Source organism: Pseudonocardia kujensis, assembly GCF_021283305.1.
GTDB lineage: Bacteria > Actinomycetota > Actinomycetes > Mycobacteriales > Pseudonocardiaceae > Pseudonocardia > Pseudonocardia kujensis.
In genome coordinates, this window is sequence record NZ_JAJSOK010000045.1 from 1 (window position 1) to 55233 (window position 55233).

Here is a 55233-nt window from a genome sequence, read left to right on the forward strand (position 1 = left end):
CAAAGCCCTGCGCCGGGTCAGCCTCTGCCCCCGCCGCATCGGCGCCATCACCGCCGCTGCGCTCGTCGTCCTGCACCACGAACACGACCGCACAACATGATCAACGGCCTACTGAGAAAGGCTCAATGCGCATTCCCACGGCTCCTGAGCGCGTTATGGTTCCATAATGCGCATTTCCACGGCTCCTGAGCGCATTATGGTTCCATAACGCTGAACAGTGCGGGTCGTCAGCGGCCCTCGATCCACACCGTCTTGGCATTGACGAAGGTCCGCGGGCCGAACTCGGCGAGCTCCCGGCCGTAGCCGGAGTTCTTGGTGCCGCCGAAGGGCACCTCGGGCGTCGACTCGGTGAACCGGTTGACGTAGATCATCCCGGTCTCGATCTCCCGGACGAGCCGCTCCTGCTCGGTCTCGTCGTTCGTCCAGGCGCTGCCGCCGAGGCCGAAGGGTGAGTCGTTGGCGATCCGGATGGCGTCGTCGAGGTCCTGCGCGCGCCAGACGCTCGCGACGGGCCCGAACAGCTCCTCCCGGTGGGCGGGCGAGCCGTCGGGGATGTCGGCCAGCACCGTCGGCGGGTAGTAGAAGCCCGGCCCGCTGCCCGGCTCCCCGCCCGTGACGAGCGTGGCACCCGCGGCGACCGTGTCGCGGACCTGCTGGTCGAGCGTCTTCACCGCGTCGCCCGACGACAGCGGCCCGACGTCGGTGTTCTCGTCCATCGGGTCGCCGACCGTCAGTGCGGCCATCGCCTCGCCCAGCCGGCGGGTGAACTCGTCGGCGATGTCGGTGTGGACGATGAAGCGCTTGGCGTTGATGCAGGACTGGCCGTTGTTCAGCGTCCGCGACGTCACGGCGTTGCGGACGGCGGTGTCGAGGTCGGCCGAGGGCATGACGACGAACGGGTCGCTGCCGCCCAGCTCGAGCACGCTGGTCTTGATCTGCTGGCCGGCCGCGGCGGCCACCGCGCGGCCCGCCGGCTCGCTGCCGGTCAGGGTCACGCCGCGGACCCGGTCGTCGGCGACGACCTTCTCGATCTCCGACGAGCCGACCAGCAGGGTCTGGAACACGTTCTCCGGGAACCCTGCGCGCAGGAACACGTCCTCGATCGCCAGGGCACACTGCGGCACGTTCGACGCGTGCTTCAGCAGCCCGGTGTTGCCCGCCATCAGCGCGGGGGCGGCGAACCGGAACACCTGCCAGTACGGGAAGTTCCAGGGCATCACCGCCAGCACGGGCCCGAGCGGCTCGAACCGGGTGAGTACCCGGGCCCCCTCCACCGCGTGCGGCACGTCGGCGAGCATCGACTCGGCGTTGTCCGCGTAGTAGCGGCATCCCTTCGCGCACTTGTGCACCTCGGCGACGGCCGAGGCGTAGGTCTTGCCGACCTCGAGCGTCGCGAGGCGCCCGAGTTCCTCGGCGTCCCCGTCGAGCAGGGCGGCCAGGTCCCGGAACAGGGCGGACCGGCGCTCCGTCGGCACGTCCCGCCAGTGCCGGAACGCGTGCGCCGACGCCATGATCTTCGCGTCGAGCTGCTCGGGGGTGAGCGCGTCGAAGGTCCTCCGCTGTTCACCGGTGCTGGGGTCGATAGTCGCGATGGCCATGCCCCGACGGGTACCGCACCCGCGCCGGATCATGCAGCCACCGGGATGGACCGCGGAGTACGGGGAAGACCCTGGGCATGGAGACCGAACTGACCCTGCGGGTCGACGGCGCCACCCACCACCTCCGCGTCGACACCCGGACCTCCCTGCTCGACGCGCTGCGGCAACGGCTCGGGGCCACCAGCCCGAAGAAGGGGTGCGACCACGGCCAGTGCGGTGCCTGCACCGTGCTCGTCGGCGGCCGCCGCATCCTCGGCTGCCTCGCACTCGCCGTGGCCCACGACGGGGCCGAGGTGACCACGTCGGCCGGTCTCGCGCCGGGCCCCGACGAGGCCCACCCCGTGCACCGCGCGTTCGTGGACCACGACGCCTTCCAGTGCGGCTACTGCACGCCCGGGCAGGTGTGCTCGGCCGTCGGCGTGCTCGACGAGCTGGAGCGCGGCTGGCCCAGCGCCGCCACCGCCGACGTGGTCGCGGGGCCGGACCTGGGCGACGCCCGGGCCCTCGACCGGGAGATCGCGGAGCGGATGAGCGGCAACCTCTGCCGCTGCGGCGCCTACAAGGGCATCCGGGCGGCCGTGGCCGAGGTCGCCGGCGTCGAGGACGGGGCACGCCGATGAGGCCCTTCGCCTACGCCACCCCGCCCGACGCGCGCGAGGCGGTGCTCGCCGTGGCCGAGCGGCCCGACGCCACCTTCCTCGCCGGCGGCACCAACCTCGTCGACCACCTGCGGCTCGGCGTGGCCGCGCCCGGCCTGCTCGTCGACGTCACGGCGCTGACCTCCGCCGAGATCGACGACCTGTCCGACGGCGGCCTGCGGATCGGGGCGGCCGTGCGCAACTCCGACCTCGCGGCCGACCGCCGGGTCCGCGCCCGCTACCCGGTCCTGGCCGAGGCGCTCCTCGCCGGCGCCTCCGGGCAGCTGCGCAACATGGCCACCACCGGCGGGAACCCGTTGCAGCGCACCCGGTGCGTGTACTTCCAGGACGTCACCACCCCGTGCAACAAGCGCGCGCCGGGCTCGGGCTGCGCCGCCCTCGGCGGGGCCACCCGCAACCACGCCGTTCTCGGCGCGTCCGAGCACTGCATCGCCACGCACCCGTCGGACATGGCGGTCGCGCTGGCCGCGCTCGACGCGCGGGTGCAGGTGCTGGGGCCCGACGGCGAGCGCGAGATCCCCTTCACCGAGCTGCACACGCTCCCCGGCGACACCCCGGAGCGCGACACCGTGCTCGAGCACGGCGAGCTGATCACCGCGATCGACGTGCCGGACCTCCCGATCGCCACCCGCTCCCGGTACCGCAAGGTGCGCGACCGGGCGTCGTACGCCTTCGCCCTGGTGTCGGTGGCCGCCTGCCTCGACGTGGCCGGCGGGGAGATCCGCGACGCCCGGATCGCCCTCGGCGGGGTGGCGCACAAGCCCTGGCGCGCCCACCGGGCCGAGGAGGCGCTGCGCGGCGCCCCGGCCACCGACGAGTCCTACCGGGCCGCCGCCGCGGCCGAGCTCGCCGACGCCCGCCCGCAGGAGGGCTTCGACGGGGGCAACGCGTTCAAGATCCCGCTGCTCACCGGGACGCTGGTGAGCACCCTGCGCGCGCTGGCCGGAGAGGAGACCCGGGCATGACCACCACCCTGGAACCGAGGGCCATCGGGCGCGACCTCGCGCGTCGGGACGGCGGGGCGAAGGTCCGCGGCACCGCCGTCTACGCCGACGAGACCCCGGTCGCCGACCCGCTGTTCTGCCGGATCGTGCAGGCCACCGTCGCCCGCGGCCGCGTCACGGAGGTCGACACGGCCGACGCCTCCGCGCTCGACGGCGTCGTCGCGGTGCTGACCACCGCCGACGCCGAACGCCTCGCCTCCACCGACGACGCCGAGCTCGCCGTGCTGCAGGGCACCGGGATCGGCTTCCGCGGGCAGATCGTGGCCGCGGTGCTGGCGGGGACCGACGAGGTGGCCCGCGAGGCCGCCGACCTGGTCCGGGTGACCTACGCCGAGGAGGAGCACGACGCCCGGCTGTCCGCCGACCGCGACGACCTCTACACACCGGAGTCGGTCAACCCGACCTACCCGCCCGACACGGCCGAGGGCGACATGGCGGCGGCGATGGCCGAGGCGCCGGTGACGCTCGACCGGACGTACACGACGCCGATGCACCACAACAACCCCATGGAGCCGCACGCCACCACGGCGCTGTGGGAGCCGCGGGAGGGCGACGGCGGGCACCTCACGCTGTGGGACTCCACCCAAGGGGTGCACCCCGTCCGGCAGACCGTCACGCAGATCTTCGGCCTGGAACCCGAGCAGGTGCGGGTGATCTGCCCGTTCGTCGGCGGCGGCTTCGGGTCGAAGGGCACCCCGCACGCCAACGTGGTCATGGCGGCGCTGGCGGCCCGCGCGGTGCCCGGCCGGCCGGTCCGGCTCGCCCTCACCCGCCAGCAGATGTTCTCGCTCGCCGGCTACCGCACCCCCACCATCCAGCGGATGCAGCTCGCCGCCGAGCGGGACGGGCGCCTGCGCGGCATCGCGATCGACGTCGTCGAGCAGACCTCGCGGATCAAGGAGTTCGCCGAGCAGACGGGCGTGCCGACCCGGAACATGTACGCCGCGCCGAACCGCCGCACCACGCACCGGCTGGCGGCGCTCGACGTCCCGGTCCCGTCGTGGATGCGGGCGCCGGGCGAGTGTCCCGGCATGTTCGGGCCCGAGGTCGCGATGGACGAGCTCGCGACCGCGCTGGGCCTCGACCCGGTCGAGCTGCGGATCCGCAACGAGCCCGAGGTCGCCCCGGAGACCGGCAAGCCGTTCTCCTCGCGCAACCTCGTGGCGTGCCTGCGCGAGGGCGCGGAGCGCTTCGGCTGGGCCGGGCGGGACCACCGCCCCGGCGTGCGCCTCGAGGACGGCTGGTGGGTCGGCACCGGCGTGGCGGCGTCGGTCTACCCGACGATGCGGATGCCCAAGTCGACGGCCACGGTGACCTACGACGGCGGCCGGTACGTCGCGCGGATCGGCGCCGCGGACCTCGGCACCGGCGCGTGGACCGTGCTGCCGCAGATCGCCGCGGACGCACTCGGTGCCCCGGTCGAGGACGTCGACGTGCTGATCGGCGACACCGACCACCCCGAGGCCTCGGTCGCCGGCGGCTCGTCGGGCACCACCACGTGGGGCTCGGCGCTGGTCGAGGCGGTGCGGGAGTTCCGGGACAAGTACGGCGACGCCCCGCAGGACGGCGACGCGGCGTCCGGGTCGGTGAAGCCGAACCCGGCCGAGGAGGAGTACGTGATGTCCGCCTTCGGCGCGCAGTTCGCCGAGGTACGGGTGCACACCGACACCGGCGAGGTCCGCGTGCCCCGGTTGTACGGGGTGTTCGCGGCGGGTCGCATCGTCAACCCGAGGCTGGCCCGCTCGCAGTTCCTCGGCGCGATGACCATGGGGCTGGGTATGGCCCTGCACGAGCAGAGCCTGCTCGACCCGCGGACCGGGCACGTCGTCAACCACGACCTGGCCGAGTACCACGTGCCGGCCAACGCCGACGTGGACGACCTGCAGGCGCACTGGATCGACGAGGACGACCCGTACGTCAACGCCATGGGCTCCAAGGGGGTCGGCGAGATCGGCATCGTCGGGACGGCCGCGGCGGTGGCCAACGCCGCCTGGCACGCGACCGGGGTGCGGCTGCGAGACCTGCCCGTCACCCTCGACCGGGTGCTGCCGGGGCGCTGACCGGCCGCGACCGGCCGTCCGGGTCCGTGTCGGCGAGCGCGTCGAGCAGGATCCGGGCGGCGTGGGCCGTGTCCACCGCGGGCGACCAGCCCAGCTCGCGGCGGGCCCGGCCCGTGTCCATCACCGGGGTGTCGACGGCCAGGTCGAACCAGCCCGTGGTCGCGCCGAGGACGTGCAGCCGGTTCAGCAGGCCGAGCGCGGCCCGGACCAGCAGACGGGGAACCGGCAGCGGCCGGGCGCCGGCGACGGCGGCGAGCTGCCGGGACCCCAGCGCGTCGGCGGCGACGTTGACCGCCCCGGCCGTGCGCCGGTCCAGGACGGCGGCCACCGCCCGGCCCAGGTCGTCGGCGTGCACCAGCTGCAGGACGAGCCCCGCCGGCAGCGGCAGCACCGGGAGGCGCCCGGCGCGCAGGGCACGCAGCAGCACCGTGGGCACGGCCGGACCGAGGAAGAGCCGCCGCATCCGGCCGGCCGCGTCCGACCGGACCACCAGTGCGGCCCGGACCCGGGTCACCGCGACCGCGGGGTGGTCGCGCGCGAAGTCGTCCAGCATCGTCTCCGCGGCGACCTTGTCCCGGCTGTAGCGGGAGCCGCGGTGGGCGCGGACCGGCCAGGACTCGTCGACCGGGCGGTCCGGCTCGCCGGGCGGGTGCGGGCCGTACACGGCCTGCGAGGACAGGAAGACCACGTGCCCGACGCCCGCGCGGCCGGCCGCGTCGAGCACCGTGGCGGTGCCCTCGAGGTCGATGCTGCGCGGGGTCGACGCGTCGCCGACCGGCTGGATGGCCCACGCCAGGTGCACGACGGCGTCGGCGCCGCGCAGGATGGCGGCGAGCCGGTCGGCAGCGTCGTCCGCCAGCAGGTCGAGCGGGTGCCAGGCGAGCCGTCCGGACTCCGCGGTGTCTGCGGGCGGGTGCCGGCAGACGGCGCGCACCGTCACCTCGGGGCGCGCCGCCAGGGCGTCGAGCAGCCCGGAGCCGACGGTCCCGGACGCCCCGACGACCACGACCGTGCGCGCCGGACCCGTCATGCGGGTGTGCCGGCCCGTTCGGTCTCGCCGTCGAGACCCTCGCGCAGCTGCACGAGGGTGCGCGCGAGCAGGCGCGACACGTGCATCTGGGAGATGCCGACCCGCTGGGCGATCTGGGTCTGGGTCATCTCGCCGAAGAACCGCAGGGTGAGGATCAGCCGCTCGCGCTCGGGCAGCGCGTCGATCAGCGGGCGCAGCGACTCGCGGTACTCGACGTGCTCGAGTGCCTTGTCGACCTCGCCGAGCGTGTCGGCGACCGGCTGGTCGTCGGCGTCGTCGACGGCGGTGAGCGAGCCGGCGTGCTGGTTCGCCTTGGCCGCCAGCGCCTCGACGATCTCCTCGCGGTCCACGCCCAGGTGCCGGGCCAGCTCGCTGGGCTTCGGCGCGCGCCCGAGCTCGTGTGCGAGCGGGCCCGAGGCCTTGCCGATGGCGACGCTGAGCTCCTTGAGCCGCCGCGGCACCCGCATCGACCAGGTGCGGTCGCGGAAGTAACGCAGCATCTCGCCGCGCACGCAGGGGATGAGGTAGCCGAGGAAGTCGCCGCCGGCCCGGTCGGGGTCCCACCGGTCGATCGCCGACATCAGCCCGATCGTGCCCACCTGGACCAGGTCCTCCATGCCGGCGCGGTAGCCGGAGCCGTGTCGCCGGGCGAGGTGGCGAACCACCGGCAGGAAGGCCATGACCAGGTCGGAGCGCAGGCGGTCGCGGTCGGGATGGTCGGCCGGCAGGGCGGCGAAGCGCTCCAGCACCGGCATCTGGTCGGCGTACTCGCTGGGGCCCTGCACCGGGGCCGTTCGTCCGGTCGTGCGGCGGGTTTGCGGGACCGGCTCGGGAACCGGTATCGGGGCGGTCATGAGAGGGCCTCCTCCACGTCGGGGGACGTCAGAGGCAGCTGGCTGTACCTCGTCGAGCGGCGCGGGGAACTGCGCGCCGGCGGCGTCGATCGTGCGTCGGTCGCCCCTCGACCGTACAAGCGCCCACCTCCCGCCGCAGGTCGAGCTCCTTGCGGGCGCATGACGTGCGCTGACCGGGGTATGACGCGCGACACAGCACGTCCGGCCCGACCACCGTGAGGGAGCCACCGATGATCGTCCGTCACGCCCCGACCCGCCCCGGCCACGCCGAGGCGGCCGGGCGCCCCGCGCCCCCTCCCCCGGCCCCGACCGACGTGCCGGCCGTGCTCGGCCCGTTCGTCGCCTGGTTGGCGAGCCGCGAGCCGCACGAGGCCCTGCGCCGCAGACAGGTGCGGGTCGTGGAGCGGTTCCTGCGGTGGGCCGCGGCCGACCGCGGCGACCCGCGCACCCGGCGGAACCGGTTCGAGGCCGAGCTCGGCGTCGCCGGCACCGCCGAGGCGCAGGCGGTGGCGGCGGCCCTGGACCGGCTCGCCGAACACCGCCGCATCCTCGCCATCGCCCCGGACCTCGACGACTGACCGGACGACCGCGGAGACGATCGACGACGGGGGCGCCGCCGTGCCGCGCACCGCCCGTGCCCGGCCTCTATCCTCGCCCGTGTCCGGCCTCGCCGGGCAGGTCGCCGCCGCGCGCAGGCGGCCGGAGAGGAGCGACGTGAACGCCGACTCCGGACCCGCGCGCGACCCCGCCCCGGCCTGCGGCGCTCCCCCTGCGCACCTGCCCGCCGCGCTGCCGCTGCTCCCCGACCTCCGGCTGGCGGCGCTGTGGGTGCCCGCCGCGCCGCCCGGCCCCGCCACGGTCCCCTCGGCCGACGGCGCCGCCCCCGCCGGCGACTGGCTCGACGTCGTGCCGCTGCCGGACGGGCGGCTCGCCCTGGCCGTCGGCGACCTCGTGGGGCCCGCGCCGCGGCCCGGCGCCGTCACCGGCCTGCGCACCGTGCTCCGTCAGGCACTGCACACCGCACCGTCGCTCGCCGAGGCCCTCGAGCAGGTCGACCGCGCCGCGAGCGTCGACGACGCCCTGCACGGCGCATCGCTGACCGTCGTCGTCGTGGGACCGGACGGAGAGGTCGAGCACGCCCGCGGCGCCCACCCGCCGGCGCTGGTGCGTGGGCCGGGCGGGCTCGTGCCGCTGCCCGGCCAGGCCTACGGGCCGCTGGGCGTCGGCGCCGCGCCCCCGGTGCCCGAGCGCGCGCGGCTGGCCCGCGGCGAGACGCTCCTGCTGTACTCCGACGACCTCGTCGAGGGCCGCGGGCGGACCCGCTCCGGGCGGGGCGCCCAGGGTCTGCGGCTCGACCCGGACACCCCGCCCGACGATCCGGCCGCGCTCTGTGCCCGGGTGGCCGCGCGGGCGCCCCGGGGCGGCGTCGCCGTGCTGGCCGCGTACCGGCCGCTCGCCCCCGTCGAGCCGCTGCGGCTGGTGCTGCCGGTCGACCCGTTCGCCCTGAGCCCGCTGCGCGAGACCGTCACCCGCTGGCTGGAGGCGGCAGGCGTGGCGCCCCGGACCGTGGTCGCGGCTCCGATGGTCGTGTCCGAGCTGGCGGCGAACGCGATCGAGCACGCCTACCCCGAGGGCGCCACCGGCGAGATCCGGGTCGGCGCCGAGCTGACCGGCGCCGGACTGTGCCTCACGGTCGCCGACGACGGCGCCTGGCAGGCCCCGGGGACGGACGGGGACGAGAGCGACGACGACGGCCCGGGCTTCGGGCTCACGGTCGTCCGCGACCTCTGCGATGCCGTGGTCGTGGACCCCGGCCCGGACGGCACGACGGTCAGCGCAATCCTGGCGGTCGGCAGGCCGGTCGCGGTCGGCGACGCCCCACGGCCCGGGCCGACGGCCGTGCCCGAGATGTTCAGCGTCCAGCCCGGGGAGGGCCCCGGCGTGCTGCACGTGCGCGGGGACGTGGACCTGCCGGCCGTGCCCACCCTGCGGGCCGCGCTGCTCGACGCCGCCGCGGGCGGCGAACCGTGCGTCCTCGACCTGTCCGCCACCACGCTGTTCGCCAGCGCCGGGGTGCGGCTGCTGCACCAGCTCGACGCGGACACCGACCTGCGCGTGGTGGCGCCTCCGGGCAGCGTCGCGCGCCCGGTGCTGGAGCTGACCGGCCTGGCGCACCTGCTGACCGACCGGGCCGAGAGCGCCTGACCGGAGGGCCGGCCCGGGTGCGGGCCGGCGCTCCCGGCGGTCGGGCCCTCAGCCGGTGCCGTCGAGCGACGCGCCGGGCTCTGCGGATCCGAGGGTGGTTCCGAGGGCGGTTCCGCGGGCCTCGGCGGCCTCCCGGTACACCTGCTCCACGGCGGCGGTCAGCCGGTCCCGGCCGTACCGCGACACCGCCCGGTCGCGGCCCGCGATGCCGAAGGCCATCGGCACCGCGCCCTCCCGCAGCAGCGCGCGCAGGGCGTGGGCCAGCGCGTCCGGCCGGCCGGGCGGCACCAGGACACCGGTGACCTGGTCGACCACGGTCTCGGCGAGCGCGCCGACGGCCGACGCCACCACCGCGCGGCCGCAGGCCATGGCCTCGAGGGCGACCATCCCGAACCCGGTCCGGTGCGGGACGTGGACGAGCGCGTCGGCGGAGCGGAGCAGCGCCGGCAGCGTCTCCCGGCGCACGGCCCCGAGGAAGCGGACGCGGCGCTCGACGTGGGCCTCCCGCGCCACGGCGTGCAGCCGGGCCAGCTCGCGGTCCCGGGCAGGGTCGACCTCCGGGTCGTCCGTACGCGGTCCGCCGGCGACGAGCAGCTCGGCCTCGGGCACCGTGCGCAGCGCTCGGATGATGTCCTGCACGCCCGCCTCGGCGTCGAGGCCGGCGACGGCGAGCAGGCGCGGGTGCTCGCCCCGGCGCAGCGTCGGCCCGTCGGGATGGAAGGTCGCGGTGTCGACGCCGTAGGGGACGACCCGGATCGCGGAGCGGCGGGCACCGAGCCGGACCAGCGCGAACACGTCGTCCTCGCCGCTCGCGAGGACCCGGTCGGCGCGGGACACGAGCACGTGCTCGGCCGAGGCGCGGCCCCGGCTGTCGACGGACGGGTCGACCGGCCGCGCACCGACCCCGGGCAGGGTCACGACGAAGGGCAGGCCCAGCTCGCGGGCGGCCGCCGCGGCCGCCAGCCCGGCGGTCCAGGAATGGGCGTGCACCACGTCCGGCGGCTGCGCCCGCCACCGGCGCTCCAGCTCCTCGGCGAGCACCGGCACCTGCGTGACCAGCCGGTCCTCGGGCAGGGGCGCGGCCGGGCCGGCGTCGACGTGCCGGACCTCCAGCCGCTCCGCCGTCCGCACGGCGGGTTCCTGGGCGGGCGAGTCCCGGCGGACGAGGACGGTCACCTCGTGGCCGGCCGCGGCCAGGTCCGCACCGAGCCCGGCGAGGTGCTCGCTCAGGCCGCCGTGGCCCGGCCGACCGGGTTCGGCCAGCGGGCTGCACCGGTCGCAGACGATCTCGACGCGCACCGTGGCTCCCCTCGTTCGCGTCGTGCGGTCCGGACGACGGGCCACACCGGTCCTGCTCCTCGGACCGTACGGACGTCGGGCCCGGCACGCCAACGCTGGTCGGCGAGCGGTGCGGCGCAACGGCCCGCACGCCCGCACGGCCGCGCTCGAGCCGACCGCTCGGCCCGATCGCTCAGCCCGACCGGACGCCCGGCACGGCGTCCCCGCCGGAGGCCTCACCTGTCCCGTTGTCGGAGCCGGTGTCGGGGGCGGCGGGGTCGTCGAACCCGTCCGCGCCCGCGGCCACGTGGTCGCGCTCGGCGCGGTCGTCCTCGACCCGCTCGTGGCGGCCGGCGCCGTGCCGGCCGGAGGGCCGGGGGCGGGGGTCGTCGGTCTGCGCGGTCTCGGTCGGGCCGCCGTGCGGCACGCCGTAGTGGTCGAACAGCGCGGCCTCGGTCTCGCGGCTCAGCTTCCCCTCGGGCACCTCGGGCGCCGTGCGCAGCTGCTCGGCGTCGTACGGCAGGTGCAGCTCGCCGTCCTCGATCATGCCGCCCGCCAGGGGCAGGGCGGCGCGGCGCGACCCCGCCAGGCCGCCGGTCGGCACGACCCACTCCGGCCTCTGTGTCTCGTCGTCGACGTAGACCGCGTCGACGGAGCCGAGGTCGGCGCCGTCCCGGTCGCGCACCGTCAGTCCCTGCACACGGGCCGGATCGTCGAGGTCCGCCATGGCTTCCTCCCCGGTTCCTGGAGTCGTTTCACGGAGCCGTCCTCGCCCGGGCGTCCCGGGCGGTCCCCGCGGGGATGCCCGGCCACACCGCGCGCACACCCCTCGTGGGTGTCCTCACACGTCCGCGCGGTTGGGAGCACGCAAGATCGGGCACCATCAAGGCGTGGGAGTGCGCACGTGGATCGAGGGCTGGCCGGTCTACCGGCAGCTGACGGGCCCGGACAAGCTCGGCCGCGGCACCGCGTCGCGGTCGGACCGGACGGAGTCCCTGCGAGCCCGCACCCAGGACGCCGACCGCGTCACGCAGTCGATCTGCCCCTTCTGCGCCGTCGGCTGCGGCCAGCGGGTCTTCACCCGGGGCGGCCGGGTCGTCCAGGTCGAGGGCGACCCCGACTCGCCGATCAGCCGCGGGCGCCTGTGCCCCAAGGGCTCGTCGACGCTGTCGCTGGTCACGGCGCCCGAGCGGGTGACGACGGTCCGGTACCGACGCCCGCACGGCACGGAGTGGGAGGACCTGGACCTCGACACCGCCCTCGACATGATCGTCGACCGCGTCCTCACCACCCGCCGGCGGACCTGGCAGGAGACGGACGACGAAGGCCGGCACCTGCGCCGCACCACGGGCATCGCGAGCCTCGGAGGAGCGACCCTCGACAACGAGGAGAACTACCTCATGAAGAAGCTCTACACCGCGCTGGGCGCGGTGCAGATCGAGAACCAGGCCCGTATTTGACACTCCTCCACGGTTCCCGGTCTGGGGACCTCCTTCGGTCGCGGCGGCGCGACGAACTACCAGCAGGACCTGGCGAACTCGGACTGCATCGTCATCCAGGGCTCGAACATGGCCGAGGCCCACCCGGTGGGTTTCCAGTGGGTCATGGAGGCGAAGCGGCGCGGCGCGACCGTCATCCACGTCGACCCGCGGTTCACCCGCACCTCGGCGGTGGCGGACCTGCACGTGCCGATCAGGGCGGGCACGGACATCGCCTTCCTCGGCGGCCTGATCCACCACGTGCTGGAGACCGGCGCGTACTTCGAGGAGTACGTCCGCGCCTACACCAACGGGCCGATGCTGCTGCGCGAGGACTTCGCCGACACCGAGGACCTCGACGGGCTGTTCTCCGGGTTCGACCCGGAGACCGGCAGCTACGACACCGAGACCTGGCAGTACGCGGGCATGACGGCGACGTCCTCGGCGGGCGACCGGGACCTCGACGTCCACGAGGCCGAACGCGGCCAGATGCCCGGCTCCGGCGGGGCGCCGATCGCGACCGATCCCGACCGCGACGACACCATGCAGGACCCCCGGTGCGTGCTGCAGGTGCTGCGCCGGCACTACGCCCGCTACACGCCGGAGAAGGTGCACGAGATCTGCGGCATCCCGGTCGAGACCTTCCGCCGGGTCGCCGACGCCCTCGTCGAGAACTCCGGCCGCGAGCGCACCAGCGCCTTCGCCTACGCCGTGGGCTGGACGCACCACACCGTGGGCGTGCAGTACATCCGGGCGGCCTCGGTGCTGCAGGCCCTGCTGGGCAACATCGGCCGGCCGGGCGGGGGGATCCTCGCGCTGCGCGGGCACGCCAGCATCCAGGGCTCCACGGACATCCCGACCCTGTTCGACCTGCTTCCCGGCTACATCCCGATGCCGCACGCGCACCGCGACCAGGACCTCGCGACCTTCATCGAGGCCAACGGCGGCACCAAGGGTTTCTGGGGCGACCTGGACGCCTACGTGGTGAGCCTGCTCAAGGCCTGGTTCGGCGACGCCGCCACCCCGGAGAACGACTTCTGCTTCGACCACCTCCCCCGGCTGACCGGCGACCACTCGTCGTTCCGGACGGTGATGGACCAGGCCGAGGGGAAGGTCCCCGGCTACTTCGTGATCGGCGAGAACCCGGCCGTCGGCACCGCGAACGCCCGGATGCAGCGGCACGGGCTCGCACAGCTGGAGTGGCTCGTCGTCCGCGACCTCAACATGATCGAGACGGCCACCTTCTGGAAGAACGGGCCGGAGATCGCGACCGGGGAGATGCGGACCGAGGACATCGGCACCGAGATCTTCTTCCTGCCGGCCGCCGCCCACACCGAGAAGGACGGCACCTTCACCAACACCCAGCGCCTGCTGCAGTGGCACCACAAGGCGGCCGAGCCCCCGGGCGACTGCCGCAGCGACCTGTGGTTCTACTACGAGCTCGGCCGGCGGCTGAAGGCGCGCGTCGCCGGGTCCGACGACCCGCGGGACCGTCCGCTGCAGGACCTGACCTGGGACTACCCGGTCGACGGGACGGGTGAGCCGAGCGCCGACGCGGTGCTGCGGGAGATCAACGGCGTCGACGGGGAAGGGAAGGCCCTGCCGGGCTACACCGCGCTGAAGGCCGACGGGTCCACCAGCTCGGGCTGCTGGATCTACTGCGGCGTGTACGCCGACGAGGTCAACCAGTCGGCCCGGCGCAGGCCCGGCGCGGAGCAGGACCTCCTCGCGCCCGAATGGGGCTGGGCCTGGCCGATGAACCGGCGGGTCCTCTACAACCGCGCCTCGGCGGACCCCGACGGGCGGCCGTGGAGCGAGCGCAAGAAGCTCACCTGGTGGGACGGCGAGCGGTGGGCCGGGCCGGACGTGCCGGACTTCCCGGTCGACGTCCCACCGGACTACGTGCCGCCGCGCGACGCGCGCGCGGCGAAGGCCATCGGCGGCGCCGAGCCCTTCGTCATGCAGTCCGACGGCCGGGCCTGGCTGCACGCGCCGGCCGGGCTCGCCGACGGCCCGATGCCGACGCACTACGAGCCGGAGGAGTCGCCCGTCGGCAACGCCCTCTACGGGCAGCGCGCCAACCCGGCCCGGCAGCGGTTCGAGCGCGCCGACAACCCGTACCACCCGGAGCCCGGGACGCCGGGGGCCGCGGTCTACCCGTACGTCTTCACGACGTTCCGGGTGACCGAGCACCACACCGCGGGCGGCATGAGCCGGTGGACGCCGCACCTCAACGAGCTGCAGCCGGAGATGTTCCTCGAGGTCTCCCCCGAGCTCGCCGCCGAGCGCGGGCTCACGCACGGCGGCTGGGCACACGTCGTCACCGCGCGGTCGGCGATCGAGGGCCGGGTGCTGGTGACGGAACGGGCCAAGCCGTTGCGGCACGGGGACAGGGTGATCCACCAGATCGGCGTGCCCTGGCACTGGGGCCCGAACGGGCTGTCCACCGGCGACGCGGCCAACGAGCTCCTCGGCGTTTCCCTGGACCCCAACGTGCACATCATGGAGACGAAGGCCGCGACCTGCGACATCCGCCCCGGCCGGCGCCCGCGCGGCCCCGAGCTGGTCACGTACCTGGCCGACCGCCGGCGGCAGGCCGGCCTGGAGGAGGAGCAACGGTGAACCCGGTGAACTCCCTGTCCGGCCCCCTCGCGGACCCGGCCGCCGACGCCGGGTACGCCGCCGGGCACCCGCCGCGCGTCGGCTTCTTCACCGACACCAGCGTCTGCATCGGCTGCAAGGCCTGCGAGGTCGCCTGCAAGGAGTGGAACGCGCTGCCGGCCGACGGCGTGGGCGACCACGGGGCCGCCGGCGACGTCCTGGGGCTGACCGGGATGAGCTACGACAACACGGGCGGGCTCGGCGCGAGCACGTACCGGCACGTCGCGTTCGTCGAGCAGCGGGTGCCGGCCCGGGACTCGGCGCCGGTCGACCTCGGCATGCCGTCGACGGACCTGCCGGGTGCGGTGCAGCCCGGGGCGGACCGCGAGGACGCGACCGAGGTCCGCTGGCTGATGTCCTCCGACGTCTGCAAGCACTGCGCGCACGCCGCCTGCCTGGACGTCTGCCCCACCGGCTCGCTGATCCGCACCGAGCACGGCACCGTGCTGGTGCAGGAGGACATCTGCAACGGGTGCGGGTACTGCATCCCCGCCTGCCCGTACGGGGTGATCGACCAGCGCCAGGGCGACGGGCGGGCGTTCAAGTGCACGATGTGCCAGGACCGCCTGGGCGCCGGGCTCGCCCCGGCCTGCGCCACCGCCTGCCCCACCGAGTCCATCCGGTTCGGGCCGCTCGACGAGCTGCGCGAGCGGGCCGACGCCCGGCTCGCCGAGCTGCACGACCGCGGCGTCGGCGAGGCCCGGCTCTACGGCCGGGACCCCGACGACGGGGTCGGCGGCGACGGGGCCTTCTTCCTGCTGCTCGACGAGCCCGAGGTCTACGGGCTGCCGCCGGACCCCGTCGTCACCACCCGGGACCTGCCGTCGATGTGGCGGCACGCCGCGGGCGCCGCGCTGGCCGTGGCGGGGGCCGTGGCGGCCGCGTTCCTGGGCGGCCGGCGGTGAGCGCGCCGGAGCACCGCACCGCGACGGGGGCCCCCCGGCGGCGGCACGGAGGGGGGCGGGGGAAGGGGCGCGGCGAGCGGCTGATGGTGCCGGAGGCCGAGTTCACCTCGTACTACGGCCGCCCGATCATCAAGCCGCCGGTGTGGAAGGTGCCGGACGTCCCCGCCTACCTCTACCTCGGCGGGCTGGCCGGGGTGTCCGCCCCGCTGGCCGCGCTCGCCGACCTGACCGGGCGGCCCGGCCTGCGCCGGCTCGGCCGGATCGCGGCGGCCGGCGGCGCGACCGCGAGCGTCGGGTTCCTGGTCCACGACCTGGGCCGGCCCACGCGGTTCCTGCACATGCTGCGCGTGCTGAAGGTGACCTCGCCGCTGTCGGTCGGCTCGTGGATCCTCGCGCCGTTCGGAGCGCTGTCCGGGGCGACCGCGGCCGCCGAGGTCCTCGGCGTCACGCCACGGCTGGCGCGTGCGTCCGGGCTGGCGGCCGGGGCGCTGGGCCCGGCCCTGACGACCTACACCGCGGTGCTGGTCGCCGACACCGCCGTCCCCGCCTGGCACGAGGGGTTCCGGGAGCTGCCGTTCGTGTTCGCGGGGAGCGCGCTGGCGTCGGGCGGCGGGGCGGGGCTGCTCGCGCCGGGCGACGTCACGCCCGCACGCCGCGTCGCGGTCGCCGGGGCCGCACTCGAGCTCGCGGCCACCGCTGTCCTGGAGCGCCGGATCGGCTTCGCCGCCAAGGCGTACCGGACCGGCCGGGCCGGCACGGTGCTCAGGGCGGCCCGGGCGGGGACGGTCGCCGGCGCGCTGGGCGCGCTCGCCTCCGGGTTCCTGCGGGGCCGGCGCGGCCGGGCGCTGGGCGCGGTGTCGGGCCTGCTGCTCAACGCGGCCTCCGCCGCGACCCGCTACGGCGTGTTCGAGGCCGGCATGGCCTCGGCCCGCGACCCCGAGTACACGGTCCGGCCGCAGCGCGAGCGCCTCGAGGCGCGGCGCTCCGGCTGAGCCGAGACGGACGGGGCAGGAGAGGCCGACGCCGGTCACATCGGGGTCGACGGCGGTGCGGGCGGGACGACCGGGTGCGCGGCCGGACCCGCGGCGACCGGTCCGCCCGTGTGACCGGCCGGCACGGTGTGGGCGGCGGGGACGGTGTGGGCGGCGGCGACCGCCGCCGCTGCGGCGTCCGTGGGCGTCGTGGAGGCGGTGTGCCCGCCGAGCCCGATGATCAGCCCGAGCGTGACCGCCGCGGCGGCGACGAGGCCGCCGATCAGGAGGGCGACGGCCCGTCCGGTGCCGGGGCCGGTCTCCTCCCGGTACCGGCGGTCGTCGTCACCACCCGTCGCGGCGTGGAGGGCGGTCCAATAGTCGTAGCCGAGGCCGTAGCCGTAGCAGTCCATCCCGCCCAGGGCGAGGGCCCAGCTGCTGGGCCGGGTGCCCCGTGCCGGGACCGGGTCGTTCCCGGCCGGGACCGGGCGGACGGCCGGGCTCCCGTCGCCGCGGCGGGCGTGCTCGGGGCCCTCCGGGTCGGCGGTGATCGTGATCCTGGTGCTCATGGCGGTCCTCCTGGGTCCGGCGGGGCGTCGGGAGTGGTGTGCTCCGACGCCCCGACCCTGCTCCCGGTCGGGCCGCCGTCCCGTCGGGCCGGTGGTGGACGTACCGGCTGATCCCGGTGTCCCCCGATCGCCCGACGCCCCGGCGCGGGTCCGCCCCACCCCGCCGCGCCGCCCACCTGACGCGTACGTACCTCTACGCAGCGACAACCGACGACCGACGGGAGCACGCTGGGGGATTCCGCAGGACCGAGCCACCCAGGGACACGGGAGGTCGAGATGGCGAAGTTCGCGTTCTTCTTCAGCTACAGCCCGGAGACGTGGAACCGGATGGTGATGAAGCCCAACGACCGCACGGCCGCCGTCCGGACCGCGGTCGAGGCCCAGGGGGCACAGCTCGAGTCGCTGTACTACATGTTCGGGAGCCACGACGGCATCGTGATCTTCGATGCCCCCGACTCCCGTGCGGCGGCGGCGATCTCGCTCGCCGTGACGGCGTCCGGCGCTCTCGGCCAGTGCGAGACCCGCGAGCTGATCACCCCGGCCGAGCTGGTCGACGTGCTGGACAAGGCGGGGGCCTCGCAGCAGGCGTACGTCCCGCCGGGGACCTGAGCCCGCACACCACGGAGCCACGGCGCACCCCCGCGGGATGCGCCGTGGATCCGGGTCGACTCAGATCGGGAAGCGCAGGGTGGCGCCGATGCCGTCGGCCAGCTCACCGTGCGCGAGGAGGCCGGGCTCGGGTGCCTCCTCCCCCGTCGCGTCCGCGGCGGCGCGCGCCTCCTCCTCGGCCCGCCGGGCGTCGTCGAGCCGGTCCCTGCCGAGGACGACGGCCGGGTCGTCGAGCCGCACCAGCTGCCCGTCCTGGCACGCCAGGGCCCGGATGACCGCCGGCACCGCGGGCACCCGGTGGGGCTCGCCGGCGTTGAGCGCCTCGAGCTCCTCGCGCTGCACACCGAGGTGCGTCGGCTCGGACCCGGCCCACACATCGGCGTCGGTCAGCGTCGCCGGGTCGAGGAACAGGGTGTCGACGGCCGCGGCCCGCACCGCCGCGACGACGTCGGCCAGCCCGGTCACGGCCTGCCCGTCGGGCCGCCCGGCCAGCTGCCGGTAGTGGTTCCAGGCCGCGCGGCGCTCGGCGTCGAGGACGTCCTCGACCGCCGCGGCGACGGTGTCCGGCAGCGCGTCGGGCGAGGCACCCCCGGTGTGCTCGACCTCGGCGACGATCCGCGCCGAGCGCTCCGGCAGCGCGTCGACCAGCCGGGACCGGGCCCGCGAGTCGCCGAGGACCACGAGGGCCCGCGCGGCGCTGGCCCGCACCCGGGCGTCGACCCGCGCGGCGACCTCGGCGGTGTTCTCCCGCCAGGTCTCCTCCACCCGCTCCTGCATGTTCAGGGTCGACAGGCCACCGCCCCGGACCTTGTGCACCGGGTGGTCGCGGCCACGGACCTCCTCCGGCTCGGCGTCCCCGGGGGCGAGCACCTCGCCGCCCTTGTCGTCGATCCGCACGACGACGACCGGGACCTCCTCGCGCACGGCCTCCGTGACGCTGGTCAGGTCGGGCAGCGCCGACCAGGCGGTGACGGCGGCGCGTGGCGGCGCGGGCAGCTCGGCATCGACGAGGACGCCCTTCTCGGCCGCCACGAGCACGCGCCCGCCGGTCCCGTCGGGCGTCGGGGCGGACGCCAGCGCGCCGTCGACGGCCTCGACGACGGACTCCGGCGCACCCTGCCCCGAGAGCTCCTCGCGGACGCCGCGGCGGCGGAGCTCCTCCTGGCGCGCCGCGTCCTCGGTGTCGTGGGTGACGTCGAGGACGACGGTCGCGAAGGGGCCGGGCGCCGCGCAGACGTCGCGCAGCCAGTCGAGTCGCACGGGTTCCTCCGTTCCGGGCGCCGCGGGGCGGGCCCTGTCGACGGACAGACACGGTCGCGGTCGGCGATACCCGGTGGCCCCGCAGCGAAACGGCCCCGGGCCCCACGCAGGCTCGGTGCGCCGGACCCGCTGCACCCGGTTCGCGCAGGTCGGATGGCCGATCCCGCCGACCCTCGTGCACACCCGGGCGGGTGAATTCCGACCCCGGACGGTGCCCGGTCCACGCTGGACCGTAACGGCCCGGCGAGTGGTGACGAACGGGACAACGATCACCGGGACGATCACGGGTGGTCGTCGGGGCGGTGGGAGGAGCGAGGTGGACGGTCTCTCGCTCGTCGACGGGTGGCTGCCGATCGTGCTGCTGGCGGTGGGCGGTCTCGCCGTGTTCGGGCTGCTCACGCGGTGGGGCCGGGGCGCGGTCGCCACGGCCGTCCTGGCGGTCCTGGTCGCCGCCCTGGTGTTCGCCGGGCTGAACCTGCTGGTCGTCGGGGCGCTGGACCTCGTCCCCGAGCCACTCCCCCGGCAGGTGCTGATCTGGATCGCGATCGGGCTCGGGGGCGTGGTGCTCGCCCTCGGGTCGCTGTTCGGCACCCGCCCCGGCCGGAAGGTCCTCGCGCTCCTGTGCGGTCTGCTCGTCGTGGTGGCCGCCGCGTCGCAGGTCAACGTCTACTTCGAGCAGTACCCCACGCTCGCCGCCCTGGCCGGTGGCGGCGACGAACGGTCCTTCACCGGCGGGCACGGCGCCCCCTCCCGCTCCATGACCACCCCGGTCGCCACCCGCTGGAGGGGTCCGGCCACCGGCGCGTCGAGCATCGAGACCTCGACGATCCCCGGGACCGTCAGCGGGTTCACCGGCCGGGACGCCCAGCTCTACCTCCCCGCGGCCTACAACTCCCCGAACGCGCCGCTGCTGCCCGTGCTCGTCCTCGTCGCGGGCCAGCCGGGTGGCCCCGAGGACTGGGTCGTGGGCGGCACGCTGCAGGCCTTGATGGACGAGGTCGCGCAGCGGCATGGTGGGCTCGCGCCGGTGACCGTCGTCGTCGACCCGAACGGGGCGGACGGGAACAACACCATGTGCATGGACTCGGACATCGCGAAGGCCGACACCTACCTGTCGGTCGACGTGCCGCGCTGGATCGAGGCCAACCTGGGGATCGACGCGAACCACGCGCACTGGGCCTTCGGCGGCTGGTCCTTCGGCGGCACCTGCGCGATCCAGATGGCCACCCGGCACCCGGACCTGTACCCGAACTTCGTCGACATGGCGGGCGAGCGCGAGCCCGCGATCAGCGCCGACCGGACGCAGACGATCCAGGTCGCGTTCCACGGCGACACCGCGGCGTTCGACGCGCTCACGCCGCTGACCCTGCTCGCGGAGCGGAAGTACCCGGAGGTGTGGGGCTACTTCGCCTGCGGTGGGGACGAGCAGGAGGTGGGGGCATGGCAGACCGAGGTCTCGACGGCCGCGCAGCGGGCCGGGATGACGGTGCGGACGCAGGTCGTACCGGGGCAGGGGCACTCGTGGGGAGTTCCGCACGCGTCGCTCCCACCGGCACTGGACTTCCTGGGCCCGAGACTCGGGCTGACGGCGGCGGCGAGGTGAGCGCGCCGGACGTCCCGCCGACGGCCGAGCCGGTCCCGACGGCCGCGGCGCCGCCCGTCGAGAAGCCCGCAGTCGGGAAGCCCGCCGTCGGGAAGCCCGCGAAGGCTTCCGGCCCGCCGCCGACCGCGCCCGTCACGGCTGCGGCCGCGCCGCCGGCGTCGGCCCCGCTGCCCGCGGCCGCCGGCCGGACGGCGCCCTTCGAGGTCTGGGCCTCCCGGCTGACCGCGGCCCTCCCCCAGGCGTGGCGCCGGACACCGTTCACGATCGGCGTGGTCGCGGTGACCCTGCTCGTCGGGCTGGTGGGGCGCACGATCTGGCGCCCGCTCTGGCAGGAGGGCTGGTTCCCGCAGGTCGCCTACGGCGTGCCCGCGCTGCAGGAGGGCCGGGTCTGGACCCTGTTCACCGGCTGGTTCTTCGCGATCACGCCCGGCCAGTACGTCAGCGGGCTGTTGCTCTTCGCGATCGTCGTGGGCGCGTGCGAGATCCGGATGGGGACGCGGGTCGTGGCGGTCGCCGCGCTCGCCGGCGAGATCGGCGGCGTGCTGGTGGCGTCGCTGCTGATCTGGGCCCTGGCGCACACGTCGTGGCCGTGGGCGGTGCACCTGGCCACCGTGCGGGACGCCGGGTTCACCACCGGCGCGCTCACCGTCCTCGCAGTCACCACGGCCGCACTCCGTTCGCCCTGGCGGCTGCGGATCCGGGCGCTGCTCGGCTTCTGGGTCCTGGTGGCGTTCCTGTTCGAGGGCACGCTCTCCGACGTCGCCCACCTCGTCGCCGTCACGACGGGGTTCGTGGTGGGCCAGCGGCTGTTCGGCGTGGAGCCCGGCTTCGGGCCGCGGACCCGGCGGGAGACGCGGCTGCTGGCCTTCGCCGGGCTCGTCGCGATCGCGCTGACCGAGCTCGTGGTACTGCTGTTCCCGGGCCGCGGGCCCTTCGGCGAGACGGCCGGCGAGACCACCTCGCTGCTCGACGTGCTGATCGACATCGTGATCGTCGGGATCGTCGCCAACGCCCTGCGGCTGGGCAAGCGGTGGGCGTGGTGGGTCACCGTCGTCCTCGGTGGGCTGAACGCGCTGGTCGCCGTGGCCGCCGTGGTCATCCTGCTGGTGGGCGGGGTGGTGACCGACGAGGCGATCACCCTCGGCACCGGGGTGCTGTGGGTCGCCGTGCTGGTCGTGCTGCTGTTCAACCGGCGGGCCTTCCGGGTCCCGATCCGACGGCGGGTGCCGGGCGGGGTCGCCGCCGACGAGGCCGACGCGCTCCTGCGCGCCCGGACGCTGCTCACCGCGGTGGGCGGGTCGACGATGTCCTGGATGACGCTGTGGCCGGAGATGCGCTACTACTTCCTGCGCGACGGCCGCGGCTACGTCGCCTACCAGCGACACGCGGGGATCGCCCTCGCCCTCGCCGACCCGGTGGCACCGCAGGGCACCATCGCCGCGGCGGTCACCGAGTTCACCGAGGACGCCGAGCGCGGCGGGCTCACGCCGTGCCTGTTCTCGGTCACCGACACGGCCGCCGAAGCCGCCCGGGCGGCGGGCTGGCGGACCGTGCAGATCGCCGAGGACACCCTCCTCGACCTGCCCGGCATCGCCTTCAAGGGCAAGAAGTGGCAGGACATCCGCACCGCGCTGAACAAGGCGAAGCGCGAGGGCATCGAGTTCCGGGTGGTCACGCTCGCCGAGGAGTCGTTCGCCGTCCTCGCCCAGGTCCGGGCGATCTCCGAGGAGTGGGTGGGCGACAAGGGGCTGCCGGAGATGGGTTTCACCCTCGGTGGCGTGGACGAGGCGCTGGACCCGGCGGTGAAGGTCGGGCTGGCGATCGACGCCGGCGGCAGCATCCACGGCGTCACGTCCTGGCTGCCCGTCCACGCGGAGGGCGGCCGGATCCGCGGCTGGACCCTCGACGTCATGCGGCGGCGGACGGACGGGTTCCGCTCGGCGATGGAGTTCATGATCGCCTCGGCCTGCCTCACCTTCAGCCAGGAGGGCTACGAGTTCATCTCGCTGTCCGGCGCCCCGCTGGCCCGCGGCGACGACGAGGCCGAGCTCGACCGCACCGACCGACTGCTCGACAAGCTCGGCGGTGCGCTCGAACCGTTCTACGGTTTCCGTTCCCTGCACGCGTTCAAGGCGAAGTTCTCCCCCCGCTACGAACCGGTGCACCTCGCATTCCGTGACGAGGCGGATCTCCCCCGTATCGGAATCGCGCTCACGCGTGCGTATCTTCCGGACGCGACGCCTCGGCAGCTGCTCGCGGCCGGTTTCTCCGGGGGCGGCAAGGAGCCTGCGCGGCGCTGAGGAAGGTCGATTCCTCGTCGATCCTGATGATCCACGGGAGCGGGGCCTTGTGGCGACGGAAAGGACGCGCTAGCTTCCCTTCCGCACGGGGGATGCGCACTTGGGGCGCCCTGTCAGGTTCAATTCCTGTGTCCTCCACCAACGTCCGGCCGGGGGCCGATCGCCACGCGCGATCGGCCCCTCGTCGCGTCGAGGGCCCGGTCGCGCGCCGGCGCCGGTCAGACGGCCGCGCGCGAACGGTCCCGCTGGGCCGCCATCAGGCCGTCGAACACCGGGCGCCAGTCCGCGGCCAGCGGGTAGCCCTTGCGCTCCGCCTCCTCGAGGCTCAGCTCGAGGGGCATGCCGAAGGTGTCGTGCAGCTCGAACAGGTGCTCCCCCGTCACGACCTCGCCCTGGCGGTTGAGCCGGCGCAGCATCGACAGCCCCTTGCGCAGGGTGCGGGCGAACTGCCGCTCCTCCTTCTGCAGCACCGCGACGATCCGCTCCTCCTGCTCGGCCACCTCGGGGTAGACGTCGACGAACAGCTTGCCGACGATCGGGACCAGCTCGGCGGCCACGCCCTCGGTGAGCTCGAGGTCCAGGCCGAAGCGCAGCGCCCGGCGGACCAGCCGGCGCATCACGTAGCCCTGCTTGCTGTTCCCGGGCTTGACCCCGTCGGCGGCGAGGAACGCGGCGCCGCGGAGGTGGTCGGCGACCACCCGCATGGCGTGGACGACCTCCGGGGCACCGCCGTCGTACGCCTTCCCGGAGATCTGCTGGATCTTCTCGACGATCGGCCACAACAGGCTGACCCGGTAGACGTCGGGGTCGTCGAGCGACGCCGCCGCGATGCGCTCCAGGCCGCCGCCGAAGTCGACGTTGTGCTTCGGGAGCTCGGCGACACCGGTCTCGGTCTTGCGGAAGGTCATGAAGACCGAGTTGCCGATCTCCATGAACTGGCCGCCGTCGGAGTTCTGGTGCGGGTACCGGCCGTACCGCGTGTCGTGCTCCACCTGCGGGAAGTAGTAGAAGACCTCGGTGTCGGGACCACCCGGGTCGCCCACCGGCATCTCGTCCGGCCCGCCGAAGCGGCTCCACCAGTTCTTGTGGCCGTAGAACGCGATCCGCGCGCCCTGGTTGCCGTGCTCGTTGCCGTACTCCTCGGTGCCGAGGTCGATGCGGCGGCTCTCGATCCCGCGCTCGGCGAACAGCCGCTCCCAGATCTCGGCGCTCTCCTCGTCGCGCGGGATCCCGTGCTCGGGATCGCCGAGGAAACACGTCACGTAGAGCCGGTTCGGGTCGAGGCCGACGACGTCGACCAGGAAGCGGAACACCCGCGGGATCTGCTCCGCCTTGTCGTAGTCGCCCAGGCTCCAGTTCCCGAGCATCTCGAAGAACGTGGTGTGCCGGTTGTCGCCGACCTCGTCCATGTCCTGGGCGCGCAGGCACGGCTGGACGTCGGCGAGCCGGGCGCCCTGCGGGTGCTCGGCCCCCAGCAGATACGGCAGCAGCGGCTGCATCCCCGACCCGGTGAACAGGGTCGTGGGGTCGTCGCGCAGGACGATCGGTGCGCGCGTCACGATGGCGTGGCCGTCCTGGGCGAGCATGTCGAGGAATGCCCGGCGGATGTCCTGTGCGTCCATTCCGCCGATCCTGCCGCGATGATCAGCGGCACCATAAGGCCAGAACGGGGTACGGCCGGGAACGAATGCGCGATTCCGTCACGCGTGGTCGTGCAGGAATCGCGTGCGGTGACGAATCGCGGGCTCGACCGGGGTCCTTCGGCTCCGCCGTCGCACTTCCCGGGGCCTGCGGCCCGTGTGTGACGGCGGCACCGGTCGACGGCCGGGCGGGCCGGCTTCTTGATCACTGGGTGTGGACCGCGAAGGCCGGAAATCGACCGTGTCCGTCCCGAAATGGTGATCACAAATGGGGCGAGGTGCCGGCCCCGGGCCGGGAGCGTGATCGTCGGTCGTGGAGCGGGAAGGTCGAGAATCGACCGCTTCCATCCTGAGGCGATGATCATGGCAAGGATCGCCCCGGGGTTCGCTCTCGCGGAGGGGCCGGTCCGCTCCGGCTGGGGCCTGCCCCGCCCATCACCCCGACCCACGACCCACGACCGGGCGAGGTCGGTCAGTGCCTGGGGCCTCCTACGGTTCGGCGAGCCAGGCGAATCCCAGGGCGGGGAGATGGGCGCGGCCGTCGTGGACCTGGATCGGCCCGTCCGGGCCGAGCACGGTGTCGAGCCCCGCGACCAGGCCCGCGTCGACCGAGGCGGGGTGCTCGGCGAAGTTGGCCAGGCCGAGGAAGGTGCCGCTGCGGGGATGGCGTCGACGCCAGGCGAGGACGTGCGGGTCGTCGAGCACGAGCACCTCGGCGGGAGCGCCGGCGTGCAGGGCGAGCAGCTCGGCGCGGGTGGCGGCGAGCCGGCGCAGCCAGCCGGACACCCGGCCCTCCACCGAGGTGGCGTCGTGCCGGCGGGCGAAGGCGCCGGCGTCGAGCCAGGGCCGGTGCATCCAGCGGTTGTCGGCGGCGCGGGCGGGGTCGGCGAGGTAGGAGTGGTCGTTGCGGAGGGCGAGCTCGTCGCCCATGTACAGCAAGGGCACCCCGCCGTACGCATAGGCGACCGCGTACAGCAGCACCAGGCGCCGGATCCCGGCCTCGAGCCCGCCGCCGTCGCCGACGTCGAGGGCCTGCTCGATGCCGCAGAGCGAGGCGGCGGTGCCCGAGATGCGGGCGTCGCCGGTCTCCGGGTTCTCCTGGAACAGCGCGCCGCGGGCGAAGGAACCCGGGAAACGGCCGGAGTAGAAGTCGTTGAGGAACCGCCGGTGCGCGGGGCCGGTCCAGCCGACGGCGGCGGCGTCGACGTCGCTGACCGCCCAGCCGATGTCGTCGTGGCATCGGACGTAGGTGGCCCAGGAGGCCTCGTGCGGGATCGGGTCCATGCGCCGCAACGCCTGCACCGCGAGCCGCGCGTCCTTCGTCGCCAGGCACGACCACAGCAGCACCATCAGCTGGTTGTGGTAGGCCAGCTCGCACTCGGGCCGGTGCCGGGGGTGCCCGCCGAGGTAGGGCACGAGGTCCTCCGGCGCGACGATCGCCTCGGCCTTGAACACGGTCGCCGGGGCGGCGAGCTTCACCGCGGCGTGCAGGGCCTGCAGGATGTCGTGCACCTCGGGCTGGTTCTGGCAGTTGGTGCCCAGCCGCTTGCCCAGGAACGGCACGGCGTCCATCCGGAAGATCTCGACGCCGCGGTCGGCCAGCGCCAGCACGGCCCCCAGCAGCGCCGCGAAGACCTCGGGGTTGGTGTGGTCGAGGTCCCACTGGTAGTCCCAGAAGGTCGTCCACACCCAGCCGCCGGCGCCGTCGCGGGCCTCCGGGACCCAGGTGAACGAGCCGGGCGCCCGGTCCGGGAAGACGTCGGGGACGGTCGCCTCGTAGGCGTCGGGCAGGGTCCGGTCGGGGAAGGCGATGTAGAAGCCGGCGTACCGCGGATCACCGGCGAGCCACCCGCGCGCCCACGGGTGCTCGCGCGCGGTGTGGTTGAGGACCAGGTCCACGCACAGGCTCATCCCCCGTGCCCGCAGCGCCCCCGCCAGCTCCTCCAGGTCGCCGAGGGTGCCGAGCCGGGGGTCGACGGCGCCGTGGTCGGCCACGGCGTAGCCGCCGTCGTTCTCCCCCTCCCGGGGGCGCAGCAGCGGCATGAGGTGCAGGTAGGTCACGCCCAGCTCGGCGAGGTGGTCGAGGCGGGCGTGCAGGCCGCGCAGCGTGCCGGCGAACCGGTCGGTGTAGGCGACGTACCCGACCATCCGCGGCTCCTGGTACCAGCGGAGGTGCACCTCGCGACGGCGGTCCAGCTCGCGCATCGGCGCCGGTCGGGCGGCCGCGGCGGCGAGCGCGTCGCGGACGAGGCGGGCGGCGAGGGCGTCGGTGTCGTGGCGGTCGCCGTAGAGGGCGTCGAGGGGCAGGTGCAGGTCGGGGAACCACAGCTCGAGGCGGGCCAGGAACCCGACGGCCTCGGCCCGGCCGAGCGCCTCCTCGGCCTCGGGCCGCAGGGCGGGCAGGAGGGACCGCAGGCAGGCGGCCGCCGCGCGGCGCCGCTCGGCGTCGGGACGGCGGCGGCGGGCGTCGGGATCCGGCGCGCCGCCGGGGAGCGGCGCCGGCCCCTCGCGGTCGATCATCCGTCCATCCTGCCCCGCCCCGACCCCGTCCGCCGGGAGCGCCGCGCCCGGTCCGGCGCCCCTCAGTCCCGTCCGTCGACGGTCCAGCGGCGCAGCTCCCGCGCCGTCACGCCGACGAGCGCCACGCACACGACGCACGCGGCACCACCGGTCGCCGCGGCCGGCTCGGGGCCGACGTACCCGGCGACGAGCCCGGCGCGGGCGTTGCCGATCCCGGGCGCGCCGACCCCGACGACGTACTCCGCGGCACTGACCCGCCCGAGGTGCGAGTCCGGCGTCGCGAGCTGGATCAGCGTGCCGCGGGAGATCACCGAGACGGTGTCGGCCGCCCCGGCCACGGCGAGGCAGACCAGACCGGCCACCAGGCCGTCGACCAGCCCGAACGCGGCGAGTGCCAGCCCCCACAGCCCCGCCGCCCACACCATCACGAGGCCGGGCCGCCGGGCCCGCGTGGCCGGCCCCGACGTCAGCGCGGCGACGATCCCGCCCGCCGCGATCGCCGACAGGAACAGCCCGAGCGTGCGGGGGTCGTCGCCGAAGCGCTCGGCGTTGAGCGCCGGGAAGAGGGCGACGGGCATCGCGAGGAGGGTCTGCGCCAGGTCGGTGGCGAGGGCCGCGCGCAGGACCGGGGTGCGCAGCAGGACCTGCCAGCCCTCGACCGTGTCGCGCAGCCCCGCTGCGAGTCCCCGCCCCGCGTCGGTCCGGTCCGGACGCATCGCGGGGAGCCGCGCGACGCCGTAGAGCGACAGGGCCGTGGCCGCGGCGTCGAGGCCGTAGGCCGCGGTGGTCCCCCACCCCGCGACGAGCAGGCCGGCCAGGGCGGGTCCGACCAGCATCGCGGCCTGGAACGCGATGTGGTTGAGGGCGAGTGCCGGGCCGACCTGGCCGCGCGGGAGCAGCCGCGGCACGAAGGTCCGCCGGGCCGACGAGCCGAGCGCGGTGGCGGCCGTCTGCGCCGCGACCAGCGCGAGGACCAGTGCCCACGAGCGCAGACCGATCGCCGCCTGCAGCGCGAGCAGCCCTGCGACGACGGCCGCCGCCGCGCTGGTGACCAGCACCAGCCGGCGGCGGTCCAGGGCGTCGGCGAGGGTGCCGCCGAGGGTGCCGAACACGGCGATCGGCACGCCCGTCGCCAGCCCGACCACGCCGACCAGCACCGGGCTCGCCGTCAGCTCCCAGACCTGGGTGAGCACGGCCACCACCGCGACCTGACCGCTGAAGGTCGACGCCGTCGTGCCGACCCAGAGCCGCCGGAACCCGGGATGACCGCGCAGGGGCCGGGTGTCGAGGACCCGGTCGAGCGCGCTCACCCGCCGCCGGTCCCGGCGAGGTGCGCCCGGATGCGGTCGAGGAAGGGGCGCTCGTGCAGCGCGGCCGCGACGTCGGAGATCACCCGGGTCATCGGGTACGGCAGGGCGGCGTCGAGCTCGGCGAAGGCCGCCTCGGTGGCGCGCCACTCCGCCTCCAGGAAGGGCACGAGCGCGCGGCCCTTCTCCGTGAGCACGACCTCGCGGGTGCGCGCGTCGGCGCCGGGCGCGGTCTCGACCAGCCCTTCCTTGCGCATCTCGGTGACGGTCTGGCTCATCGCCGAGTGCGTGACGTCGAGCTGCGCCGCCAGCTCCTTGATCGGGATCGGGCCGCGGTGGTGGAGTCGGATCAGCGCCATGCTGAACCGGGTGCGCACGCCGCGGACCCCGCGCTCGGCGTAGAGCTCGGCGATCGCGGCGTCCATCGTGTCGAGCAGGTCCTTGAGCGGCCGCAGCCAGCTCTCGAGCGTGGGGTCCGACGATGTCACAGTGCTAATATAACAGCACTGTCAGAACCGGCGCGGCCGACACGGCGGGTCCGCTGCCCGACGGCACCCGCGGGCTCGGGCACGATGGGCTCATGACCGAGGGCGCCGCGTGAACCGCACCGCGGCGACCCTGCTGTCGCTCCTGCTCGTCGGGGTGCTCGTGGTGGGCGGCGTGCTCTGGTGGACGAACACGCGCCCCGAACCGAAGTGCGTGGTGACGGGGGCGGGGCGGTCGGTGTCGCTGACCCTCGAGCAGGCGGACTACGCCGCGACGATCGGCGGGGTCGGCTACGCCGAAGGCCTGCCGGACCACGCCGTCACCGTGGCGATCGCGACCGCGCTGCAGGAGTCCCGGCTGCGGAACCTCACCGGCGGCGACCGCGACTCGGCCGGCCTCTTCCAGCAACGGCCGAGCCAGGGCTGGGGCACGTACGCGCAGGTCACCGACCCGGTGTACGCGGCGCAGGCCTTCTACCGGGCACTGAAGAAGCTGCCGGACTGGCAGGACGTGTCGGTCACCGAGGCCGCCCAGCTCGTCCAGCGCTCGGCCGCCCCCGACGCCTACGCCCAGTGGGAGCCGCAGGCCCGCGCGATCGCCGGCGCCCTCACCGGGCAGGAGCCCGCGGCGCTGCGCTGCCAGGACCTCACGCCGCAGTCCCCACCCGACGACGTCGCCGCCGTCGCCGCGCAGGAGCTCGGCACCGCGCGGCTCAGCGGACCGCAGCCGGCGCAGCGGGGCTGGGCGATCGCGAGCTGGCTCGTGGCGCACGCCGCCCGGTTCGGCCTGTCCGAGGTGAGCTACGACGGCCGCACGTGGTCGGCCGAGGAGGGCACGTGGAACACCGCCGGTCCCCCCGACGGCCGGCTCTCCCTGGTCCGCGACCAGCCCTGACGGCTCGACCCCGCCGATCGGCGCCGACGGGTCCGGTCAGGAGCAGACCGGGGCCGCTCGGCGGGCCGCGCGGGCCAGGGCCAGCCGCAGGACCAGGGCCGCGGCGGTGATCACCACGATGACCAGCGCGTAGACCTCGGCCGTGAGCCGCAGGCCGAACGCGGTGCCGGCGAACCCGGCCGCCACTGCCGGGACGCTGAAGGCCACGTAGGAGATCACGAAGGCGACGGCGAACAGCGCCCCGCGCTCGTGCGGCGCGGCGATCCGGGCGAAGGTGCCGAAGGTCGCCAGCGCCGCCGCCCCGAACCCGACGCCCGCGACCAGGGTCCCGAGCGCCGCGACGGCGATGAGCCCGGTCGTCAGGCCGACCAGGGTGACGAGGGTGCCCAGGCCGAGCAGCGCGGCGGCGGGCGCCAGCAGCTGCACCGCCGACCGGTTGCGCAGCAGGAACGCGGTGGCCGCGCCGGTGCCGCACAGCAGCGTCACGACGAAGCCGCCGACGAGATGGTTGCGCAGGTCGAACAGCCCGGCCGTGACCGACGGCCCGAGGGAGAGGTACAGCCCGCCCAACGCCCAGCTCGCGATCATCACCGGCACCACCGGGGCGACCTCGGCCCGCAGCCGGGCCGGCACGCCGACCTTCGGGCGCAGCGACCCCAGGGCACCCGGCCGCCGTGCGGACGTCTCGGGCATGAGCGCGACCACCACCGCCGCCAGCCCCATCCCGGCCAGGAGCAGGGCGTACACGAACCGCGTGGGCGCGGGCCCGAACTCCACGAGCGCACCGCAGCCCAGCGCGCCCAGCGCGAGCCCGGTCGTCGGGGCGACGGAGTTGACCACGCCGGCCCGCCCGGGCGCGGCCGGCGACTCGAGGTCGACCAGTGCCGCACCGAGCGTCGTCATCGCGACGCCGGTGGCGACGCCCTGGAGGAACCGCGCGACCGAGAGCACGACCACGTCGCCGGCCAGCACGAACAGCACCAGCGCCACGATCTCCAGCAGGATCGCACCGAAGAGGACGGGCCGGCGGCCGACATGGTCGGACAGCGCGCCCACGACCAGGAGCGAGCCCAGCAGGCCGACCACATAGATGGCGAACACCACCGTGAGCACCGTCGGCGTGAAGCCCCACAGCTGCTGGTAGACGACGTAGAGCGGGGACGGCGCGCTCGACGCCGCCAGGAACAGCGTGATCATCGCGGCCACGCCCGCGAAGTACGGCCCCCGCAACCGGATGTCCCGGGCCGTCGCCCTTGTCGTGACCGACATGCTCGCCTCGCAAGTTCGTGCAGCGATCTGTGCGTTAACGCTGTCACCGTAGCACGAACGCACAGATCATTGCGTTAGCTTGACGCAGCAATCGGTGCAATAATCGCCTACATGGCTGCATCCACGCCGGTCAAGGGCACGCACACCCCGAGCGCGGGCACCGGGTCGCGCCCCGGCGGGCGCTCGGCGCGGGTGCGTGCGGCCGTGCACCGGGCCGTCGAGGAGCTGCTCGCCGAGGAGGTGGGCGACGGGCTGACCATCCCGGCCGTCGCCGCCCGGGCGGGCGTGCACGCGACCACCCTCTACCGCCGCTGGGGCTCGGTGGGCGAGCTGCTGGCCGACGCCGCGACCAGCCGGTTCTCCGGCGACGTCGTCGTCCCCGACACCGGGTCGCTGCGCGGGGACCTGCAGCGCTGGGCGGCCGACGTCGCCACCGACCTCGCCGACCCGGACGTCCTCGCCCTGATGCGGGCCACGCTCGGCGCCGGCGGCGAGCAGGGCGCCTGCGCCTGCCGCGGCGACCGGGAGGACCAGCTCGCGGCGATGATCGCGCGGGAGGAGGCGCGGGGCGGCGCCGTCCCCACCGTCGAGCGGGCGGCCGACGCGCTGCTCGGGCCGCTGTACTACCGGGCGATCTTCACCGGCGAGCCGGGCTCGCCGGGCTGGGCGCGCGGGCTCGTCGACGCGCTCCTGCCGGACTGACGGCGGGCCGCTACCGGTTCGGGCCGCTGCCCACAGGGGTGACGCGCTCGGCGAGCCGCGCGGAGTAGATCGAGTAGCCGTCCACCCACCGCGACACCGCCGTGGCCACGAGGGTCGCGACCATCATCGGCACCATCAGGCCGAACCCGCTGTGGGTCAGCTCCAGCACGAGCGCCAGCCCGGCCAGCGGCGCCTGCATGCCGGCCCCGATCATGGCCGCGGCCCCGATCATCGCGTAGGCGCCGACGGGCGTGCCGGGCCACAGCAGGGACCACGCCCCGCCCAGGCAGGCGCCGAGCGCCGCGCCGGTGGCGAGCGTCGGCGTGAACAGCCCGCCGGAGGCGCCGCTGCCCAGGCACAGGACCGTGACCAGGGGCTTCAGCACGAACAGCGCGGCGAACAGCCAGAGCGGGCCGATCCCGGCGAAGGCCTGCGCGGCGATGTCCTGCCCGTTGCCGTAGAGCTGCGGGAAGGCGAGCCCCAGCGCGGCGAGCACCGCGAACGCGGCGAGGGGCGCCACGAGCGCCACCCGGCCGCGCGGCACCCGGTGCGAGACCCACGCGATCAGACGCACGAAGAGCACCGCGAGCAGGCCGATCAGCACCCCGGCCGGGATGGCCCAGACCAGGGCCGATGCGGAGAACGCGAAGTCCGGCACACCGGGGTAGATCGGACCGGAGGGCAGGCCGATCCACGCGGTCAGCGTCGCGACGGCCGAGCACGCGAGCGCGGGCAGCATCACGGGCAGCCGCACCGCGCCGACCAGCACCTCCGCGGTGAACAACGCCCCGCCGAGGGGCACGTTGTACACACAGGCCAGCCCGGCGCCCGCGCCGCAGGCCACGAGCAGCCGGCGCTGCGGCGTCGTCAGGCCGGCCCAGCCCGCGAGCAGGCTGCCGCACACCCCGGCCATCAGCTTCGGTGCGGCCTCGCGACCCAGCGACGCCCCGAGCCCGACCACGGTCACGGAGAGCACGGAGCTCCCGGCGCTGCGGCGGAACCCGAGCCGGCCGTCGCCGGTCCAGACTGCGTCGTCGACGTCCGAGCGACCGGGGACGTGGCGACGCAGCAGGAACCACCCGATCCCCCCGATCACCCCCGCGACCAGCAGCGGGAGCACCCGCCGGAGCCAGGAGGCCCGTTCGACCGCGGCCAGGAAGTCCACGTCCGCGCCGGGCCCGAACGCGAGCCTGGCGACGGTGCCGAGGAGCAGCATCAGCACGATCCCGAACAGGCCCGCGCCGACGCCGGTCAGCACGACCACCAGCCAGAACCGGACGGTCAGCGGGACGTCGCCGTCGCCGGTGACGTTCGGCTGGTCCATCGCCCCGCGCCCGGACGCGATCCGCCTGCGCAGCAACGGCTGCGGCTGCCGGAGGCGTTCGCTGGGCCGTTCCTCGCCACGACGGCCGGACCTGCCGATCCCCACGTCGGATCATCCTGCCCGGACGGGCAGCCGTACCGCGAGACGGGTGCTGGCCACACTCCGGGACGCCCGGTGACGCGGTCGTCGCCGACGCCCTCCGCCCGGGCGGGCTCGCGGCGCTCACCGCCGCCGTTGTCGGCCCCGCCCTGCAGCCCGGCGACCGCGGCTTCGCCGACGCGGTCGCCGGCTCCGACGTCGCCCACGCCCCGGCCGCGGCCGTGGTGGTCGGCGCGACGAGCACGGACGACGTCGCCGCGGCGGTGCGGTACGCCGCTGCCGGACGCCGGGTGCGAAGCCGTAGCGGCGCGCCGGCGGGCGGAGGCTCTGGGCGGTCCGCGGAGGCAAGGGCAACTTCGGGATCGTCACCGAGATGGAGTTCCACCTCGTCCCGGTCGCCCGGTTCTTCGGCGGCGCGCTGACGGTCGGCGCCGGCGCCGGCGCCGGCGCCGACGCCGACGACGCCGCCGCCGTCCTGCACGCCTGGCGCGAGTGGGCCCCCGGGTCTGCCCGAGGACACCACCACCTCGGTCGCGCTGCTGCGCCTCCCGCTCGAGACGGCCCGCCGGTACTACCCGGCCGGCACCTTCGCCACGAACGTCGTGATCGGCTGACCCGCGCACGGCGCCCGGTCGGCGGAGCCGCGGGACTCGTGCCCCCGGCTCCGCGGTGTGTCCGCAGGGTCGCTGTGGACGCCCTGTGAGCCGGCCCGAGCCGTGAATCGATCGGCCGCGAACCGGGTACAGTGGCGCATGGCCACTCCGAGCGACGAACGCGCCGCCGGTCACCGGACCCACGGCGGCGACCCCGACTCCGCCTCCCCGCCCGACGTGCGCGCCGCGGCGACCTCCATCAAGGGCCGGCCGGTCCTCGGCTTCGGCGGCCCGAACTCCGGCACCGGCTCCCACGACGGACAGAGCGCCCTGAAGCTGCACCGGGGCATCTCGGTGCTCGCGTTCCTGCTCTGCGTGCTGGTGACCGTGGTGTTCCTGATGGACGGCGCACTCGTCCCCGCGATCGTCTTCGCCGTGATCGCGCTGGCCTGCGTCGGCATCTTCGGCTGGACCAGCGTGCAGCTGCGCCGCGCGACCGGCACCCACGACCCGGATCGCGAACCGTACGTGACCTGATCGATACTCCCCGTGACAGTCGCCGACGTCACGGGGAGGACCGATGCGGGTCGCCCGCCACCGCACGCCCGCCCGGACCGGTCCGCGCGCCGCGATCGCGCTGGTCCAGGTCCTCGGGCTCGCGGTCTGGTTCTCGGCGTCCGCGGTGGTGCCCCGGCTGCGGGCCGAGTGGGGCATCGGCGACGCGACGGTCGTCGGGCTCACCGTGTCCGTGCAGCTCGGCTTCGTCGCGGGCGCGGTCACGTCGGCGCTGCTCACGTTGCCGGACCGGGTGCGCCCGCACCGGTTGCTGGCCTGGTCCGCGCTGGGCGCGGCCGGCTGCACGCTCGTGCTGGCCACCGCTGTCGACTCCCCCGGGCCCGCGCTCGTCCTGCGCGCGCTGACCGGCGTCTTCCTGGCCGGGGTCTACCCGGTCGGCATGAAGCTGACGGCGTCCTGGTCCGGCCCCGGCACCCGCTTCCGCGATCTCGGCGTGCTCGTCGGCGCCCTGACGCTCGGCTCCGCCCTCCCCCATCTGCTGGGCGGTCTCGCCGGACCGGGGCTGCCCTGGCGCGGCGTCCTGCTCGGCGCCGCCGCCGCAGGCCTGCTGGCGGCCCTGCTGGCCGCCGTGCTCGTCCGGCCCGGGCCGGGCCACGCGCCCGCGCCGCGCCCCGATCCCCGGTACGCCGTCCGGATGGTCCGTGAGCGCCGGCCCCTGCTCGTGGTGTGCGCCTACCTCGGGCACATGTGGGAGCTCTACGCCTTCTGGACCTGGCTGCCCGCCTACCTCGCCGCGACCCCGTCCGCGGGCGGGTTGCCCGTCGAGCTCGTCGTGTTCGCGGTCTCCGGGCTGGCGGGAGCGCTGGGCTGCGCCGTCGCCGGGCGGCTGGCGGACCGGGTGGGCCCGGCGCCGGTGGCGGTCGCCGCGCTGGTGGTGAGCGGCAGCTGCTGCCTGCTCTCCCCGGTGATGGTCGGGGCCGGGGCCCCCGGGCTGGTCGCGTTCTGCGCGGTGTGGGGGGCGGCGGTCGTCGCCGACTCGGGCGTGTTCACCGGCGCGCTGAGCGACGTCGCCGACCGCCGGTACGTCGGCACCGCGCTGACCACCCAGACCGCGCTGGGCTTCCTGCTCACCGCGGTGAGCATCCCGGTGGTCCCGCTGGTCGCCGGCTCCGCCGGGTGGTCCGCCGCGCTGCTCGTCCTGCTCCCCGGACCCGTGCTCGGGGCGATGGCCATGCGGTCCCTGCTGCCGTCGGCGACCGCGGTGCCCGTCCGGGCCTGAGGCGGCGGTTCGGCCGGCCGCCGTCCCCCGATCGCCCGACACCGGGACCATCCGCCGGACCCCCCGGTCGCCCGGCGGTGCCCGCCACGCCCCGGCGCGACCCTTCTCCCGTGCCGCGGGAACCACCCGTGCAAGGCCGGAAGAAGGCTCGCCATGACCGCCCCCCACGGATTCGCCGCCACCGACGCCACGGTCCGCGTCCCCACCCCGCTCCGGCCGGCCCGAGCCGCCGCCGACGCCGGGCGGCTGTGGTCCGGCGGTCTCGCCACCGCGGTGGTCGCGGCGCTCGCCGGTCTGGTCGGCGCGCTGGTCGTGCGGGTCGTCGTCGGGTTCGTCCCGGCGGCGCACATCATCGCCACCGGGACGTTCGGCACCGCCGGGCTCGTGCTCTTGTGCACCCTGGCCGCCGCGGCCGCGCTCGTCGCGACCGGCGTCGCCCACCTGCTGCTGCTCACCACCCCGCGCCCGTTGGAGTACCTGGGCTGGATCGTCGGGCTGGGGACCGCGGTGGCCGTCGTCCTGCCCTTCGTCACCTCGGTGTCGCTCGGCGCGGCCCTCGCCCTCGCCGCGGTGCACCTGGTGATCGGACTCGCCGTCGCCACCCTCACGGGCAGCGCGGCCGCCGCCTCGATGCGGATCGCCGCCCGCGCCCGGGAGGTGTGAGCGCGCGAGTCGGGGCGACGCCCCGGCCGAAGGGGTGGCCGCCCGGGCCGATGGGGGGCCGGGGCGCCGCCGCGTGTCGTGGGGACGGTGGGCCGCCGGGGGGTGTCGGTGGAGCGGGCGGGTGTGAGCGGCGCCGCCCGCGGCTCCCGCACCGATCTCCGCTTGTCACACTGGGGGCATGGCGCCTGATCCCAGCCCCGTTCCCGGGTCCACCGACCTGCTCGTCGTCGGGGCCGGGCCGGCGGGGTCCGCGGCCGCCGCGTGGGCCGCCCGGCAGGGCCTCGACGTCGTCCTGGCCGACGCCGCGGCGTTCCCCCGGGACAAGACCTGCGGCGACGGGCTCACCCCCCGCGCGGTGGCGGAGCTGGACCGCCTCGGGCTGGGCGAGTGGGTGCGCGGGCACGGCGCGAACCGCGGTCTGCGCGCCGCGGGCTTCGGGCAGGAGCTGCTGCTGGAGTGGCCGGGCGGGTCGCTGCCGTCGGAGGGCAGCGCGGTGGCCCGCACCGAGCTGGACGCCCGCATCCGCGAGGTCGCCCTCGAGGCCGGGGCCGTGCCGGTGCAGGGCGCCAAGGCGGTCGGCGTGGAGCGCGACGGCGAGCGGGTCTCGGGCGTGACGTTCGCCCTGGCCGAGGGCGGGAGCGCCACCGTCCGCTGCGAGCGGCTGGTCGTGGCCGACGGCGCCCGCTCCACGCTCGGCCGGGTGCTCGGCCGGGAGTGGCACAAGGACACCGCCTACGGCGTCGCGGCCCGCGGGTACATCCGCTCCGGCCGGCACGACGATCCGTGGATCTCCTCCCACCTCGAGCTGCGCGGCACCGAGAACGAGGTCCTCGCCGGATACGGCTGGGTGTTCCCGCTGCACACCGGCGAGGTCAACATCGGCGTCGGCACGCTCGCGACCGACAGACGGCCCGCCGGCGTCCAGCTGAAGTCGCTGATCGAGCACTACGCGACCCTGCGCCGCGAGGACTGGCAGCTCGACGGGCCCGTGCGCCTGGTCCGGTCCGCGCTGCTGCCGATGGGCGGGGCGGTGTCCGGGGTCGCCGGCCCGAACTGGGCGCTGGTCGGCGACGCCGCGGGCTGCGTCAACCCGCTCAACGGCGAGGGCATCGACTACGGCCTGGAGACCGGCCGGCTGGTCGCCGAACTCATGGCGACCGAGAAGGACCTGGACCGGGCCTGGCCCGCCACCCTGCGCCGGCACTACGGCCAGGCCTTCTCCATCGCCCGCCGGCTCGCCGGGCTGCTCACGATCCCCCGGCTGCTGCCGCTCGCCGGGCCGGTCGGGATGCGCTCGACGCCGCTGATGCGGGTCGCGCTGCGGGTCATGGGCAACCTCGTGACCGAGGAGGACACGGACCTCGTGGCGAGGGCGTGGCGCGCCGCCGGCCGGCTGTCCCTGCGGTTCGACGAGCGCCGCCCGTTCCCCGCCGCCGATCTGCACGGCTGACCGGCGCCCCGGGCTCGTCGCCGGCGATCAGGGCGAGCCCACCCCACCAGTTCTCCCGCCGAGATCACCACTCCTGGAGCGGGAGGGTCGAAAACCGACCCTCACCGTCCCCGAGCGACGATCATGGTCGAGCAGTGAGCTGCGGCGGCCCGATTCCCCGGCCGATTCCCCGGCCTGTTCCCTCGGCCCTGTTCCCTCGGCCCCGTCCCTCGGCCCCGTCCCTCAGCCCTGTCCCCGACGGGGCGCAGGGACGATGCCGACGCCGGGGTCCCGGGAGTGGCGGGGGTCGGCGCGCCGGTCCCGGTGCGGGTCGAGCGGGATCGGGAGGTTCTGGACCGGGATCCGCCCCGGGTCGGTGGCGTGCCGCGGAGCCGGGAGCGCGGGCGGGAACCGGCCTTCCGCCCCGCCGGCCGGCCCGATGCCGCTGCGGGTGGAGGTGACGTCGTAGCCCGTCTCGGCGTGCTCGTGCAGGTCCAGCCCGCCCGCCTCGGCCTCGGTCGAGGCGCGGAACCCGAGGGTGAAGCGGATCAGGTAGCCCAGCGCGAGGGTGACCACGAACGAGTACCCCGCGACCGCCCCGGCCGCGACCGCCTGCCGGCCGAGCTGGGTGAACCCGCCACCGTGGACCAGACCGTCGGCGGGCAGCGCGGCGTTGACCGCGGTCGAGCCGAAGACCCCGACGAGCAGGGTGCCGACCAGCCCGCCGACCAGGTGGAGGGCGACGACGTCGAGCGAGTCGTCGAGCCGCAGCCGCCACTTGAGCGCGCAGGCCAGCGGGCAGACCACCCCGGCCACCGCCCCGATGGCGATCGCGCCCCCGAGGTCCACGAACCCGCAGGCGGGCGTGATCGCGACGAGCCCGGCCACGGCCCCGGAGGCCGCGCCGAGCGTGGTCGGACGCCCCGTCCGCAGCTGTTCGACGAGGAGCCAGGCCAGCACGGCGGCGCAGGTCGCGACGGTGGTGTTGCCGAACGCCAGCGCGGCGAGCCCGTCGGCGGACAGCGCCGACCCGGCGTTGAACCCGTACCACCCGAACCACAGCAGGGCCGCGCCCAGCACGGTGAAGGGCAGGTTGTGCGGCCGGGCGACGACGTCGGGCCAGCCCCGGCGCCGGCCCAGCACGATCGCCAGCGCGAGCGCCGCGGCCCCGGCGTTGATGTGCACGACCGTGCCGCCCGCGAAGTCGACGGCCTGCAGCCGGTTCGCGATCCAGCCGCCGACCGCGTCGGGGGCGAGGAAGCCGTCGAACGCGAAGACCCAGTGGCCGACGGGCGCGTAGACGAGGACGCTCCACAGCGCCACGAACACGACCCACGGCCAGAAGCGGGTGCGTTCCGCGACCGCGCCCGAGATCAGCGCGGGGGTGATCACCGCGAACATGAGCTGGAACATCACGAACGCGACCACCGGCACCGCGTGCCCGCCCGGCCAGGGCACCCCGTCGCCGGCGAAGCCGGCCGGCTGCGTGACCGACCAGTGGTCGCCGGGCGGGCCGACGGAGCCGATCAGGCCGGCCGCCCCGTCGTCGCCGAACGTGAGGTCGAAGCCGACGACGACCCAGACCAGGCCGACCACCACGAGGCAGACGACGTTGGCCATGAGCATGTTCAGGACGCTCTTCGCCCGAACCATTCCGGCGTAGAAGAATGCGAGCCCCGGGGTCATCAGCATGACGAGTGCGGCGCTCGCGAGCACCCAGGCGGTGTCGCCGGTGTTCGCGCTCACGCGGCGGCGCCGGCCCGGCGCGCCGGGCCCCGTCTCCCACCGATCATGCCGCCCACCACCGCCTTCTCCGTGCCCGTCCGTCCACACCGGCCGCCCCGGCGCGGCCAGCCTAGGTCGCGGACCCGCCGGTTCCGGACGGCCGCAGGGATGTTAACGAACCGGTAACCCCTTTCGCGAATGATCTGCACGACGATTCCGGACACATTCCGACGGTCCGTGTCCGACCGATCACGAAGGGCTGTCTTCCGACACTTCCGTCGCGCTCACGGCACGCGCGAGCGACGCTCCCCGCGCACGGCGTGTGAGGGTGAGGGTCCCCCTCACTCCTGCCGGAAGCCGTACAGCACCGCCGCCATGTCCTCCTCGGCGTGCCCGCGGGCCGCGGCCTCGGCGAACCGGTCGTGCATGGCGGCCATGACCTGGTCGGACACCCCGTTCGCGGCGAGTGCCTCCGCGATCAGGCCGGAGTCCTTGACCGCGCCGTCGAGCGCGAACGCGGGCGGGAAGTCCTCGGCGATCATCGCCTTGCCCTTGAGCTGCGCGTACCCGCTGTCGAGCGGGCCGCCGGCGATCGAGTCGAGCCACTGCTTCGGGTCGACGCCGAGCGCCTGCGCCAGCGCGACGGCCTGCCCGGTCGCGGTGACGATCGACACCACCCACGAGTTCGCGACCAGCTTGAGCCGGTGCCCGTCGCCCGGCTTCTCCCCGACCCACACCGTGCGGGAGCCGATGGCGTCGAACACCGGCGCGACGGCCTCACGCACCTCCTCCGGCCCACCCGCGAGGACCACGAGCTGCCCGGCCTCGGCGGGCTGGCGGGTGCCGAGCACGGGCGCGTCGACGAACGCGATGTCGTGCTCGCCCGCCAGCGCGGCGAGCCGGTCGGTGCCCTCGAGACCGACCGTGGCGGTCTGCACCCAGATGACGCCCTCCTTCGCGGCGGGGAGGGCGCGCTGCATGACCTCGGCGACCGAGTCCGCGTCGAACAGCATCGTCACGATCACGTCGGCACCCGAGACGGCCTCGGCGGGGTCCTCCGCGACCCGGGCGCCGGCGTCGGCCAGCGGCCGGGCCTTACCCGGGGTGCGGTTCCAGACGGTGGTGTCGAACCCGGCCTTCGCCAGGTTCGCGGCCATCCCGGCGCCCATGATCCCGGTCCCGAGCACGGTCACTGCGGTCATCGTTCCTCCAGCAGGTCGACGGGTCTCACGGGGCGAGCACGCGCCACGAGTGCGGCGGGAGCAGGAGCGCGTCCTCCGGCGTGCCGCCCTGCGCATCCTCCAGCGTCTGCCCCGCGAGCTCGCCGGGGAAACGCCGCGGCTCGTCGTCGACGGAGAGGAGGGTCACGAGCGACCCGTCGGGGCCGCTCGACCGCAGCGCCATCGTGGTGTTGGTGAGGTGCTCGACGCTCGTGCGGGCACGGACCAGCCACGGGTGCCGGCGGCGCATCCCGATCAGCCGCTGGTGCAGCTCCTGGACCGGGGCGCCGAACGGGGCGAGCCCGGCGGGCGTGTCCGGGAAGGGCGGGCGCACGGCGTCGTCGCCGAACTCACGGTCCTCCTTCACCCCGGTGAAGGCCTGCTCGTCGCCCGCGTACAGGCTCGGCACACCGCCGACCGTCATCAGCACCGCCACGGCGTGCCCGATGTGGTCGGTGCGGTCCAACCTGCTCGCCAGCCGCGTGACGTCGTGGTTCCCGACGAAGGTCAGCGGCGCGAACGACTCCACCATCGCCGAGTGCCGCTCCAGGGCGTGGGCGAGCTCCCAGAGGTTGCGGTCGTTGAGCGCGCTCCAGATCGCCTTCCACAGCTCGTACTGGGTGACCGAGTCCAGCCCGGACTCGGCGACGATCGCGGCGTAGTCGCCGTGGATCACCTCGCCGACGAACCAGGCGTCGGGGAACTCCTCCCGCACGCCCGGCAGCACGGCCCGCCAGAACGAGGTCGGGACCTGGTAGGCGGCGTCGAGCCGCCAGCCGTCCGCCCCGCGACCCAGCCAGTGCCGCATGACGGCGGCGACGTGCTCCTGCACGGCGGGCTCGTCGTGGTTCAGGGCGACCAGCCGGCCGTGCCCCTCGAAGGTCGCGGGCGCGTCGCCCTCCCAGTGGAACCAGCGGCGGGCCCCGGCGTCGCCCTCCTCCGCCTCGCGGAACCGCGCGAACCCCCGGCCGACGTGGTTGAACACCCCGTCGAGCAGCAGCCGCACGCCCCGGGAGCGCGCGGCCTCGACCAGGGCGTCGAAGTCGGCGTCGTCGCCGAGGCGGGGATCGATGCGGAAGTGGTCCACGGTGTCGTAGCCGTGGGTCTCGGAGGCGAAGACGGGCCCGAGCGCGAGCCCGGAGCACCCCAGCTCGAGCAGGTGCTCGAGCCAGGGTTCGAAGCGGCTGAGGCGATGGGCGACGGGGCTGCCGGGCGGGAGCGCGTCGCGTTCGGCGCCGACGAAGCCGAGGGGATAGGCGTGCCACCAGATCGCGTGGTCGATCCACCGGTCGTGCATGCCGCCACCCTTCCCCACGACGGCGGAACTCGCTGGGCCGGACGCCCGCGTCGATCTACGGTCGGCCCATGACCGCCATCGCGACCTTCTCCCTGGCCGCCCTCGACACCCGGGACCCGCTGGGCCTGGCGCGCTTCTACTCCGCGATCACGGGGTGGCCGATCCGCCCGGGCGACGAGGCGCCCGGCACCGACTGGGTGGAGCTGGTGTCCGGCGGTGGCGCCACGCTCGCCTTCCAGCTCGCGCCCGGGCACACACCGCCGGACTGGCCGGGCGACGTGCACCCGCAGCAGGCCCACCTCGACTTCGACGTCCCGGATCTCGACGAGGGCGAGACCCGGGTCCTGGCGATCGGCGCGCGCAAGCACGAGGTGCAGCCCGGGACGAACTTCCGCGTCTACCTGGACCCGGCCGGGCACCCGTTCTGCCTGGTCCTGGAGCACTGACGGGAGCTCACGGGGCGAGCTGCGCGCGGTTGCGGGCCATCACCGCCCGCCGCCGCTCCTCCAACGCGGCCAGGTCGGTCGACCCCGCCTCCGCGATCGCCCGCTCGGTCTCCAGCGCCGCCAGCACCGGCGCCCCCGAACCCTCGACGTACATGCGCTTGACCGCCTCCAGCACGTCGGCGGGCGGTTCGGTCGCCGCGGTCGCGAGCTCGACGGCGCGGTCGAGCAGCCGCTCGTGCGGCACGACCTCGGTGACCAGCCCGATCCGCAGCGCGAGGGCGGCGTCGACGACCTCGCCGCAGAACGACATCCGCCGCGCCCAGGCCGTGCCGACCACGCTCGGGAGCCGCGCCGTCATCCCGCCGCCGGGCCGGACGCCGACCCGGGCGTGGGTGTCGGCGAAGACGGCCCGCTCCGAGGCGACGAGGAAGTCGCAGCCCAGCGCCAGCTCCAGGCCACCGGTGAAGCACGCCCCGTTGACGGCGCCGATGACCGGCTTCCGCATCCGGCCCGTCTGGGCGATCACCGGCTCGTCCCGGTGCCGCCGGAAGTAGGCCTCGCCCTCGGCCGCGGCCTGCTTGAGGTCGACCCCCGCGCAGAACGCCGGATCGGCCCCGGTCAGCACCACGGCCAGCACGCCCTCGTCGGCGTCGGCCTCGACGAGCGCGCCGTGGAGCTGCGAGATCACCTCGCCGCTGAAGGCGTTGCGGGCCTCGGGCCGGTCGATCCGGACGACGCGGACGGCGCCCCGGTCCTCGGTGTGCACGACGTTCATGGCTGTCCCCTTTCGGCCGCGCCCTTGCGCACCTCGGCCGCGGTCTCACCCACCACCACTGCTGCCACCTCCTCCTCGGTCCGTCCGGGGGCGATCCTCGGCAGTCCGACGAGCGGGAAGTCGCCGAGCTCGGTCCGCTCGGTGACCGTCGCGGCGAGGGGCGGGCCGGTGTCGATCGTCACCGCGGCCTCCGGGCGTTCAACGGACCTGCTCCGCGAGGGCGAGACCGGCGACGACGTCGCGACGGAGCAGCTTGCCGGTGGGGCTGCGCGGGATCTCGGCCCAGGCCCGGATCCGGTCGGGGGTCTTCGAGCTGCGCAGGGTGGCCCGCACGGTCTCGCGCAGCCCGTCGAGCGCGGCGGCGTCGAGGTCGGTGCCCGGACGGGCGACGACCACGGCCTCGATGCGCTGGCCCCACTCCTCGTCCGGCACGCCGACCACGACGGCGTCGGCGACGTCCGGGTGGGCCAGCAGGACGTCCTCGATCTCGGCCGGGGCGATGTTCTCCGCCCCGCGGATGATCGTGTCGTCGATCCGGCCCTCGAGGAACAGGTAGCCCTCGGCGTCGAGGCGGCCCTGGTCGCGGGTGTCGAACCAGCCCGCCCCGTCCAGCGAGGAGCCCCGCCCTGCGTACTCGGTCGGGACCTGCTCGCCGCGCACCCAGATCCGCCCGGGCACGCCGGCCGGCACGGGGGCGCCGTCCTCGTCGCGGACCTCGATCTCGATGCCGGGCACCGCCCGGCCGGCCGAGGACAACCGGCCCCGCACCGCCTCGTCGGCTGAGTCCAGCGCCGCCCGGTGCTCGTCGGGACCGAGCACGGTGACCGTCGAGGAGGTCTCGGTGAGCCCGTAGGCGTTGACGAACCCGACGTGCGGCCACTCGCGCAGGGCCTGCTCGACGATCCGGCGCGGCATCGCCGCCCCGCCGTAGGCCAGCGACCGCAGCGACGGCACGGCCCGGTCCAACCCCGGCTCGTCCATGATCCGCGCCAGCATGGTCGGCACGACCATGGCGTTCGTGACCTCCTCGCGGCGCACCAGGTCGATCCAGCCCGCCGGGGTGAACGACTCCAGCACCAGCACGCGACGGCCCGCGTAGAGGTTGGTCAGCGCGTTCGACACCGCCGCGATGTGGTACGGCGGCACGCTCATCACCGCCGCCTCCGCCTCCTCGGCGCCGGCGAACTCCACCGTGCCCAGCACGTAGGAGACGAGGTTGGCGTGCCGGAGCACCACGCCCTTGGGTGCCGAGGTGGTGCCCGAGGTGTAGATGATCACCGCGGCCGAGTCCGGGTCGACGAACCCCTCGTCCGGTGGCGCCGACTCCACCGCCGCGGCCGCCGCATCACGCAGGAACTCGTCCGGGGTGCGGAACGCCGGCCCTGCCCGCTGCGCCGCGGCGGCCTGGGCGGCGTCGGCCACCACCAGCGCCTTCGGGTGCTGCGCGACCAGGTGGTCGAGCTGCGCGGCGCCGAGGCGGTAGTTCACCGGCACGAGCGGCACCCCGGCCCGGGCGGCGGTGAACAGCGCCACCGTGAACGCCGGGCCGTTGACGGCCAGGTACAGCACCGCGTCCGCGCCGGCCTCGGCGACCAGGGACGCCCCGCCCGCGGCGAGCTCCCGCACCCGGCCGGCCGTGAGTCCCTCCGCCCGTGTGCCGACGACGACCCGCTCGCCGAAGCCGTCGGCCGCCATGTCCAGGAGCACCGACAGGTTCACGGCGCGGCCTCAGTCCGACGCCGGCAGCGGCTTGGCGTCCTTGAGCGGCAGGGGCGCGCCCCCCACCGCCAGCGTCCCGCTGCCCGCCTTGGTGCACAGCAGCTCGATGCCGAGGTCGGGATCGGCGTAGCGCTTGCCCATCCGGGTGCCCGCCTGCTGGTCCGGGTCGGCCGGGTGCGTCGTGCCCGCGTCCGGGCCCTTCGCGTCCACCATCGGCGCGCCCCCGCAGGTCACCTCCACGTCCGCGTCCCCCCACCGCACCACGACGGCGGTCGTGGCGTCGGTGGTGCTGGCCAGGGTCGTGCCGATGCGCGGCTTCATCGCGGCGCCCTCCGTGTCGACGAGCGGGCCGCCCGGACGGGACGACCCCGAATGAGAGTGTGACGTCAGCGTCACAATGCCACCCGGAGGGGCGGTAGGGAAGACCGGCCGGAGATCACCCGTCACACGAACCCGTGGAGCCACGAACACCGGGGTGCCAGACTCCCCCGCGCACGCCGGTGGGTCCGACGGCTGGGGGACCGATGCTCGCGCTCGTCGTCATCATGCTGATCCTTCTCGCCTGGGCGCTCGTCGCCGGCAGGCTCGCCCGCTTCAGCGTCACGATGCCGTTCGCGATGCTCGCGGCCGGCGTCGCGCTGACGGCCGGGCCGGCCCCGGTGTTCGTCTTCGACATCGACTTCGAGCCGTCCGAGCACGTGGTCGAGGGGATCCTGGCGATCCTGCTGTTCACCGACGCGACGGAGGTCCCCGGCGGGATCCTGGGCCGTCAGCCGCGGCTCACGCTGCGGCTCCTGCTGATCGCCCTCCCCCTGTCGGTCGTGGCCGCCTGGCTCGCCGGCGCCGCTCTGTTCGGCGGGAGCGGCCCCTGGTTCCTCCTCGTGCTCGCCGCGGTCGTGATGCCGGTCGACCTCGCGCCCGCCATCGCCGTCGTCCGGGACCGGCGGATCCCGGAACGGCTGCGGCAGGTGATCAACGCCGAGAGCGGGCTCAACGACGGCCTCATCGCCCCGGTCTTCCTCTTCGCCCTCGCCGGGGCCACCCCCGCCGGTGGCGAAGGGCTGGGCGATGCCGCGCTCCACGCCCTCCCGTCGCTGGTCATGGCGATCGTGGCCGGGGCGGTCGTCGGCGCCGCGGCCGCGCGGGTCCTCCACCGGGCGCTCGCCTCCGGCTGGACGCAGTCCTCCGCCCTCCGGATCGGGGTCCTCGCGCTCCCCCTGCTCGCCTACGGCGCCGCGGTCCTCGTGGGCGGGAACGGCTTCGTCGCGGCCTTCGTGGCCGGGGTGTTCTTCGAGCCGGAGGCGCGCCGGCTGCCGGCCGGCACACTGCACCTCGTCGAGGACGTCGGCACGCTGCTCTCGCTGGCCCTGTGGTTCATCTTCGGCGCGATCGTCAACCACACCCTGGGCGGCGGGGCGATCACCTGGCAGATCGTGCTGTACTCGCTGCTGGCGCTGACCGTGGCCCGGGTGCTGCCCGTCGTCGTGGCGCTGATCCGCACCGACGTCTCCGCGAAGGACCGGGTCGTCCTCGGCTGGGCGGGCCCACGCGGCATCGCGACCCTGGTGTTCGGCATGCTCGCGTTCATCGAGCTGGAGGGGCCGGAGAAGGACCAGGTGCTCGCCGTCACCGTGGTCACCGTCGTCGCGAGCATCGTCGTGCACGGCCTGTCGACGGGGCTGGTGGCGCGGCACTACGGCCGGACCGCGGTCGCCGGGGACGTCGGCGCGGGTGGCACTGGTGGGACGGGTGGCAATGGTGGCACTGGTGGCACGGTGCCGGAGTCCGCGGCGCCGGGCGGGCCCGGCCCGGCCGTCGCCCCCGCCGAGCGGAGGGGCTCGTGGGCCCGGTGGTGGCGGCGGGGGACGGAGCCGTGACCGGATGAGTCGGAGCGGTTGCCGGGTCCCGGCGGGGTGCGGTTGACTCCTCGCGTGATGCGCATGCGGCTCGAGTACTTCTGGCCGAGCCGCCGCGTGTGCCAGTTCGACGAGTTCTGTCCGCGGGCCGCGTAGCCGCCCCTGCCCCGTCGCGGGCAGCCCGGGCCGCCGCGCGGCCGTCTCGTGTCCCGGTCGCGGGAACGAGCCGCGACCTCGCCTGTCGAACCCTGGAGACCCCATGTCCGTCACGGACGAACTGCTGGCCAACAACGCCCGCTACGCCGAGACCTTCTCCGGCCCGCTGCCCCTGCCACCCGCCCGCAAGGTCGCCGTCGTCGCCTGCATGGACGCACGCCTCGACGTCTACCGCATCCTCGGCCTGCAGGAGGGCGAGGCGCACGTCATCCGCAACGCCGGCGGCGTGGTCACCGACGACGAGATCCGGTCCCTGGCGATCAGCCAGCGGCTGCTCGGCACCGAGGAGATCATCCTCATCCACCACACCGACTGCGGCATGCTGACCTTCACCGACGACGACTTCAAGCGGTCCATCCAGGAGGACACCGGCATCAAGCCGGTGTGGGCCGCGGAGGCCTTCCCGGACCTGGACGATGACGTCCGCCAGTCCGTCGCCCGGATCAAGGCCAACCCGTTCGTCCCCCGCAAGGACTCGGTCCGCGGCTTCGTGTTCGACGTGGCGACGGGGAAGCTGAACGAGGTCGCCTGACCCGGCTCCCGCCCGTCCGGCCGCGCCTCAGCGCGCGGCCGGGCGCGGCTTGTCGACGAACCGGTGGTAGGCCTTCATGCCGTACCGGTCGACCGCCGTCTTGATCAGACCGAAGATCGCGCCCTGCAGCGTCGCGGCGAGCAGCACCTCCTTGGTGCCGTAGTCGCGCGACAGGGGCTGCGGCGTCTCCGGCTCGTTCGAGACCCGCTTCCACACCAGGGCGAACACCTGGCCGGCGATCAGCCCGCCGAGCACGCCCGACACCAGGCCGACCGGCTTGTACGCGAGCTTCAGCGCGCCGGGCAGGTCGTCGCCGAGCTCGGCGGGTTTGTGGTCGGTCTTCTTCGTGCCGCTCATGCCGGGCACATACCCGGGGTCGTCGCCGATCACACGCCGCCGACACCCACCGCCGGTCACCGGCCCGGCCGGTCACCCCCTCGCGCACGACGACGGCCCGTCCCCGCGGGACGGGCCGTCGTCATCGTCCAGGGGCGCTCCGCCGTCAGGCGGGCGGCGGGGGCATCTCCCCGCGCTGCGGCGACCGGTCCACGTCCCCGCGCCACGCGCCCTCCTCGGCGCCGCGGGACTCGATGAACTCCTTGAAGCGGCCGAGGTCGCCCTTCGCCTGCTTGCCGACGATGCCGAGCGCGTCGCCGGCCTTCTCGACCAGGCCCTCCGGCTCGAAGTCGAGCTGCAGGGTCACCCGGGTGTGCTTGTCGTCGAGGCGGTGGAAGGTCACCGCGCCGCCCTGCTGCGGGCCGCTCACGGCCTTCCAGGCCACCCGCTCGTCCGGGTGCTGCTCGGTGATCTCGGCGTCGAACTCGCGCTGCACACCGGCGATCTTCGTGACCCAGTGCGTGCGTGTCTCGTCGAGCTGCTCGATGCGCTCCACGCCGCCCATGAACCGGGGGAACGACTCGAACTGCGTCCACTGGTTGTACGCGGTGCTGACCGGCACCTCGACGTCGATGCTCTCCAGAACGTTGGTGGACATGTCCGTGGGGTACCTCGGGCGGTGCCACGGAAAACCCCGGGATCCACGGACCCCGGCGCGAGCGGCGGGTCCCGGGCCCGGCCCCCGGGTCAGCCCTCGGCGTCCGGCAGGGGGTCCGAAAGGGCGGGTGCGGCCCGGGAGGCACGGCGCAGGTGCAGCGGGACCAGCACCCACAGCACCGCCGTGGCCGTCAGCAGCGCCGAGGTCCCGACGATCGCCGCGAGCCGGCCGACGGCCAGGTCGAGCACCAGCATCAGACCCGCCGCCAGCGTCAGCGCCAGGGAGCACAGCCCGGCCAGGGCCAGCCGGTGACCGGCCCGGACGAGCTCGCGCTTGCGGTTGCGCTGGAAGAGGATCCGGTGGGCGGCGACGGGCGCCACGATCAGCGTCGACGACGTGGCCGCGCCGGCGAGTGTGGCCACGAACAGGGCGTGCTGCATGGCGTCGAGGTCCTTGAACCGGTCGCTCAGGGACATCGTGAGCAGGAAGCCGAACAGGATCTGGACGCCGGTGAACACCACCCGCAGCTCCTGCAGCAGCTCCGCGAAGTTCCGGTCCGCACGGTTCAGCGGGCCCTCGGCGCGGTGCCGGGTGTTCCAGTCCTCGGTCTCGTCGGTGACCGTCGCCGCCACGGACATGCGCTGCTCCCTCCCGTCGCCGCTTCCCGGACCGCTCTCCTGTACCCGTTTCCTCCGATTTCACGCGAACGGGTGACCCTGCCGACCTGCGCACGGTGTGACAGAGGGATCGGATCGGGTGCGTATGCCGCGGACGCGGAGGGGGTACGCCCGGAGACGACGGGCGATGGCGGACGGCGGGAAGGGGGTAGCGGGATGACCTCGACCGGGACCGCGACGGTGCAGGACGACGTCGCCGGCGACCACGTGTGCTGGTGTTACGGCCCCGCGCCCGACGTGCCCGCCGGGGTGCGCCGGCGACTCGGCCCGGTGCTCGAGGCGTGGCGCGTGGAGGGCGAGACCGCCGACGACGTGCTGCTCGTCGTCACCGAGCTGGTCGCGAACGTCGTCGACCACGCCGGCACGCCCTTCGAGATCGCGCTGTACCGCGAGCCGGGCACGCTGCACGTGACCGTGCGCGACGGGTGCCCCGAACCGCCCGAGCCGCGCGGCATGGACCCGAACTCCTCCCGGGGTCGCGGGCTGCTCGTCGTGCAGGCGGTGTGCCGGGACTGGGGGTACGAGGTGCACGGCGGGTCCGACGCCGACCCGCCCGGGAAGACCATCCGTGCCGAGCTCGCGGCCTGAGCCCGGCGCGGTTCGGCACGCCCCCGTCGGGTACCCGGTGTGATGACCGGAATCGCGCGCCCCGGCCCCCTGCGCTGGCTGGCCTACGCCTTCGGTGCCGGGCTCCCCGCCCGGTACCGGACCTGGGTGCTGCACGACGTCACGGCCCCCACCTGGGTGCTCCGCCACCTGGTCCGCGCCGTCGTGCAGATCGCCCCCTTCGGCGTCGCCCTCTACCTGCTCGTCCCGGGGTCCCCGGGTATCCGGGCGACCGCGGTGGTGATGGGTGCGGTCATCGGCCTGCTCTACTCCGTGGCCTTCGTCGAGGCCGCCGCGGAGCACCGGGCGATCAAGGCCGGGTACCCGGAGGGCACGGCGGCCGCGACCCGCCGCGAACGCCGCGGCCGGCACGGGCCGGGCAGGAACCCCGGTGGACCGACGGGCCCGCCGCGCATCCCCACCCCGACGAACGGAGGCACCCGATGACCGATCCCGCCCACCCCACCGACCCCACCCGCACCGAGGAGACCGTCGACCGCCTCGAGGAGGACGTGGTCGGGCACCGCGTGGACCAGTCCCGCGACGAGGAGGACGACCCGCGCCCCGCCCACCGGCAGGACGTCGAGCCGGGCACCGACGCCGAGGACGGGCCCGGCGCCGAGCCGTCCGACTGACCCGGCCCCGGTCGACCCGTCCGCCCGACCGCCCCACGCGACCGCCCCGCCCCGGAGGAGAGCGCGATGATCCCGACCCTGTCGGACCCGGGCGGCGTCCCGGGGCGCCGCGAGGAGCACGACCCGCACACCGGGTTCCATCCCCGCGACCCGCACGACGCCCTGCGTCCCGACGCGCCACCGGAGACCCTGACCACCCCGGCGCCGGAGACGCGGTTCGGGGCGCTGGTCGTCGGGCTCGACGGGTCGCCGCAGGCCCGCGCTGCGCTGCGCTGGGCGGTGGCCGAGGCGCGGACGCGGGACGTGGCCGTCGACGTCGTCCCCCTCGCCGAGGACCACGACGGGTGGCTCGACGAGGTCCTCCGGGCGACCGACGAGGCGGTGGAGGTGCGGACCGTGGAGGAACGCGGCGACCCCGCGACCGTGCTGCTCGCGCACGCGAGCGCGGCCCAGCTGCTGGTGCTGGGACACGTCGGCGGCCGGCTCGACGACGTCGCGCGGCGGTGCACCGAGCACGCCCGCTGCCCCGTCGTGCTCGTCCCGGTGGCCGGGCGCTGACCGTGGCCCGTCCCGACGAGTCCGAGAAGTCCGGGAAGTCCGGGAAGTCAGGGAAGTCAGGGAAGTCAGGGAGGGCCGAGCGCTCCGACTCCCCCGGGCGGCGCCCCCCGCTGCCCCTGATCGCCGCGGTGGTCCTCGCACTGCCCGGTCTCTACCTCGGCGCGGCGAGCGTGCTCGGGCTGCCGCACCCCGAGCTCCCGGCCCCGGCCGCGGTCGCGGTCTACGGACTGGCGATCGTCGGCGCCGCCTTCGTGCTGTCCTGGGCCGGCGAGGCGGCACAGGTGGACATGAGCGCCGGGCTCGCGCTCGCGATCCTGGCGCTGCTCGCGGTCCTGCCCGAGTACGCCGTCGACTTCGTGTTCACCATGCGGGCGGGCGAGGTCTTCTCCGCCCAGGGCGAGTGCGTCCCCGATCCCGGCGGCACCAACCCGTGCTCGCTGGCGCTGGCCAACATGACCGGCGCGAACCGGGTGCTGGTCGGCATCGGGTGGCCGCTGGTCGTGCTGGTCGCCGTGCTCGCCGCCCGCAAGCAGGGCCGCCGGGCGGACAGCGGGCGCGAGGGCGACCGCGCGGGCGTGCGGCTGCCGCGCACCCTCTCCGCCGAGGTCGTGTTCCTCGGCATCGCCACGCTCTACTCCCTGACGCTCCCGCTGCGCAGCACCCTGACCATGGCCGACACGGTGGTTCTCGTCGCCGTGTTCGTCGGCTACGCGCTGCGCCTCGCTCAGGGGCCGGCGGAGGAACCCGACCTGCACGGCAGCGCGAAGTGGGTGGCCGAGCGGCCGGCCACGGGCCGGCGGTGGCTCTACGGGGTGCTCTTCGCGGTCGCCGCGCTGATCATCCTGGCGACCGCCGAGCACTTCGCCGACGGGCTGGTCCACACCGGCTCCGAGCTCGGCGTCGACCGGTTCGTGCTGGTCCAGTGGGTGGCGCCGCTGGCGAGCGAGGCCCCCGAGCTGATCGTCGCGTGCCTCTACGCCCGGCGGCTGCGGGCCGGGGACTCGCTCGGCACCCTGCTCTCCAGCAAGGTCAACCAGTGGACGCTGCTGGTGGGCACGCTCCCGCTGGTCTTCGCGATCGCGTCGGGGTCGTTGCACGGCCTGCCGCTCGACGACCAGCAGCGGGTCGAGCTGCTGCTCACCGGCACGCAGTCCTTCTTCGCGGTGAGCATCCTGGTGACGCTGGGGCTGACCTGGCGCGGGGCGCTCGCGCTCGTCGTGCTGTTCGCGGTCCAGTTCGGGACGTCGATCTCGCTGCCGGCGCAGACCGTGCACACCGTGTCGCTCGCGCTCTCCGGGGTGTACCTGCTGCTCGGCGTGGCCCAGCTCGTCCGGCACCGGCGGGCGTTGCCCCGGCTGGTGCGCGACGGCCTGCGGACGGACCCCTACCGGCTGGCCGAGGAGGCGGCCTGATCCCTGGTCGGGTGCGGTCGGGGCGGTCCTGGCGCGACCCGCGGGCGGCGGCCCGTGAGGCGGTGACGTCGGGTGGCGGCGTCGGGTGGTGACGTCAGGGTGGTGACGTCAGGCGGTGACCTTGTGCGGGGTGCCGCGGAAGGCGTACCAGAAGGGTTCGAGCTCCGGGTCCGCCGCGGGGCGGGCCTTCGCACCGGCGGCCTTGCCGAACATCCGCTTCAGCGCCCTCTTCGCCGACCGCTCCGCGGCCGCGGCCAGGTCCTCCGCCTCGGACCGGCGCGGCCCGCGCAGCACCGCCACGAACACGAACCGCCGTGTCGCGGCCCGCGCGGCCGGTCGCCACGCCGGGACCCACTCCAGCTCCGCGGTGAGCGGGCGGTCCGGGTCGGTGCAGATCGCGCGCGTGAGCGCGGCCTCCAGGACGTGGGGATCGACGTCCGCGGGCGCCTTGACCCGCAACAGAGCCATGACGGGTTCGGTGGACGTGCGCACGTCGACCCCTTCGTCGGTGGTCCCGCGGCCGGCGCGGGCGGGTGCGCCGCTGCCTGCTCAACGTGCGTTGCCCCGCACGATGGCACATCGCGGCGGGTTGCGCAGCGGGTATCCGGGTATTGCCGATCACGAGGCCGCGGGCGCACCGCGGCCCGGGAAGGAGAGCCACGATGGGTGTACTGGACGGCAAGCGCGTCGCGATCCTCGCGACCGACGGCGTCGAGGAGGTCGAGCTGACCGAGCCACGCAAGGCGGTCGAGGACGCCGGCGCCACCACCGAGATCGTGTCGATCTCCACGGACGCCATCCAGTCCATGAACTCGGACATCTCGCCGAGCGGGGTCTACCCCGTGGACAAGGTGGCGTCGCAGGTCTCGGCGGCGGACTACGACGCGCTGATCATGCCGGGTGGCACCGTGAACGCGGACCGCCTGCGCATGGACCAGGACGTGCTGAAGTTCGTCAAGGACGTGTTCGCCGCCGGCAAGCCGGTGGGCGTGATCTGCCACGGGCCGTGGACGCTCGTCGAGGCGGATCTGGTGAAGGGCCGCACGCTGACGTCGTTCCCGAGCCTGCGGACGGACATCCGCAACGCGGGTGGCAACGTGGTCGACGAGGAGGTCGTCACCGACCAGGGGCTCGTCAGCAGCCGCAACCCCGGCGACCTCGAGGCCTTCTGCGCCAAGATCGTCGAGGAGTTCGCGGAGGGCGAGCACTCCGTCCACCCGGAGGGCGCCACCGCGTGACCGCAGCCGCCCGCCGGGCCATGATGCCTGCATGACGAGGTGCTCATGAGGGGGCCGGCGTGACGGCGGGCGAGGAACGGGCGGGCGTCGCGCTCTCGAGCCTGGACTCCGCCCTCGTCGACGGGGACACCGCCACCAAGCGGGACCTCGTCGACTACCTCGACACCGTCGCCGACCGGATGGTCCCGGTCCTGGCCGACCGGCCGCTCTCGGTGATCCGGGTGCGGCCGGGCCAGGAACCGTTCATGCAGAAGAACCTCCCCCGCTACACCCCGGACTGGGTGCGCAGCACGGTCATCCGCTCGCAGACCGGCCGCGAGGTCCGTTACGCGCTCTGCGACGACCGGCGCACCCTGCTCTGGCTGGCCAACCAGCGGTCCGTGGAGTACCACCCGGCCCTGTTCACCGCGGGCGTGGACCGGGCCTCCCAGCTGGTGCTGGACCTCGACCCGCCGGAGGGCGCCGGCTTCCCCGCCGTGGTCGCGGTGGCCCACCTGGTTCGCGAGGCGCTCGCCGGGGCCGGGCTGACCGGCGCGGTGAAGACGAGCGGGTCCAAGGGCGTCCACATCGTCGTCCCGTTGGCGCCCACCCCGTTCGACGACGCGGCGGCCGCCACCCGCGCGCTGGCCGCGCGCACCGAGCGGCTCGATCCCGGCATCGCGACCACCGCGTTCCTCCGCGAGGAGCGCGAGGGCAAGGTGTTCGTCGACTCCACCCGCGCGGGCGGCGCGACGGTGGTCGCCGCCTACAGCCCGCGCATCCGGCCCGGCCTGCCGGTGTCGTTCCCGCTCCGCTGGGACGAGCTCGACGACGTCTCCCCCACCGACTTCACCCTCCGGACCGCGCCGGATCTGCTCGCGGGACGACCATCCTGGACCGAGGCACTGCCCGCGCCGCAGGAGCTCCCCGCCGACCTCCTCGAGGAGGGGCACGCGATCCCGGTCGCCCGGGTCCAGGCGATGCACGAGGGTAAACGGCGCAAGCGCGCCGCCGCCGACGGCGCCACCGATCGCGCGGCGCCGGACCCGGCCCGCGAGGGCTGAGCCCGGGCCCGGGAACGGACGGGGCCGGAGCCGGAGCCACGTGCCCCCCACGCGCGACCCCGGCCCCCGACCTCCCGGCCCCGACCTCCCGTCCGGCCCCGTCAGCCGGTGACGGGCAGGCTCTTCTGCACGACCTCCGGTCGCGGCGCCTCGCCCGGCTCCGGCTCGTGCTTCTTCACCACGGGCTCGGCCTCGTGCTCCTTCTCCTCCTCCAGGGCGCACGTCGCGGACCCGACGGTGATCTTCAGCAGGTCGCCCTTCGGCGAGAGCGCCCTGAGCAGGTCGTCGACCGTCCTGAGCGGGGTCTTCTGCAGGTCCGGGAGCTGCCCGGTGACCAGGCCGACGAGGTCCGGGGCGACCTCCTGCTCCTCCTTGTTGAGCGGGCGCTTCGGGTCGTCCCGGTTCGGCAGCAGGGTGAGGGTGAAGCCGGTGACCGTGATCGAGTCGTCGTCGCGGTCCTGCTGGTTGAGCGTGACCTGCAGGAGCGGGGAGACGTCGAACCGCTGCTCCTCGGCCGGG

Annotated in this window: 52 protein-coding genes and 1 pseudogene (1 of these 53 only partly in view); 28 read left to right on the plus strand and 25 right to left on the minus strand. The window is 75.1% G+C overall.

The window, feature by feature from the left end; all coding sequences use genetic code 11:
* Nucleotides 1-100: pseudogene (locus LWC35_RS25975) on the plus strand (IS5/IS1182 family transposase); the annotation flags it as partial.
* A gap of 127 nt (nucleotides 101-227) precedes the next feature.
* Here the strand turns inward: LWC35_RS25975 and LWC35_RS25980 are convergent.
* Nucleotides 228-1598 carry an NAD-dependent succinate-semialdehyde dehydrogenase gene (locus LWC35_RS25980; RefSeq protein ID WP_232872877.1) on the minus strand — a complete coding sequence of 457 codons (1371 nt, stop codon included), beginning with the start codon at nucleotides 1596-1598 and terminating at the stop codon, nucleotides 228-230.
* Between the two features lie 77 nt (nucleotides 1599-1675).
* Here LWC35_RS25980 and LWC35_RS25985 point away from each other — a divergent pair, with 77 nt between their 5' ends.
* Genes LWC35_RS25985 through LWC35_RS25995 form a run of 3 tightly spaced genes read left to right on the plus strand, consistent with a single transcriptional unit; the run spans nucleotide 1676 to nucleotide 5321 of the window.
* The gene (locus tag LWC35_RS25985; RefSeq protein ID WP_232872878.1) at nucleotides 1676-2218 is read left to right on the plus strand and encodes a 2Fe-2S iron-sulfur cluster-binding protein; all 543 of its coding nucleotides are present in this window, start codon (nucleotides 1676-1678) and stop codon (nucleotides 2216-2218) included.
* Complete coding sequence (locus tag LWC35_RS25990) at nucleotides 2215-3222, plus strand: FAD binding domain-containing protein (RefSeq protein ID WP_232872879.1); 1008 nt, start codon at nucleotides 2215-2217, stop codon at nucleotides 3220-3222. The genes LWC35_RS25985 and LWC35_RS25990 overlap by 4 nt, the downstream gene beginning before the upstream one ends.
* Nucleotides 3219-5321: a xanthine dehydrogenase family protein molybdopterin-binding subunit gene (locus LWC35_RS25995; RefSeq protein WP_232872880.1), complete on the plus strand. Its 2103-nt coding sequence runs from the start codon at nucleotides 3219-3221 to the stop codon at nucleotides 5319-5321. Before LWC35_RS25990 ends, LWC35_RS25995 begins: the two co-directional genes overlap by 4 nt.
* Here LWC35_RS25995 and LWC35_RS26000 read toward each other — a convergent pair.
* Together LWC35_RS26000 and LWC35_RS26005 are read right to left on the minus strand one after the other, a co-directional pair.
* A complete protein-coding gene (locus LWC35_RS26000) occupies nucleotides 5290-6351 on the minus strand; it encodes an NAD-dependent epimerase/dehydratase family protein (RefSeq protein WP_232872881.1) in 1062 nt (353 codons plus the stop codon). The two genes, LWC35_RS25995 and LWC35_RS26000, sit on opposite strands and share 32 nt — an antisense overlap.
* Nucleotides 6348-7205 carry a SigB/SigF/SigG family RNA polymerase sigma factor gene (locus LWC35_RS26005; RefSeq protein WP_232872882.1) on the minus strand — a complete coding sequence of 286 codons (858 nt, stop codon included), beginning with the start codon at nucleotides 7203-7205 and terminating at the stop codon, nucleotides 6348-6350. Before LWC35_RS26005 ends, LWC35_RS26000 begins: the two co-directional genes overlap by 4 nt.
* Nucleotides 7206-7435: 230 nt before the next feature.
* On the opposite strand from LWC35_RS26005, the gene LWC35_RS26010 reads away from it, so the two are divergent.
* Both LWC35_RS26010 and LWC35_RS26015 read left to right on the plus strand, forming a co-directional pair.
* Nucleotides 7436-7783, plus strand: a complete 348-nt coding sequence (locus LWC35_RS26010; protein WP_232872883.1) for a hypothetical protein — start codon at nucleotides 7436-7438, stop codon at nucleotides 7781-7783.
* A gap of 79 nt (nucleotides 7784-7862) precedes the next feature.
* Nucleotides 7863-9410 (plus strand): ATP-binding protein, encoded by a 1548-nt coding sequence (locus tag LWC35_RS26015; protein WP_232872884.1) that lies wholly within the window; start codon nucleotides 7863-7865, stop codon nucleotides 9408-9410.
* Nucleotides 9411-9458: 48 nt separating this feature from the next.
* Here the strand turns inward: LWC35_RS26015 and LWC35_RS26020 are convergent, their stop codons facing one another.
* Nucleotides 9459-10709, minus strand: coding sequence for a glycosyltransferase (locus tag LWC35_RS26020; RefSeq protein WP_232872885.1), 1251 nt, complete (start codon nucleotides 10707-10709; stop codon nucleotides 9459-9461).
* A 172-nt stretch (nucleotides 10710-10881) separates the two neighbouring features.
* Nucleotides 10882-11415 carry a PRC-barrel domain-containing protein gene (locus LWC35_RS26025; RefSeq protein WP_232872886.1) on the minus strand — a complete coding sequence of 178 codons (534 nt, stop codon included), beginning with the start codon at nucleotides 11413-11415 and terminating at the stop codon, nucleotides 10882-10884.
* Nucleotides 11416-11578: 163 nt separating this feature from the next.
* On the opposite strand from LWC35_RS26025, the gene fdh reads away from it, so the two are divergent.
* From fdh to nrfD, 3 genes are all read left to right on the plus strand, one after another.
* The gene (gene fdh / locus LWC35_RS26030) at nucleotides 11579-14788 is read left to right on the plus strand and encodes a formate dehydrogenase (RefSeq protein WP_232872887.1); all 3210 of its coding nucleotides are present in this window, start codon (nucleotides 11579-11581) and stop codon (nucleotides 14786-14788) included.
* Nucleotides 14785-15732, plus strand: coding sequence for a 4Fe-4S dicluster domain-containing protein (locus LWC35_RS26035; RefSeq protein WP_232872888.1), 948 nt, complete (start codon nucleotides 14785-14787; stop codon nucleotides 15730-15732). Before fdh ends, LWC35_RS26035 begins: the two co-directional genes overlap by 4 nt.
* Before the next feature lie 83 nt (nucleotides 15733-15815).
* Complete coding sequence (nrfD, locus tag LWC35_RS26040; RefSeq protein ID WP_232872889.1) at nucleotides 15816-16724, plus strand: NrfD/PsrC family molybdoenzyme membrane anchor subunit; 909 nt, start codon at nucleotides 15816-15818, stop codon at nucleotides 16722-16724.
* 35 nt (nucleotides 16725-16759) lie between these two features.
* On the opposite strand, the gene LWC35_RS26045 is transcribed toward nrfD, so the two are convergent.
* Nucleotides 16760-17272 carry a hypothetical protein gene (locus tag LWC35_RS26045; protein ID WP_232872890.1) on the minus strand — a complete coding sequence of 171 codons (513 nt, stop codon included), beginning with the start codon at nucleotides 17270-17272 and terminating at the stop codon, nucleotides 16760-16762.
* Nucleotides 17273-17548: 276 nt separating this feature from the next.
* Here LWC35_RS26045 and LWC35_RS26050 point away from each other — a divergent pair, with 276 nt between their 5' ends.
* Entirely contained in the window at nucleotides 17549-17881 is a 333-nt protein-coding gene (locus tag LWC35_RS26050; protein ID WP_232872891.1) for a GYD domain-containing protein, read from the plus strand.
* A 60-nt stretch (nucleotides 17882-17941) separates the two neighbouring features.
* Here the strand turns inward: LWC35_RS26050 and LWC35_RS40485 are convergent, their stop codons facing one another.
* A complete protein-coding gene (locus tag LWC35_RS40485) occupies nucleotides 17942-19141 on the minus strand; it encodes a baeRF2 domain-containing protein (protein WP_232872892.1) in 1200 nt (399 codons plus the stop codon).
* Between the two features lie 316 nt (nucleotides 19142-19457).
* Here LWC35_RS40485 and LWC35_RS26060 point away from each other — a divergent pair, with 316 nt between their 5' ends.
* Nucleotides 19458-20744: an alpha/beta hydrolase gene (locus tag LWC35_RS26060; RefSeq protein WP_232872893.1), complete on the plus strand. Its 1287-nt coding sequence runs from the start codon at nucleotides 19458-19460 to the stop codon at nucleotides 20742-20744.
* Entirely contained in the window at nucleotides 20741-23044 is a 2304-nt protein-coding gene (locus LWC35_RS26065) for a phosphatidylglycerol lysyltransferase domain-containing protein (RefSeq protein ID WP_232872894.1), read from the plus strand. Before LWC35_RS26060 ends, LWC35_RS26065 begins: the two co-directional genes overlap by 4 nt.
* A 218-nt stretch (nucleotides 23045-23262) precedes the next feature.
* On the opposite strand, the gene LWC35_RS26070 is transcribed toward LWC35_RS26065, so the two are convergent.
* The 4 genes from LWC35_RS26070 to LWC35_RS26085 form a co-directional block, all read right to left on the minus strand.
* Nucleotides 23263-24666, minus strand: a complete 1404-nt coding sequence (locus LWC35_RS26070) for an alanine--tRNA ligase-related protein (RefSeq protein ID WP_232872895.1) — start codon at nucleotides 24664-24666, stop codon at nucleotides 23263-23265.
* 507 nt (nucleotides 24667-25173) lie between these two features.
* Nucleotides 25174-27204: an alpha-amylase family protein gene (locus tag LWC35_RS26075; RefSeq protein WP_232872896.1), complete on the minus strand. Its 2031-nt coding sequence runs from the start codon at nucleotides 27202-27204 to the stop codon at nucleotides 25174-25176.
* Between the two features lie 62 nt (nucleotides 27205-27266).
* On the minus strand, nucleotides 27267-28514 hold the full coding sequence (locus LWC35_RS26080; protein ID WP_232872897.1) for an MFS transporter: 1248 nt from the start codon (nucleotides 28512-28514) through the stop codon (nucleotides 27267-27269).
* Nucleotides 28511-28999, minus strand: coding sequence for a MarR family winged helix-turn-helix transcriptional regulator (locus LWC35_RS26085; RefSeq protein ID WP_232872898.1), 489 nt, complete (start codon nucleotides 28997-28999; stop codon nucleotides 28511-28513). The genes LWC35_RS26080 and LWC35_RS26085 overlap by 4 nt, the downstream gene beginning before the upstream one ends.
* A 109-nt stretch (nucleotides 29000-29108) precedes the next feature.
* On the opposite strand from LWC35_RS26085, the gene LWC35_RS26090 reads away from it, so the two are divergent.
* Nucleotides 29109-29891, plus strand: coding sequence for a VldE C-terminal domain-containing protein (locus tag LWC35_RS26090; RefSeq protein WP_232872899.1), 783 nt, complete (start codon nucleotides 29109-29111; stop codon nucleotides 29889-29891).
* A 36-nt stretch (nucleotides 29892-29927) separates the two neighbouring features.
* On the opposite strand, the gene LWC35_RS26095 is transcribed toward LWC35_RS26090, so the two are convergent.
* Complete coding sequence (locus tag LWC35_RS26095; RefSeq protein WP_232872900.1) at nucleotides 29928-31160, minus strand: MFS transporter; 1233 nt, start codon at nucleotides 31158-31160, stop codon at nucleotides 29928-29930.
* A gap of 111 nt (nucleotides 31161-31271) precedes the next feature.
* Between LWC35_RS26095 and LWC35_RS26100 the strand changes: the two genes are divergently transcribed.
* Complete coding sequence (locus tag LWC35_RS26100) at nucleotides 31272-31862, plus strand: TetR/AcrR family transcriptional regulator (RefSeq protein ID WP_232872901.1); 591 nt, start codon at nucleotides 31272-31274, stop codon at nucleotides 31860-31862.
* Nucleotides 31863-31872: 10 nt separating this feature from the next.
* Here LWC35_RS26100 and LWC35_RS26105 read toward each other — a convergent pair whose 3' ends face one another.
* Complete coding sequence (locus LWC35_RS26105; protein ID WP_232872902.1) at nucleotides 31873-33291, minus strand: chloride channel protein; 1419 nt, start codon at nucleotides 33289-33291, stop codon at nucleotides 31873-31875.
* A gap of 746 nt (nucleotides 33292-34037) precedes the next feature.
* Between LWC35_RS26105 and LWC35_RS26110 the strand changes: the two genes are divergently transcribed.
* The 4 genes from LWC35_RS26110 to LWC35_RS26125 all read left to right on the plus strand — a co-directional run bounded on the left by LWC35_RS26110 (nucleotide 34038) and on the right by LWC35_RS26125 (nucleotide 37786).
* Nucleotides 34038-34415 (plus strand): hypothetical protein, encoded by a 378-nt coding sequence (locus tag LWC35_RS26110; RefSeq protein ID WP_232872903.1) that lies wholly within the window; start codon nucleotides 34038-34040, stop codon nucleotides 34413-34415.
* Between the two features lie 43 nt (nucleotides 34416-34458).
* On the plus strand, nucleotides 34459-35673 hold the full coding sequence (locus LWC35_RS26115) for an MFS transporter (RefSeq protein WP_232872904.1): 1215 nt from the start codon (nucleotides 34459-34461) through the stop codon (nucleotides 35671-35673).
* 153 nt (nucleotides 35674-35826) lie between these two features.
* On the plus strand, nucleotides 35827-36336 hold the full coding sequence (locus LWC35_RS26120) for a DUF6069 family protein (RefSeq protein ID WP_232872905.1): 510 nt from the start codon (nucleotides 35827-35829) through the stop codon (nucleotides 36334-36336).
* A 178-nt stretch (nucleotides 36337-36514) separates the two neighbouring features.
* Entirely contained in the window at nucleotides 36515-37786 is a 1272-nt protein-coding gene (locus LWC35_RS26125; RefSeq protein ID WP_232872906.1) for a geranylgeranyl reductase family protein, read from the plus strand.
* Between the two features lie 222 nt (nucleotides 37787-38008).
* Here the strand turns inward: LWC35_RS26125 and LWC35_RS26130 are convergent, their stop codons facing one another.
* The 3 genes from LWC35_RS26130 to LWC35_RS26140 form a co-directional block, all read right to left on the minus strand.
* A complete protein-coding gene (locus LWC35_RS26130; protein ID WP_232872931.1) occupies nucleotides 38009-39457 on the minus strand; it encodes an ammonium transporter in 1449 nt (482 codons plus the stop codon).
* 374 nt (nucleotides 39458-39831) lie between these two features.
* Nucleotides 39832-40788 (minus strand): NAD(P)-dependent oxidoreductase, encoded by a 957-nt coding sequence (locus LWC35_RS26135; protein ID WP_372463103.1) that lies wholly within the window; start codon nucleotides 40786-40788, stop codon nucleotides 39832-39834.
* Nucleotides 40718-42007: an alpha-amylase family protein gene (locus LWC35_RS26140; RefSeq protein WP_232872908.1), complete on the minus strand. Its 1290-nt coding sequence runs from the start codon at nucleotides 42005-42007 to the stop codon at nucleotides 40718-40720. Before LWC35_RS26140 ends, LWC35_RS26135 begins: the two co-directional genes overlap by 71 nt.
* A 68-nt stretch (nucleotides 42008-42075) precedes the next feature.
* On the opposite strand from LWC35_RS26140, the gene LWC35_RS26145 reads away from it, so the two are divergent.
* Nucleotides 42076-42453: a VOC family protein gene (locus LWC35_RS26145; protein WP_232872909.1), complete on the plus strand. Its 378-nt coding sequence runs from the start codon at nucleotides 42076-42078 to the stop codon at nucleotides 42451-42453.
* Nucleotides 42454-42460: 7 nt separating this feature from the next.
* Here the strand turns inward: LWC35_RS26145 and LWC35_RS26150 are convergent, their stop codons facing one another.
* The 4 genes from LWC35_RS26150 to LWC35_RS26165 are packed head-to-tail and all read right to left on the minus strand — an operon-like array spanning nucleotide 42461 to nucleotide 45268.
* Nucleotides 42461-43228, minus strand: a complete 768-nt coding sequence (locus tag LWC35_RS26150; protein WP_232872910.1) for an enoyl-CoA hydratase — start codon at nucleotides 43226-43228, stop codon at nucleotides 42461-42463.
* Nucleotides 43225-43410: a hypothetical protein gene (locus LWC35_RS26155; RefSeq protein ID WP_232872911.1), complete on the minus strand. Its 186-nt coding sequence runs from the start codon at nucleotides 43408-43410 to the stop codon at nucleotides 43225-43227. The genes LWC35_RS26150 and LWC35_RS26155 overlap by 4 nt, the downstream gene beginning before the upstream one ends.
* Nucleotides 43411-43426: 16 nt before the next feature.
* Nucleotides 43427-44947 (minus strand): class I adenylate-forming enzyme family protein, encoded by a 1521-nt coding sequence (locus LWC35_RS26160; RefSeq protein WP_232872912.1) that lies wholly within the window; start codon nucleotides 44945-44947, stop codon nucleotides 43427-43429.
* Between the two features lie 9 nt (nucleotides 44948-44956).
* Nucleotides 44957-45268, minus strand: a complete 312-nt coding sequence (locus tag LWC35_RS26165; RefSeq protein ID WP_232872913.1) for a hypothetical protein — start codon at nucleotides 45266-45268, stop codon at nucleotides 44957-44959.
* Nucleotides 45269-45471: 203 nt separating this feature from the next.
* On the opposite strand from LWC35_RS26165, the gene LWC35_RS26170 reads away from it, so the two are divergent.
* Nucleotides 45472-46824, plus strand: coding sequence for a cation:proton antiporter domain-containing protein (locus LWC35_RS26170; protein WP_232872914.1), 1353 nt, complete (start codon nucleotides 45472-45474; stop codon nucleotides 46822-46824).
* Between the two features lie 238 nt (nucleotides 46825-47062).
* Nucleotides 47063-47551, plus strand: coding sequence for a beta-class carbonic anhydrase (locus LWC35_RS26175; protein WP_232872915.1), 489 nt, complete (start codon nucleotides 47063-47065; stop codon nucleotides 47549-47551).
* A 27-nt stretch (nucleotides 47552-47578) separates the two neighbouring features.
* On the opposite strand, the gene LWC35_RS26180 is transcribed toward LWC35_RS26175, so the two are convergent.
* The 3 genes from LWC35_RS26180 to LWC35_RS26190 form a co-directional block, all read right to left on the minus strand.
* On the minus strand, nucleotides 47579-47908 hold the full coding sequence (locus LWC35_RS26180) for a DUF4235 domain-containing protein (protein ID WP_232872916.1): 330 nt from the start codon (nucleotides 47906-47908) through the stop codon (nucleotides 47579-47581).
* Between the two features lie 145 nt (nucleotides 47909-48053).
* Nucleotides 48054-48545 carry an SRPBCC family protein gene (locus LWC35_RS26185; RefSeq protein WP_232872917.1) on the minus strand — a complete coding sequence of 164 codons (492 nt, stop codon included), beginning with the start codon at nucleotides 48543-48545 and terminating at the stop codon, nucleotides 48054-48056.
* 89 nt (nucleotides 48546-48634) lie between these two features.
* The gene (locus tag LWC35_RS26190; protein WP_232872918.1) at nucleotides 48635-49183 is read right to left on the minus strand and encodes a DUF6328 family protein; all 549 of its coding nucleotides are present in this window, start codon (nucleotides 49181-49183) and stop codon (nucleotides 48635-48637) included.
* 195 nt (nucleotides 49184-49378) lie between these two features.
* On the opposite strand from LWC35_RS26190, the gene LWC35_RS26195 reads away from it, so the two are divergent.
* The 5 genes from LWC35_RS26195 to LWC35_RS26215 all read left to right on the plus strand — a co-directional run bounded on the left by LWC35_RS26195 (nucleotide 49379) and on the right by LWC35_RS26215 (nucleotide 52433).
* The gene (locus LWC35_RS26195; protein WP_232872919.1) at nucleotides 49379-49810 is read left to right on the plus strand and encodes an ATP-binding protein; all 432 of its coding nucleotides are present in this window, start codon (nucleotides 49379-49381) and stop codon (nucleotides 49808-49810) included.
* Between the two features lie 42 nt (nucleotides 49811-49852).
* Nucleotides 49853-50275 (plus strand): DUF5313 family protein, encoded by a 423-nt coding sequence (locus tag LWC35_RS26200; RefSeq protein ID WP_232872920.1) that lies wholly within the window; start codon nucleotides 49853-49855, stop codon nucleotides 50273-50275.
* A complete protein-coding gene (locus tag LWC35_RS26205) occupies nucleotides 50272-50463 on the plus strand; it encodes a hypothetical protein (protein WP_232872921.1) in 192 nt (63 codons plus the stop codon). The genes LWC35_RS26200 and LWC35_RS26205 overlap by 4 nt, the downstream gene beginning before the upstream one ends.
* Before the next feature lie 66 nt (nucleotides 50464-50529).
* Nucleotides 50530-51021, plus strand: coding sequence for a universal stress protein (locus tag LWC35_RS26210; RefSeq protein WP_232872922.1), 492 nt, complete (start codon nucleotides 50530-50532; stop codon nucleotides 51019-51021).
* Nucleotides 51022-51149: 128 nt separating this feature from the next.
* Nucleotides 51150-52433, plus strand: coding sequence for a sodium/calcium exchanger protein (locus tag LWC35_RS26215; protein ID WP_232872923.1), 1284 nt, complete (start codon nucleotides 51150-51152; stop codon nucleotides 52431-52433).
* A 108-nt stretch (nucleotides 52434-52541) separates the two neighbouring features.
* On the opposite strand, the gene LWC35_RS26220 is transcribed toward LWC35_RS26215, so the two are convergent.
* Nucleotides 52542-52925, minus strand: coding sequence for a hypothetical protein (locus tag LWC35_RS26220; RefSeq protein WP_232872924.1), 384 nt, complete (start codon nucleotides 52923-52925; stop codon nucleotides 52542-52544).
* Between the two features lie 170 nt (nucleotides 52926-53095).
* Between LWC35_RS26220 and LWC35_RS26225 the strand changes: the two genes are divergently transcribed.
* Both LWC35_RS26225 and LWC35_RS26230 read left to right on the plus strand, forming a co-directional pair.
* Complete coding sequence (locus LWC35_RS26225; protein ID WP_232872925.1) at nucleotides 53096-53671, plus strand: type 1 glutamine amidotransferase domain-containing protein; 576 nt, start codon at nucleotides 53096-53098, stop codon at nucleotides 53669-53671.
* A 59-nt stretch (nucleotides 53672-53730) separates the two neighbouring features.
* On the plus strand, nucleotides 53731-54714 hold the full coding sequence (locus LWC35_RS26230) for a DNA polymerase domain-containing protein (protein WP_232872926.1): 984 nt from the start codon (nucleotides 53731-53733) through the stop codon (nucleotides 54712-54714).
* A 101-nt stretch (nucleotides 54715-54815) separates the two neighbouring features.
* Here the strand turns inward: LWC35_RS26230 and LWC35_RS26235 are convergent, their stop codons facing one another.
* Nucleotides 54816-55233, minus strand: partial view of a hypothetical protein gene (locus LWC35_RS26235; RefSeq protein ID WP_232872927.1) — the 3' portion only. 428 nt of this gene lie beyond the right edge of the window; 418 of the gene's 846 nt are visible here — the last part of the coding sequence; the start codon falls outside the window, past its right edge; the stop codon is at nucleotides 54816-54818.

What these genes read in the sequence shown, in the direction of transcription:
- LWC35_RS26010 (WP_232872883.1), top strand. Translation starts at nt 7,436, where the DNA reads ATGATCGTCCGTCACGCCCCGACCCGCCCCGGCCACGCCGAGGCGGCC.
- LWC35_RS26170 (WP_232872914.1), top strand. Translation starts at nt 45,472, where the DNA reads ATGCTCGCGCTCGTCGTCATCATGCTGATCCTTCTCGCCTGGGCGCTC.
- LWC35_RS26025 (WP_232872886.1), bottom strand. Translation starts at nt 11,415, where the DNA reads ATGGCGGACCTCGACGATCCGGCCCGTGTGCAGGGACTGACGGTGCGC.
- nrfD (WP_232872889.1), top strand. Translation starts at nt 15,816, where the DNA reads ATGGTGCCGGAGGCCGAGTTCACCTCGTACTACGGCCGCCCGATCATC.
- LWC35_RS26005 (WP_232872882.1), bottom strand. Translation starts at nt 7,205, where the DNA reads ATGACCGCCCCGATACCGGTTCCCGAGCCGGTCCCGCAAACCCGCCGC.
- LWC35_RS25980 (WP_232872877.1), bottom strand. Translation starts at nt 1,598, where the DNA reads ATGGCCATCGCGACTATCGACCCCAGCACCGGTGAACAGCGGAGGACC.
- LWC35_RS25985 (WP_232872878.1), top strand. Translation starts at nt 1,676, where the DNA reads ATGGAGACCGAACTGACCCTGCGGGTCGACGGCGCCACCCACCACCTC.
- LWC35_RS26140 (WP_232872908.1), bottom strand. Translation starts at nt 42,007, where the DNA reads ATGCACGACCGGTGGATCGACCACGCGATCTGGTGGCACGCCTATCCC.
- LWC35_RS26185 (WP_232872917.1), bottom strand. Translation starts at nt 48,545, where the DNA reads ATGTCCACCAACGTTCTGGAGAGCATCGACGTCGAGGTGCCGGTCAGC.
- LWC35_RS26205 (WP_232872921.1), top strand. Translation starts at nt 50,272, where the DNA reads ATGACCGATCCCGCCCACCCCACCGACCCCACCCGCACCGAGGAGACC.
- LWC35_RS26000 (WP_232872881.1), bottom strand. Translation starts at nt 6,351, where the DNA reads ATGACGGGTCCGGCGCGCACGGTCGTGGTCGTCGGGGCGTCCGGGACC.
- LWC35_RS26125 (WP_232872906.1), top strand. Translation starts at nt 36,515, where the DNA reads ATGGCGCCTGATCCCAGCCCCGTTCCCGGGTCCACCGACCTGCTCGTC.
- LWC35_RS25990 (WP_232872879.1), top strand. Translation starts at nt 2,215, where the DNA reads ATGAGGCCCTTCGCCTACGCCACCCCGCCCGACGCGCGCGAGGCGGTG.
- LWC35_RS26115 (WP_232872904.1), top strand. Translation starts at nt 34,459, where the DNA reads ATGCGGGTCGCCCGCCACCGCACGCCCGCCCGGACCGGTCCGCGCGCC.
- LWC35_RS26150 (WP_232872910.1), bottom strand. Translation starts at nt 43,228, where the DNA reads ATGAACGTCGTGCACACCGAGGACCGGGGCGCCGTCCGCGTCGTCCGG.
- LWC35_RS26175 (WP_232872915.1), top strand. Translation starts at nt 47,063, where the DNA reads ATGTCCGTCACGGACGAACTGCTGGCCAACAACGCCCGCTACGCCGAG.
- LWC35_RS26195 (WP_232872919.1), top strand. Translation starts at nt 49,379, where the DNA reads ATGACCTCGACCGGGACCGCGACGGTGCAGGACGACGTCGCCGGCGAC.
- LWC35_RS26135 (WP_372463103.1), bottom strand. Translation starts at nt 40,788, where the DNA reads ATGCGCAGGGCGGCACGCCGGAGGACGCGCTCCTGCTCCCGCCGCACT.
- LWC35_RS26110 (WP_232872903.1), top strand. Translation starts at nt 34,038, where the DNA reads ATGGCCACTCCGAGCGACGAACGCGCCGCCGGTCACCGGACCCACGGC.
- LWC35_RS26225 (WP_232872925.1), top strand. Translation starts at nt 53,096, where the DNA reads ATGGGTGTACTGGACGGCAAGCGCGTCGCGATCCTCGCGACCGACGGC.
- LWC35_RS26100 (WP_232872901.1), top strand. Translation starts at nt 31,272, where the DNA reads ATGGCTGCATCCACGCCGGTCAAGGGCACGCACACCCCGAGCGCGGGC.
- LWC35_RS26130 (WP_232872931.1), bottom strand. Translation starts at nt 39,457, where the DNA reads ATGCTGATGACCCCGGGGCTCGCATTCTTCTACGCCGGAATGGTTCGG.
- LWC35_RS26180 (WP_232872916.1), bottom strand. Translation starts at nt 47,908, where the DNA reads ATGAGCGGCACGAAGAAGACCGACCACAAACCCGCCGAGCTCGGCGAC.
- LWC35_RS26190 (WP_232872918.1), bottom strand. Translation starts at nt 49,183, where the DNA reads ATGTCCGTGGCGGCGACGGTCACCGACGAGACCGAGGACTGGAACACC.
- LWC35_RS26095 (WP_232872900.1), bottom strand. Translation starts at nt 31,160, where the DNA reads ATGTCGGTCACGACAAGGGCGACGGCCCGGGACATCCGGTTGCGGGGG.
- LWC35_RS26120 (WP_232872905.1), top strand. Translation starts at nt 35,827, where the DNA reads ATGACCGCCCCCCACGGATTCGCCGCCACCGACGCCACGGTCCGCGTC.
- LWC35_RS26050 (WP_232872891.1), top strand. Translation starts at nt 17,549, where the DNA reads ATGGCGAAGTTCGCGTTCTTCTTCAGCTACAGCCCGGAGACGTGGAAC.
- LWC35_RS26075 (WP_232872896.1), bottom strand. Translation starts at nt 27,204, where the DNA reads ATGATCGACCGCGAGGGGCCGGCGCCGCTCCCCGGCGGCGCGCCGGAT.
- LWC35_RS25995 (WP_232872880.1), top strand. Translation starts at nt 3,219, where the DNA reads ATGACCACCACCCTGGAACCGAGGGCCATCGGGCGCGACCTCGCGCGT.
- LWC35_RS26045 (WP_232872890.1), bottom strand. Translation starts at nt 17,272, where the DNA reads ATGAGCACCAGGATCACGATCACCGCCGACCCGGAGGGCCCCGAGCAC.
- LWC35_RS26210 (WP_232872922.1), top strand. Translation starts at nt 50,530, where the DNA reads ATGATCCCGACCCTGTCGGACCCGGGCGGCGTCCCGGGGCGCCGCGAG.
- LWC35_RS26200 (WP_232872920.1), top strand. Translation starts at nt 49,853, where the DNA reads ATGACCGGAATCGCGCGCCCCGGCCCCCTGCGCTGGCTGGCCTACGCC.
- LWC35_RS26070 (WP_232872895.1), bottom strand. Translation starts at nt 24,666, where the DNA reads ATGGACGCACAGGACATCCGCCGGGCATTCCTCGACATGCTCGCCCAG.
- LWC35_RS26145 (WP_232872909.1), top strand. Translation starts at nt 42,076, where the DNA reads ATGACCGCCATCGCGACCTTCTCCCTGGCCGCCCTCGACACCCGGGAC.
- LWC35_RS26165 (WP_232872913.1), bottom strand. Translation starts at nt 45,268, where the DNA reads ATGAAGCCGCGCATCGGCACGACCCTGGCCAGCACCACCGACGCCACG.